Source organism: Phenylobacterium sp. J426 (assembly GCF_024699945.1).
Classification (GTDB): domain Bacteria; phylum Pseudomonadota; class Alphaproteobacteria; order Caulobacterales; family Caulobacteraceae; genus Phenylobacterium.
On record NZ_JAJOMY010000001.1, the window covers coordinates 2,158,759 to 2,214,300 of the forward strand.

Genomic DNA, 55,542 nt, shown 5'->3' on the forward strand with positions numbered 1-55,542 from the left:
AATGAACCAGGGCGCGCGCAGGATGCTCGGCACGTCGATGCGGTCGATGTCGCCGTCGGCCTTGGCGATGGCCTGCAGCAGGTCCTTGACGTGCAGCACGCCGACGACGTTCTCCGGCTCCTCGCGGTAGATCGGGATGCGCGTGTGGCCGCTGTCGAGCGCCTCGGCCAGGATCTCGCGCGGGGCCATGTCGCCGTCGATCATCACGATAGAGCGGCGGTGGACCATCACCTCGCCCACGTCCATCTCGGCCAGGTCCAGGACGCCGCCCAGCATCCAGCGGTCGCGGGTCTCCACCAGGCCTTCGGAGTGGTGGTACTCCACGGCGCCGCGGATTTCCTCGTGGGCTGCGAGCACGTCGGTCCCGGCGTCCAGCTTGATGCCGAACGGCTTGAGCGTCCGGCGCACCACCCACTGGGCCCCATCCGCCAGCGGCCCGAAGATCTTCACGAGCCAGTACGTCGGGATCGACAGCGTGCGCGCGGTGTCGTCCGCCCGGGCGATGGCGATCGTCTTCGGCATGATCTCCGCGAAGATCACTACCAGCACGGTCATCACGGCCGTGGCGATCGCCGCGCCCAGCCAGCCGGGGAAGGCGGCGCCCAGCACCTGGGTCGTCACGACGGAGGCGAAGATGTTCATGACGTTGTTGGCGAGCAGGATCGCCCCGATCATCGTCTCCTGGTTGCCGATCAGTCGGTTGACCCGCCGGGCCGCCGGGTCGCCGTCGCGCTCCAGCTGGTGCATCCGCCCACGGCTGGCCGCCGTCATCGAGGTTTCGGCGGCCGAGATCAGCGCCGACATGCTGAGCAGGACGAGCAGGGTCGGCGCCAGCGCCGCGAGGATGGCCCAGATCAAGCTGCCGCTCCTTCGCCCACCAGGAACCGGCGCACGGCGCCGGCGTCGACGTCCTTGGCCACGAAGGCGTCGCCGACCGCCCGGGCGAGGATGAAGGTGAGGCGACCGCCCTCGGCCTTCTTGTCCTGGCTCATGTGCGCGACCAGCCGATCGGCGGCGAAGGGGTGGCCGGGGACCTCGGCCAGAGTCACGGGCAGGCCCGCGGCCCCGACGCCGCGCACCGCGCGCTCCGCCTCCTGGCCGCCGCACAGGCCTTGCATGGCCGAGAAGCGGAAGGCGAGCGCCATGCCCGCGCCGACCGCCTCGCCGTGCAGCAGGGCCTCGCCATAGCCGGTCTCCGCCTCCAGGGCGTGGGCGAAGGTATGGCCCAGGTTCAGGAGCGCCCGCCGGCCCTGCTCGCGTTCATCCTCGGCCACGATCTCGGCCTTCATCTCGACGGAACGCGCGACGGCTCTCTTCAGCGCGGCCGGCTCCCGCGCCAGCACGGCGGCGGCGTTGACCTCCAGCCATTCGAAGAAGTCCCGGTCGCCCAGGAGGCCGTACTTGATCACCTCCGCGTAGCCTGCCCGCATCTCCCGGTCGGGCAGGGTGGCCAGCACCGAGAGATCGGCGAGCACCAGCTTCGGCTGGTGGAACGCGCCCACCAGGTTCTTGCCCCGCGGCGTGTCGATGGCGGTCTTGCCGCCCACGGAGGAGTCGACCTGCGCCAGCAGCGTCGTCGGGATCTGCACGAAGTCGATGCCGCGCTTGTAGATGGCCGCCGCGAAGCCCGCGAGATCGCCCACCACGCCGCCGCCGAAAGCGGTGACCAGGTCGCCGCGATCCAGCTCCAGAGCCAGCAGGCGGTCGGACACGTCGGCCAGCCCTTCGAAGCTCTTGGTCTGCTCGCCCGGCGGTACGATGACCGGATGGACCTCGACGCCAGACCTGCGGAGGGCGGCCGTGAGGCGCTCCCCGTGCAGGCTCCAGACCGTCTCGTCACTGACCACCGCGGTGCGGCCGCGCTTCAGCAACGGCCGCATATGCTCGCCTGCGGCGTCCAGCAGGCCCTCGCCGACCCGGACCTCGTAGGCCCGCGTGTCGAGACCGACGGGGATGTTCAGGGCTGCGGTCGCAGTCACGCGGCGGGCTCTTGGAAGTGGTCGGACAGCGCGCGGATGACCTGGTCGACGGTCACATGGTGGGCGACGTCGCCGGTCTCCACCGTCAGGTCGGCTTCGGCATAGGCGGGGTAACGGGCGTCGGCCTGCGCCTTCAGCACCTCCAGCGGGTCCTTGCCGATCAGCAGTGGGCGCGTGTCCTTGCGTCCGACCCGGCGCGCCAGGGTTTCCAGGTCGGTCTTCAGCCAGACCGACACCGCCTTCGACTTGATGAGCGCGCGCGTCTCGGGGTTCATGAATGCGCCGCCGCCAGTGGCCAGCACGTGCGGCGGCTGGTCCAGGAGGCGCGAGATCACCCGCCGCTCGCCATCGCGGAAGGCGGCTTCGCCGAGTTGCGCGAAGATGTCCGGGATCGAACGGCCGGCGGCGGCCTCCACCTCCGTGTCGGCGTCCCGGAAGGGCAGCGACAGCGCACTGGCCAGCCGGCGTCCGACGCTGGACTTGCCTACGCCCATGAGGCCCACGAGGGCGATGGTGCGGTGGCGGAGCGGTTCGTAACGGTCCATGGACGGCGGAGCCATACACGAGCGCGCGCCCTCGCGCCAATCCAAGGCCGCATGTAGGCTGTCGGTCATGTCGCGTTCGCCCTTCTTCATCGCATCCCTCGCCGCCGGCGCGCTGTTCGCCGGCCAGGTCCTCGCCCAGCCGGTGCAGGTGGCCCCGCTGGCCGCGCCCGACGCGTTCTCGACGCCCGGGCGCACGACGGGCCTGCCCGCAGACCTCTGGCGGGGCGCCTCGGCCGAGACGGTGGCCAGGGTCCTGCCTCTGCTGGCCACCAAGCCGCTGTCGCCGGCGGCGGCCCAGCTCGCCCGTCGGGTGCTGGCCACCGGCGCTGCAGGGCCGTCCGGCATCGGCGGCGATCCCGCCCTGATCGGTTTGCGCGCCAACGCCTTGATCGCACTGGGCGACCCGCAGGCGGCCGCGGCCATCCTGGCGCGGGCGCCGGGGCTCGAGCGCAGCGCCGAGCTTTCCCAGGCCGCCGCCGAGAGCGCGCTGCTGGCCGGCGACGACGCCCGCGCCTGCGCCATCGCCGAGCGGCTGGGCGCGGGACGGGGGCAGATCTACTGGCTTCGCCTGCGCGCCTACTGCCAGGTGCTGGCCGGGGAGAAGGGCGCCGCCCAGCTCACCTTCGAGCTCGCCCAGACCCAGGCGCGGGACGCCGTCTATGGCCGGTTGATGACCGCCAAGCTCACCGGCGCTGCGGCCGGTGCGGCGTCGCTGCGCAATGGCCTCGACTACGCGCTCTCCCGCAGCCTTGGCCTCGACATCTCGGCGGCCAAGCCCGCTCCCGCGGTCGCGGCGGCGGTCTCCCCCGAGGAACGGGCCTGGAGCGTTCCCGAACCGGACCCCAGCGCACACGGCTTCATGGCCGCGGCGGACCAGACGCCGGGTCCGGCGATGTGGACCATGACTCTGATCCGCGGCGCCGCCACCGGCCAGGGCAAGGACCGCGGGCGGTATGAAGGCGCGGCCCTGCTGATGGCGGCGCTCTCGCCCGACCTGGGGGTCAGCGAGAACGGCGACCTGGCCGGTTTCTCGACGCCGGCCGGGAAGGCTCCGGCCGGACGCGCGCTGGCCCTGACGCGCGCGGTGGCGGCCAGGGCAGCCGGCGAGACCGCCCTGCTCGCGCTCTGGACGGCCACTGAGGCCGGCGCCGGCGGCGTGGCCCTCGGCGACCGCGTCCAGATCGTGCATGCGCTGCGCCAGGTCGGGCTGACCGACGAAGCCCACGCGTTCGCGGCCGAAGGCCTCGCCGGGCTGAAATGAGCAAGGGCGCGGCGTGGGCCGAGGCCTTCCTCGAGATGATGGCCGTGGAGCGCGCCGCGGCGAAGAACACGCTTACCGCCTATCAGCGCGATCTCGCCGACGCCGCCGGGTTCCTCGCCTCTCGGGGGTGCGATCTGTCCAACGCCGCCGCCGAGGACGTGGAGGCCTACTTCCTGGACCTGGGCGTCCGGGGCCTGTCGGCGGCGACGGCGGCGCGCCGCCGTGCGGCGGTGCGGCAGTTCTACCGGTTCGTCCTGGGCGAAGGCTGGCGCGACGATGATCCCTCGCGTCGCGTCGAAGCCCCGAAGCAGGGCCGCAAGCTGCCCAAGGTGCTGACGCGCGGGGAGATGGACCGGCTGATCGCCGCCGCGTCCGAGCGGGACGGGACCCAGGGCCTGCGGCTCGCCTGTATGGTCGAGCTGGCCTACGCCTCGGGCTTGCGGATCTCGGAGCTGACCGGCCTCACGCTCGCCGCCTTGGCGCGCGACCCCGCCTATCTGATCGTCAAGGGCAAGGGCGGCAAGGAGCGGCTGGCGCCTCTCAACGCGGCCGCCCGCGCGGCGGTCAAGGCGTATCTCGAAGTCCGGCCGACCTTCCTGCCCAAGGGCGATGCGGCCAACCCCTGGCTCTTTCCCTCCCGCGGCAAGGGGGCCCGGCTGACGCCCCGCCGGTTCGCCCAGCTGCTCGACGAGGCGGCGGCCGACGCCGGCATCGACCCGGCCCGCGTCAGCCCCCACGTCCTGCGCCACGCCTTCGCCACCCACCTCTTGGAAGGCGGCGCCGACCTGCGGGTGGTGCAGAAGCTCCTGGGCCACGCCGACGTGGCGACGACCCAGATCTACACCCACGTGGCGCAGGACCGCCTGACCGAGGTGGTCCACAGCAAGCATCCGCTGGCCAAGAAGTAAGCCGCAAGCCCTCGAAAAAAGGGCCGCCCTCGCGGGCGGCCCTTCGAAGTCAGATGAGGCTCTGCTTAGCCGGTGATCCGGTAGCGACCGTCGCCGTCCGGGCAGACGCGGACATAGCGATAATCGTTGCCGTAGCTATCGACCGGGGCCGGAGCCAGGCGGCAGCGCTGGCGGGTGTAGTAGCTGCTGTCGTACTGGCCGTAGCGGTACGAGCGGCTCTCACGATAGGGCACGGTGTCGTTGTACGTGAAATACGGACCGCGGCTGTCGCACTTGTACTTGTCGTTGGCGTTGCCGACGGCTGCGCCGAGGCCGCCGCCCACCACCGCGCCGAGCACGGCGCCTTCCGTGCGGGCGTTACGGGCCGCCACGTTAGAACCGAGCACGCCGCCCACGATCGCGCCCAGCACGCCGGCCGTCACCGTCGAGTTGTTGTTGCAGCGCACGTTGGTCGAGGCGTTCGAGCCGTAGTAGCCGGCGGAGGGGGCGCTGTAGCCCGCGTACGGACCGCTACGGTTCCAATAGGCGTCGTCCCAGATCGGGCGGGCGTAGCGGCGCTCGTAGGAGCCGTAGCCGTAGCGGGCGTCATAGCGGGCGCGGGCGCGTTCCCAGTCGGCGAGGCGCCGCTCGTAGTCGCGCCGGGCTTGCTGATAGTCGGCCCGGGCTTCCTGATAGGCCTCACGGCTGTTCTGATACTGATACCGTTGGGCTTCGTATTCACGCTGCGCCCGCTGGTAGTCGTCCGTCGGGCGATAGTACTGGGCGTAGGCGGGGGCGGCAGTCGCCAGCGCGAGCGCCGAGGCCATCCCGATCTTCACAATATTGTTCATAGCCAATAGCTCCGTTTCTCCTCGTGGCGCGGGGTGCTGTGTCAGGGCAGGATCCGCGCGATCTAGGAAGACGCGCCGGTCTGCCTCCGGCCCCCGAAACGGATGCAGGCCTGGCTCGACCTCGGGCCTACAAACGATCAACGGTTATCCGGGTTGCACCCGATCTCCCGCCGCAGGTCTCTGGACGTCAGGCCGAGCCCGTCTGCGCATGCGGCGCGGCGACCGGCTTGCTCTCGGGCGAGCCCCTCTGGCGCAGGAAGATGGCCAGAACCACGAGGACGGCGGTCGAGAGGAACTCGCTCTGCCAGTTCTGGAAGCTCTCGAACCAGAACTGCGGGCTGTGCAGGTGCTCGAGAACGCCGGGCGGCGGCTGGCCGTGCATGGCGGCCTCCTCGCCGGCCAGGCGGGCGCTGTTCCTCAGGTGCAGGGCGAACGAGACCACGAACAGCAGGGCCATCGCCAGCCCCAGCGACTGACCATAAAGGCCGCGGACGAAGCCGCCCGCCCGGACCGGCCAGGGCGCATCCGGCGCCTTGGCGTCGAGGGCGGGGTCGCGATCCTGCGGCGCCGGCTCATCGGGATCCTTCGATTCCGGCGATCCCCGCTGGAACAGGAAGGCGGTCAGCGTGACATAGGTCCACATCTGCAGGAACTCGCTCTCCCAGTTCTCGAACAAGGTGGAGAGGAACTGGGGCGAGTGCAGGAACTGGAGAAGCCCGACGACCGGCAGGTGATGGTCCAGACGCTCCTGGTTCTCGACGCCGAGCCCGGTGAACACGTGACCGATCAGGCTGATCAAGAACAGCGCCAGCAAAGCCAGCGTCAGGCCGTTGTCGCGCAGCAGCGTCTTCATGCCTGCTCAAGGCTGCAACCACGGCCCCGGTTCCCCGCTTGTTAGGCCGGCGGTTCGCGCCTAGTTTCCGCCGCCTCTGGACGACCGCAAGGAAGCCTCTGCCGCATGGCCGCGCACTATCTCGAGTTCGAGCGCCCGATCGCCGACCTCGAAGCCAAGATCGAGGAACTCTCGCGCCTCTCCGAGACCGCGGCGGCGGGCTCGCTGGACGACGAGATCGAGGCGCTGCGGGCGCGCGCCCAGGACATGCGCCGCGAGGCCTATGCGAACCTGGACGCCTGGCAGAAGACGCAGGTCGCGCGCCATCCCGAGCGGCCGCATTTCGTCGACTACGTCGGCGCGCTGATCGATGACTTCGAGGAGCTGCGCGGCGACCGCACCTTCGCGGACGATCAGGCGGTGATGGGCGGCCTGGGCCGCTTCCGCGGAACGCCCGTGGTGGTGATGGGCCACGAGAAGGGCCGCGACACCGTCGGCCGGGTGAAACACAACTTCGGCTACGCGCGGCCCGAGGGCTACCGCAAGGCGATCCGGCTGATGGAGCTGGCCGAGCGGTTCAATCTGCCGGTGGTCAGCTTCGTCGACACGGCCGGCGCCTATCCGGGCGTGGCCTCGGAGGAGCGCGGCGTCGCCGAGGCCATCGCGCGCTCGACCGAGAAGTGCCTGATGCTGCAGACGCCCAACGTCGCCGTGATCACCGGCGAGGGCGGCTCGGGCGGCGCCATCGCCATCGCCGCCTGCAGCAAGGTGCTGATCCTGGAGCACGCCATCTATTCGGTGATCGCGCCGGAAGGGGCCAATTCGATCCTGTGGCGCGGCGCGCGCACCGCCGGCGAGGCCGCCAAGGCCATGAAGATCACCGCCCAGGATCTGGAGCGGATGAAGATCGTCGACCGCATCATCCCGGAGCCCGCGGGCGGGGCCCACTCCGATCCCGAGGCGGCCATGCAGGCCGTGGGCGATGCGGTGGAGGACGAGCTGAAGGCGCTGCTCCAGCTGGACGCCGCGACGCTGAAGGCCCAGCGCGCCGAGCGCTTCTACGCCATCGGCCGAAGCGGCCTGCAGTAACGCGCGGGACGGCCCGGCCGGAAAGCCGGGTTGCCTGACGTGACGTCCGGGGCTTCAGTGTCGGCCAAACAGATGTTTGGAGGCACGTCCCATGGCGCTGAAGACGCGGTTCACCGAGACCTTCGGGATCGAGCATCCCATCGTGCAGGGCGGCATGCAGTGGGTCGGTCGCGCCGAGCTCGTCGCCGCGGTGGCCAACGCGGGCGGCCTGGGCTTCATCACCGCCCTGACCCAGCCCACCCCCGACGACCTGCGGCGCGAGATCGACCGCTGCCGCAAGCTGACCGACAAGCCGTTCGGCGTGAACCTGACCATCCTGCCGGCGATCACGCCGCCACCTTACGCCGAGTACCGCCAGGCGATCATCGACGGCGGGGTGAAGATCGTCGAGACGGCCGGCTACAAGCCGCAGGAGCACGTCGACCACTTCAAGGAGCACGGGATCAAGGTGATCCATAAGTGCACCGCGGTGCGCCATGCCTTGTCGGCCGAGCGGATGGGCGTCGACGCCATCTCCATCGATGGCCTCGAATGCGCCGGCCACCCGGGCGAGGACGATGTCGGCGGCCTGATCCTGATCCCGGCGGCGGCCGACAAGGTCAAGATCCCGATGATCGCCTCGGGCGGGTTCGGCGACGCCCGCGGCCTGGTGGCGGCCCTGGCCCTGGGCGCGGACGGCGTGAACATGGGCACCCGCTTCATGTGCACGGTCGAGAGCCCGATCCATCAGAAGGTGAAGGAGCAGATCGTCGCCAACGACGAGCGGCAGACCAACCTGATCTTCCGCACCATGCACAACACCGCCCGGGTGGCGAAGAACGCCGTCTCGGACGAGGTGGTGGCCATCGAGCGCCGTGGCGGCGCCAAGTTCGAGGACGTGAAGGAGCTGGTGGCCGGCGCCCGCGGTCGCCTCGTCTACGAGGAGGGCGACCCCGACTACGGCATCTGGTCCGCTGGCCAGGTCCAGGGCCTCATCCACGACATCCCGACCTGCGCCGAGCTGATCGGCCGCATGGTGCGCGAGGCCGAGGAGATCATCCAGGGCCGCCTCGCCGGGATGGTGGGCCAAAGGGTGCTGCAGCCGGCCTGACCAGCGGGCTCATCGGCAAAAACAAGAAGGGCCGCCGGAGCGATCCGGCGGCCCTTTTCGTCGTCTGCGGCGTCCCGCCCAGGCCGAAGCCCGGGCGGTCCTCCGGTCTTAGAAGCGGGCGGTCAGGCCCAGCACGTAGTAGCGGCCCAGGAAGTCGTAGCTGCCGTAGGCGTTCGCCGAGCCGGTCGCGTAGATCGGCGGCTCTTCGTCGAACACGTTGCGGACCACGAGACGGGCGCGAAGGTTGTCGAGGCCGACGCCCCAACGCTTCGTCCAGTCGGCCAGGTCGTAGGTGACGCCGACGTCGTGCAGGAAGTAGTCGTCGACGCGCAGCGGGTAACGGGTCTCCAGCGTGAAGTCGTTGTTGAACTGCGACTCGTCGAACCAGTTGATCGTCCAGTTCACCGACAGCGGACCGCGGTCGTAGTTCGTCTCCAGCTTCCAACGCCACTTGGCGTTGCCGATCTCGCCCTGGTCGCGGTTCAGGTCGAAGCCCAGACCGGTGACCGAGGTCTCCTGGCGTTCCACGTGGTAGAGGTCGAAGTTGAACTCCAGACGGCCGGGGTCGCCGCCGAACCAGCCGCCCATGGCGCCGCCGAGCACGTCGGCGAGGTCGGTGCGGTAGTCGATGCCGGCGGTGAAGCCTTCGAAGTTCAGGTAGCCGGCGTTGATGTAGCCGGTCGACGGACCGGTCGCCGTGGCGCCCGTACCCGTCGCCGCGCCGTTGGTCAGGATCTGGCCCTGGCCGGTCGTCGCGTCGGTGTTCGAATTACCCCGCTGGAAGCGGCCGCAGGCGTCCGCGGGCGGGTTCGGCGAGTCGTAGCAGACCTGCAGGATCGAGGTCAGGTTGAAGTTCGAGATCGCGCCCTTCAGCTTGATGTTCGCCCAGTCGAAGCTGATGGCCAGCCCGGGGACGAACGACGGCTGATAGACGAAGCCCAGCGTCCATTGCTTGGCGATTTCGTTCTCGAGAGCCGGGTTGCCGGCCTGCGAGCCCTGCACGGTCGCGGCCTGGACCTGCGAGGTGAGGTTGAAGTTCGCCGGCAGGCCCAGCGCCTGGAACGCGGCCCGGCAGTTGGCCGCGCGCGTCGCCGGGTTCGGACCCGAGTTGATGTTGCGGAAGTCGCAGGGGTCCGTCGCCGTCATGAAGCTGGTCGCGTTCGGAAGGAACAGCTCGGTGATGGCGGGGGCGCGGAAGGACCGGCTCTTCTGACCGCGGATCATCAGATCCTGGATCGGGAACCAGCGACCGCCGTAGCTCCAGGCGTCGTCCTTGCCGGCCTGGCTGTGGTCCACCTTACGATAGGCCGCCTCGACCTCCAGGCGGTGCAGCATCGGGAAGCTGAACTCGTCGCCGAAGATCGGCACCAGGGTTTCAGCGTACCATTCCTTGGTGTCGAACTTCCCGGTGAGGGCCGTGATGGCGGCCGAACGGCCGACGCCCAGTTCCTGCGGCTCGTTCGGGTTGAAGTCCGACTTCTCGTAGCGGGCTTCCACGCCGGCCGCGAACGACCACATGCCGCCCGGCAGCTGCAGCAGGTCGCCGCCGAAGTTGGCTTCGTAGACGGTCTGCAGGATGTTGTACTCGGACTCGAACTGCACGCCGACGTAGTCGAGCGCCGCCTGGCTGGGGGAGCCCTGGCCGAACAGGTTCAGCGGAGCGCAGCCCGCCGCCCGCGCCGCCGGGTCGCGGCAGACGATGGCGCCGCTGCCGTCACGGATGACGTCGATCGCCTGCAGGAAGCGCGACTGGACGATGTTGGGGCTGGTGAAGCTGCCGGTGGCCTGGCCTTGCGTGAACGAGGCGCTCCAGAAGAAGTCGCGGTCCAGGAAGTTCAGGTCGCCGTCGATCGCCAGCACGCCGCGCCAGGTGTCGCCGTCGGCTTCGGTCTTGTTGTTGCCGATGTCCACCGAGGCGCGCGACAGGAAGAAGATGCGCTCGCCCGGGTTGGCCGGATCGGCCGGCAGCGGCGTGGTCTGCGACAGCAGGATCGCGCGGCTGGCGGCGGGCAGGAACGGGTTGGCCGTCGACATCCGCAGGGCCGCCGAGTTCCCGCCGAACAGCGGGGCGTTGTAGATCGGCTGGTTGTACGGCTCGACCGCGCTGAACTCCGAGTAGAAGAACTCGCCGTTGATGCGGATGTTGTCGGTCAGGTCGTACTTCGCGAAGGCGGTCGCGACGTGACGCTTCACCGGCGACAGCAGCGACGACAGGTCGCCGAGGTTCAGGCCGTCGCCGCCCGAGGCCACCGAAGCCGAGTAGAAGGTGCCGAAGTTGTACGGGATCAGCGCGCCGCCGGGGCCGAACTGGGCCAGGCTGCCGTCCGGCAGGCGGATCACGTTGCTCGAGGCGGTGCCGGCGATCGCCGTACCGGCCGCGTTGGCGCGGTAGGGCAGGCCGCCGAGGGTCACTTCCGGGATGCGGCGATTGAAGATCGGCACGGAGCCGGGGATGCCGTCGGTGCCGTTCACGTTCGCCGGGTTCACCGCGAACAGCATCTGCTCGCGGGTGCGGGCGCGGTCGTTGTAACCCAGCGCCGAGGTCTCGTTGTACTCGTAGCTGCCCGACAGGCTGAGACGGTCGTCGAGGAAGCGCTGACCCACCGTGATGCGGCCGCGATACTCTTCGGCGTCGCTACGGTCCGAGATGCCGTATTGGCCGTCGATCTCAACGCCTTCGAAGTCGGTGCGGGTGATCACGTTGATCACGCCGGCGATGGCGTCCGAGCCGTAGACGGCCGAGCCGCCGGCCTGGATGGTTTCGATGCGCTCGACGAGGCCGGTCGGGATGACGTTCAGGTCGACCTGGCCGCCGGCGGCCGCGCCGGTGAAGATCGAGGCCGGGTTGCCGCCGACGAAGCGACGGCCGTTCACCAGCGTCAGGGTCCGGTTCGTGCCCAGGTTGAAGATGTTGATGAAGTTACGACCGACGCCGAACGAGCCCTGGTCGCCGACCGGGCTGATCGGCACGCCCGACGACGGCAGGTCGTTCAGGGCGTCGGCGACGTTGGTGAAGCCGCGCTTTTCCATCGACTGGGTGGTGATGACCTGCAGCGGCTGAACCGAGGTCAGGTCAGGACGGCGAATACGCGAGCCGGTGACGACGATTTCGCCGACGGCCACTTCTTCCGAGCTCTGGGCCGCGGCGAAGGTCGGAACCGTCAGCGCGGCCGCCCCGGCGACCGACGCCAGCAGCGCGGTTCGAAGCAAGTTTCTGGGAGAGGAATTCATTTTGCTGCCCCGCAAATGATTTTCTGATGATCGGGCGCCCTTGGGCGCTCGAAACCGGTGGAAATTCGCTCGGCTCAGCACGGATTCGCGCAGCCCCAAGAGCTCAACCCCACGGTGGTGGCGGAAGCTGTCACGCGACCGTCACAGCAGCAACCCAAAGCGGTCGCAAAGTCGCCGCCTGCTGCGGAAGTCGGCCTATTTGACCGCGGGGTGCGCCAAAACTGTCACAGTCCGGCGTAACCCGGGGCAAATTTTGACCCTTTTCAACGCCTTCAGACGAGGCTTCGAAGCGTAACCGACAGCTCGTCCACCGCCTCGCCGGTCGTCGCCCACGAACACATGAACCGCACCGAGCCGTCGAGGAACCGGTATGCGAACCATCCCGCGGCGTGCAGGCGCGAGAGCGCAGCCTCGTCCATCTCGACAAACACGCCGTTGGCCTCGACCGGATGGGTGACGCGGAACGGCATGGCGTCGGCCAGCTTGCGCGCCATGGCGTTGGCGTGGGCGGCGTGGCGCAGGAACGCGCCCGAGCCCAGCATCCCGATGAACGGCGCGGCGTAGAACCTTCCCTTCGACGGCAGTTGTCCAGCCTGTTTGAGGCGCGCGTCAAAGCGCCGGGCGAGGGCCCGGTCGAAGATGACCACCGCCTCCGTGGGCGGCATGCCGGCCTTGGTGCCTCCGACCACGAGCAGGTCGACGCCCAGGTTCTTGATCACCTTGAGGTCGAAGCCCGCGGCCGCGGCGTTGGCCAGCCGCGCGCCGTCCAGATGCACGCCGTAGCCTTTCGCCTTCACCGGCGAGATCAGGGCGCGCAGCTCATCGGCGGTGTACACCGTGCCGTATTCCGTGGCGTTCGTGAGCGAGAGCGCGGCGGCCGGCTGACGGTAGGAGACGTCGGGCGCCTCCAGCGGCCCTGTGAGGGCGGCGGGGTCGATCTTGCCTGAAGCGCCCGGCAGCCGGATCAACCCGACGCCCTGCCCGAAGAAGCCGGGCGCGCCCGTCTCGTCAGTGCACACGTGGGCGTGCTCGTGGGCCAGGACCGCCTCGAACGGCCGGGCCAGCGCGGCCAGCGACACCGCATTGGCCGCGGTGCCCGAGGCCACGAAGCGGACCTCGGCGTCGGCGTCCAGCAGCTCGCGGATCAGGTCGGCGGCCTTGGCGGTCACGGGGTCAGTCCCGTAGCCCGAGGTGAAGCCGGTGTTCGCCGCCACGAGCGCCTCCAGGGCCTCCGGCGCGGCCGGGGCGGTGTTGTCCGAAGCGAAGTCGTAGCGGGCGTGGGTCATGCCCGCCCTTTAGCCGTCAGACCGAACGGCCCCAAGCCCTGACCTCGCCCACGAACAGATCCGGCTCCTCCATCGCCGCGAAGTGGCCGCCGCGCGGCATGTCGGTCCAGCGGACGATGTTGTAGGCGCGCTCCGCCCAGCTCCGGGGCGGGGCGGTGTAGAGGGGTTCGCCGGGAAAGTTCGCGAAGGCGGTCGGCGTCTCGCAGCGCTCGCCCGCCTTGAGCGCGACACCGCCCTCCTCGATGAGGCCGCGGTAGTACCAGGCGCCGGTCGTGAAGCTGTCGGTCATCACGTAGAGCATGATGTTGGTGAGCAGGCGGTCCTTCGGGAACGCCTCGTCCAGGCTTTTGGCCGAGAGATCGGCCCAGTCGTGGAAGCGCTCGGTGATCCAGGCGGCCTGGCCCACCGGATTGCCCGCCGCCATCCAGGCCAGCGACTGGGGTTTCGACGCCTGCAGGCGGAAGTAGGCCCCCATCACGTCCATCATGCCCTGCTGGCGCTGGATCCAGCCGATCTCGGCCTCGTCCTGGGGCCCGCCGGCCGGGCGGAAACCGATCATGTTCAGGTGGATCGCCTTCGCATGGGCCCCATGATCGTGGCCGAGCCAGGACGTGACGAGGCCGCCCCAGTCGCCGCCCTGGGCCAGGTAGGTCTCGTAGCCCAGCACCTGCGTCATCAGGATGTTGAACAGCCGGGCCGTCAGCCTTTGCCCCACAGGCCGGGGCGGCTTCGACGAGAAACCGAAGCCGGGCAATGAGGGGATGACCAGGTCGAAGGCGTCGGCTGGATCGCCGCCGTGGCGGCTGGGGAAGGCCAACTTTTCGGCCGCCTGCCAGAACTCGTAGTGCGACCCCGGCCATCCGTGGGTGAGGATGAGCGGCCGCCTGCCGCCGGCCTCGCCCACCAGATGCACGAAATGGAGATCGAAGTCCTCGATGCGCGCCGTGAACTGGGGAAACCGGTTGAGGTCGGCCACGGCCGCGCGCCAGTCGTAGGCCTCGGTCCAGTGACGGCAGAGGTCCTGCAGGTAGCCGGTGTCGCAGCCGTAGGCCCAGCCGTCAGGGACGGCCGGAGCCGGCGGCCAGGGATAGGCCCGCACCTGCGCGAGCACCGCCTCCACCTGCGCGGCGGTCCACTCCACCTCGAACGGCGTGCTTTTCGGCATGTGGATCCTCCTCGGCCCATAGAGCCTCGACGGATGACGCGGCGGCGGTCAAGCTCGCGCGGGAGTCGGGGGAAGGCGGATGGGCGAAGAGGGCAGGGCCGCAATCTGGCGGCGGCTGGCGGCGGCGGCCGTGGACGCGGTGTTCTTCATCCTGGCGGCGAGCCTTATCTCGGTCGCGCTCTACAACCTGTCGGACGGGCGCTTGCGCGCCTATGTCTTCCAGCCGGTCGACCGTTGCGAGGCCGTCGGCAGCATCTCGCCTGCCGTCGCCCGGGCCGCGCTGGCCGCGATCCCGGGGTCGGCCTCGCGGGTGGTGGGCGCGACCGCTTGCCGGCGGCTCTTCCTCGGGCTGGAGAGCGGCCGCTTCGTCTCGGTGAATGTCGAAGTCCAACAGGGCGAAACCGTGATGGGCGCCGCGGTGCTGCAGCCGGTGGACCGCGCCGGCGAACCGGTGCGTCCGCTGGCGTTCGGCTGGGCCTATCCGCTGGCCTTCGTGGTCTCGATGGCGATCGGTGAGGGGCTGCTGGGCGGCACGCCGGGCAAGGCGGGCTTCGGCGTGCGGGTGGTGCAAGCGAGCGGCGGTCGCCTGGGCCTGCCGAAGGCCCTGGTGCGGAACGCGATCGTCTATGCTTGGCTCTTGGCGGGTGCGGCGACCGTGTTCGCGCTGCCGAAGCTTGGGACGGCCCTGCCGGGCCTCTTGCCCTACGGTGGAGCGGTCCGGGCGCTCGAACTCGCGGTGGTGGGCCTGCTGGCGCTGGCGGTGCTCGCCCAGTTGCTGATCGGCCGCCCCGATCCCGCCTACGACCGCTGGACGGGCGCGCGGGTGGTCCGCGCCTAGGCGGGATCGGGCCGCAGGCCCCGGCTCATGGCCTGGCCCATGGCGTGGTGCAGTTCCTTGGCCGTGCCCGGCGGCAGCTTGCCGGAGAGCTCCAGCACGACGGCGCCGTGGGCTGCGGCCCAGAACATCGTCTCGACGGTCTCGGGATCGCCTGCGAGGACGCCTTCAGCGATCAGCCCCTTCACGTAGTCGCGCAGGGTGGCGCGCGCCCGACGCCCGGCTTCCACCAGGTCAGGGTACCGGCCCTCGTCGGGCTGGTTCAGGTCGAACATCAGCTTGTAGGTGTGAGGATGCTCCAGGGCGAAGGTCACATAGGCGTCGCCCACAGCGGCGCCCTTGTGACGCGCGTCGCCGGCGGCGTGGTCGCTGGCCTGCTCCAGCGCCTCGGCGAAACGGTTGAAGCCGTTGGCCCGCACCGCCGCGAGGATCTCGTCCTTGTCCTGGAAGTAGCGGTAGGGAGTCATCGGCGAGACGCCCAGCTCCGACGCCAGCTGGCGCATCGTCACCGCGTCCGGCCCGCGCTCGGCGAACAGCCGCTCGGCCGCGGCGCACAGCCGTTCGCGGAAGTCGGCGACGTCGGTTTCGGTCAGGACGCGGGGCATCGGGACTCAGCTGCTCACAAAGCGCTTGCCAAGGCCTAGCCCTTGCCACATAAATTTACAACGTAAGTTGTCGGGGCGGCGGAGGAACGGCGATGGACGGCGATGCGCGCATCAACCCCTACCTGGCGGGCAACTTCGCCCCCGTGCGGTCCGAGGACGACTTTGATCTCGCCGTGAAGGGCGAGATCCCGCGCGAGCTGCGCGGCGCCCTCTTCCGCATCGGTCCCAATCCGCAGTTCGAACCGAGGGATCCCAACCACCACTGGTTCGGCGGCGACGGCATGGTCCACGGCTTCTACGTCGAGGACGGGAAGGTGTCGTATCGCAACCGCTACGTCCGCACGCCGAAATGGGAACTGGAGCACGAGCACGGCCGCTCGCTGTTCGGGTCCTTCGGCAATCCGATGACCACCGACCCGCTGGCCTTCGGGAACGAGGGCGGTGTCGCCAACACCAACATCGTCTGGCACGGCGGCCGGCTGCTGGCGCTTGAGGAGGGGCACCACCCCTTCGAGATGCACCCGAATGATCTTTCGTCCCGCGGCTACGTTCGCGACTACCGGGGCCGGGTCACGGCGCATCCGAAGATCGATCCCGTCACCGGCGAGATGGTCTGGTTCGCCTACGGCGTCGGCGAGATGCCGCTTTCGGCCGGGATGAGCTACGGGGTGACCGACGCCTCGGGCCGGGTGGTCCGCCGCGACGACTTCCAGGCCCCTTACGCCTCGATGATCCACGACTTCATGGTGACCGAGAACCATGTGCTGTTCCCGGTCCTGCCCCTGACGGCCAGCCTGGAACGGGCGATGAGCGGCAAGCCGGCTTTCGCCTGGGAGCCGGAGAAGGGCGCCTACGTCGGCGTCATGCGCCGCGACGGCTCGGTGGATGACATCCGCTGGTTCAACACCGAGGCCTGCTACGTCTTTCACCCGCTGAACGCCTGGGAGGCGGACGGCAAGCTCTACGCCGACGTCATGCGCTATGACGCGGCCCCGCTGTTCCCGAACGCCGACGGTTCGCCGGGCCGCAAGACCGCCGCGCGGCTGGTCCGCTGGACGTTCGACCTCGACGGCGACAGCGACGCGATCCGGGAGGAGGCGCTGGACGACCTCGACGGCGAGTTTCCGCGCGTCGATCCCCGCGTCGAGACGAGGAAGCACCGGCACGGCTGGTACGCCGCCGACCCCTCGGGCGCGAAGACGATCAAGCAGACCGCCATCGCCCACCTCGACCTTTCGACCGGCCGGCGCCAGGCCTACGAGCTGACCGGCGGCGACATGACCTCCGAGCCGGTATTCGTGCCCCGCGCCGCCGACGCCCCCGAGGGCGACGGCTGGCTGACGGCGGTGGTCTGGCGGGCGGCCGAGAACCGCTCGGACCTGCTGATCTTCGAGGCCCAGGATGTCGCGAAAGGTCCGATAGCCACGGCCGAGATGCCGCGGCGTGTGCCCTTCGGCTTCCATGGCAACTGGGCCAGCTTCTAGACACCGTCGCCGGAACATGATCCTGCGGACGCCTCTGCCATAAGGAGGCGTCCGATGCGGAAGTGGCTGTGCGGCCTGGCGGTCGCGGCGTTGGCCGGCAGCGCCTGGGCGGCGCCCGATTTCCGGGATCGCCAGGACTTCGAGTTCGCCGACCGCGGCTTCCTCGGCACGCGTCAGGACCCGAAGATCACCACCGCCGACGGCCGGGTCGTTTGGGACCTCTCCGCCTACGACTTCCTGAAGGCCGACGCGCCGGCCAGCGTGAACCCCAGCCTGTGGCGCCAGTCGCAGCTCTTGGCCCGGCACGGCCTGTTCAAGGTCACCGACGGCGTCTGGCAGGTGCGAGGCTTCGATCTCGCCAACGCCACCTTCATCGCCGGCAAGACCGGCTGGATCGTCATCGATCCGCTGACCTCGGCGGAAACCGCGAAGGCCGCGCTCGAACTGGTCAACGAGAAGCTGGGCGCCCGTCCCGTCGTCGCCCTCGTCTACACCCACAGCCACGTGGACCATTTCGGCGGCGCGCGCGGGATGGTCGACCAGGCCGAGGTCGACGGGGGTCGCGTGCAGGTGATCGCGCCTGCGGGCTTCCTCGAGCACGCCGTCAGCGAGAACGTCATCGCCGGCCCCGCCATGCAGCGGCGGGCGACCTATCAGTTCGGCAGCTCCCTGCCGAAGGGACCTGAGGGGCAGGTCAACGCCGGCATCGGGATGGCGGTGAGCGCCGGGACCCAGACCCTCGTGCCGCCGACCCTGGAAATCGCCCGCACCGGCCAGACGCTCACCGTCGACGGCGTCCGCATGGAGTTCCAGCTGACGCCCAATACCGAGGCGCCGGCCGAGATGAACATCTACCTGCCGGACCTGAAGGCGTTGTGCCTCGCCGAGAACGCCAACGCCACAATGCACAACGTGCTCACGCCGCGCGGCTTCCTGGTGCGGGACGCCAAGGTCTGGGCTGACGCGCTGACGGAATCGCTGCGCCTGTACGGTGATCGCTCGGACGTGGTGTTCACCAGCCACGCCTGGCCGCGTTTCGGGCGAGAGGCCATCGCCGAGTACGTGTCCAAACATCGCGACGCCTACAAGTTCCTGCACGACCAGACCGTGCGGCTGATGAACGACGGCCTCACCGGAAACGAGATCGCGAACCGGCTGAAGCTGCCCGAGGTCCTGGATCGGGAGTGGTACAACCGCGGCTACTACGGCACGGTCAGCTTCAACAGCCGCGCGGTCTATCAGCGATACATGGGCTGGTACGACGCCAACCCCGTGAACCTCGCCCCGCTCGAGCCCGCCGACGAGAGCGCCCGCTACGTGGCCGCGATGGGCGGGCGGTCGAAGGTGCTGGCGCAGGCGCGCAAGGCCTACGAGGCGGGCGACGACCGCTGGGCCGCAACGCTGGCCAACCGGCTGGTGCTGGCGGATGCGCAGAACCGCCAGGCCCGCGAGCTGTTGGCGCGGATCTACGACCGTCAGGGCGCCGGGGCCGAGAGCGCGCTGTGGCGGAACATGTATCTCTCCGGCGCCCGGGAGCTGCGCCAGGGCGTACCGACCGGCGGCGGCCGCGGCGCCACGTCCGAGCTGATCCGCAACACGCCGACCGGCATGCTGCTCGACCTGTTGTCGGTGCGGTTGGACCCCGCGAAGTCGAATGGCCAGGGGGCCAGCGTCGATCTGGTGTTTCCCGAGCGCAAGGAGCGGTTTCGGGTCGCGGTGCGCAATGACGTCCTGACCTGGGAGGCCGAACCGACGTCAGGGGCTGCTGACGGCGTGGTCAGCCTGCCGCGCTCGCAGTTCCTGGCGACGGCCCTGGGGGCCGCGCCGGCGCCGGCAGGCGCCGAGCCGCTGACGAGGATCCTGGGCTGGCTGTCGGCGCCCAGGGCCGACTTCCCGATCGTGACCCGCTAGTCGTCGTCGCGCTTGCACTCGACTTCGTCGATGAGCTGCTGCCCGCGCCAGACCTCCACGAAGGGAGCGCCGTCCTCGCAGAGCTCTGCGGCCTTCGCCTTGGCGGCGGCGTCGTTGGGGGCGTGAACCCACACGCCGGTGCGGATCTCACGGTGTTTGTCCAGGCGGAACGCCCGATAGGTCGCCATGTTGAGCCTTTCTCCGAGGCTGAACAGAACGACTCATCTGGCGAAGCGTTGCCGCACGCTACGCCGCGGCTTGCGACGTCCCGCCGGAGGCTGCGGCCTCGGCCCGCGCCGGCACGGGCAGGGCGCCGCCGGTCGCCTTCGCCCGCTTCGCGCCACGCTCGATCTCGCGCATCAGGTCGTGGACGTAGCGGCCGAAGTCGACCTGGATCGTGTGCCGCGCGGACTTGTAGTACGGCCCCAGGTGATCGGCCTCGTCCTGCGCGGTGATCTTCCGCATCTCGTCGGCCGGCGGCGGCCGGTAGGCTCCGGTCAGGTACGCCCCTGCGAGCTTCGCCTGCTGCTCGGCGAAATTCACCAAGGTCGGCAGCGGCTGCGCCAGGCCCATGAAGAACAGGTTCGGGACCTCCGGCTTCATCATCCGCTTGAAGAGCGGGAAGCGGTGCTCCGCGTCCGGCAGCAGGTCCGGATCCGAGAAGAACGGGAAGCTGATCCTGTAGCCGGTGGCGTAGATGATGGCGTCCACGTCCTCGACGCTGCCGTCCTCGAACCGCACCTGCTTGCCCATCAGCTCGGCGATGTTCGGCTTGAACTTCACGTCGCCGCAGCCGGCCCGCGTCAGGAACTCGCCAGACACCGACGGATGGGCCTCCAGCGGCTCGTGATCGGGCTTGGGCAGGCCATAGTCCTCCATCGCGCCGATGGTCTTCTTGATCTTCTTGCGGGCCAGCGCGAGGCCCAGCTTGCGCGGGAACCACGGCGGCAGGGCCGCCTTGTCGGCCGGCTTGCCGTCCATGTACTTCGGCAGCACCCAGACACCTCGTCGCGCCGCGACCCACAGGCGTTTGGCGATCGGCCGCTGGGAGAGCTCTGAGGCGATATCCATCGCCGAGTTGCCCATGCCGACGACCACGATGGTCTTGCCGCGCATGTCCACCGGGTCGAACGGGTCGCGGTACTCGTGGGCGTGGAAGTGCGGCCCGTCGAAGTGGCCGGGATACTCGGGCACGCGCGCGTCCCAGTGGTGGCCGTTGCAGACGAACAGCACGTCGTAGAGCCGCGTCTCGCCGGTCGACAGCGTGACCGCCCACAGGCCGTCGGCCGTGCGCTCGGCCCGGGTCACCGCGGTGTTGAAGGTGATCAGCGGCCGCAGGCCGAAATGGTCCACGTAGTCGTGGAAGTACTGCAGCAGCTGGGCGTGGTGCGGGAAGTCGGGCCAGTCCGCAGGGACCGGATAGTCCTCGAAGGCCAGGCGCCACTTCGAGGTGTCGATGTGCAGGCTCTCGTAGCAGGCCGACAGCCCGTTCGGGTTCTTGAAGTACCAGTTGCCGCCGATGTCGTCCGACATCTCGAAGCAGTCGAACGGCACGCCCAGGTCCTTCAGCCGCTTGGCCGTGGTGAAGCCGGAGCAGCCTGCGCCGATGATGCAGGCCTTCGGCAGGGGCGCGCCCATGGTGGTGACCTCCCGATGTTCTTCTGGCGGCAAGTCTGACGGGGTTACGCGAGGGCCGGCAAGAGCGCTGGTCGGCGGCGGCGATTCCGCGCAAAGGGGTGGCTCATGACGGCCAGGCTCCTCGACGGCGAGTACGACGACATCGTGGTCGGCGCGGGCTCGGCCGGCTGCGTCGTGGCCAACCGACTATCGGCCGACCCGTCGAGGCGGGTCCTGCTGTTGGAGGCCGGCGGCAACGACGACTGGGTCTGGTTCCACGTCCCCGTCGGCTACCTCTTCGCCATCGGCAATCCGCGCTCGGACTGGCTGTTCGAGACCGAGCCCGAGCCGGGTTTGAACGGGCGGGCGCTCAAGTATCCCCGTGGCAAGGTGATCGGCGGCTCCTCGGCCATCAACGCCATGATCTCCATGCGCGGCCAGGCGGCGGACTACGACCACTGGCGGCAGCTGGGGCTCTCAGGCTGGGGTTGGTCGGACGTGCTGCCGGTCTTCCGCCGGCTGGACGACCACTTCCTGGGCGACAGCGAGCACCACGGGGCCGGCGGCGAGTGGCGGGTGGAGCGGCCTCGCGTCCGCTGGGACGTGCTGGACGCCATCGCCCGCGCCGCCGCCGAGATGGGCGTGCCGGCGGTGGACGACTTCAACACCGGCGACAACACAGGCGTCGGCGCCTTCCACGTGAACCAGCGCCGCGGCCTGCGCTGGTCGGCGGCCCGCGGCTTCCTGAAGCCGGCGCTGAAACGGCCGAACCTGCGGCTGGAGACCGGCGTCACGGTCGAGCGGGTGCTGATCGAGGCCGGCCGCGCCGCCGGCGTGGCCTTCCGGCGCGGCGGCGAGGCGTTCGAGGCTCGCGCCCGCGGCGAGGTCATCCTATCCGCCGGCGCCATCGGTTCACCGCAGATCCTGCAGCTCTCGGGCATAGGCCCCGGGGAGTGGCTCTCGGAGCTCGGCCTGCCCGTCATCGCCGACCGGCCGGGCGTCGGCCGCAACCTGCAGGACCACCTGCAGCAGCGGGCGATCTACAAGGTCAGCGGCGTGCGCACGCTGAACGCCGCCTACCATTCGCTGCTGGGCCGCGGGCTCATGGGGCTGGAATACGCCTTGCTGCGGACGGGGCCGCTGACGATGGCGCCGTCCCAGCTCGGCCTCTTCACCACCTCGTCGGCCGAGCACGACCGGCCGAACATCCAGTTCCACGTCCAGCCGCTGTCGCTGGACCGCTTCGGCGAGCCGCTGCACCGCTTCCCGGCGGTGACCGTGGCGGCCTGCAACCTGCGCCCCACCTCGCGCGGCACGGTCCGCCTGCGCTCGCCCGATCCCGCCGATGCGCCCCGGATCGCGCCCAGCTACCTGGCCACGCCCGAGGATCGCCGCGTCGCCGCCGACGCCATCCGCGTCACCCGCCGGCTCATGAGCCAGCCGGCGCTCCAGCCCTATCGTCCCGAGGAATACCTGCCGGGCCCCGCCGTGGCCGACGACGACGCGTCGCTCGCGAAGGCCGCCGGCGACATCGGCACGACCATCTTCCACCCGGTCGGCACGGCGAAGATGGGCCTGGCGTCGGACGCCTACGCCGTGGTCGACGAACGCCTGCGGGTGCTGGGGGTCCAGGGGCTGCGGGTGATCGACGCCTCGGTGATGCCGACCATCACGTCGGGCAACACCAATACGCCCACGGTCATGATCGGCGACCGCGGCGCGAGCTTCATCCTGGATGACGCCCGCCGCTGAGGGCGGCGGCGCCGGTCCCTAGACCAGCGCCCCGTGGCAGTGCTTGAACTTCTTGCCCGAGCCGCAGGGGCAGGGCTGGTTGCGGCCGGTGTCTTCCCAGCCGTCCGGCAGCGCCGTCACCGGCAGGGCCTGGCGCTGTTCGGCCGAGATGTTGTCCGGCACGAAGCCGCGCTCCAGCTCGTTCTCGCCGGTCAGCGGGTCGAGGTGGACCTCGAACATCTCCGGCGCCACCTGCGGCGGCTCCTCGTACTGGATCTCCACGTTCATGATCCAGCGAGTGACCGTCTGGCGCAGGTCCACCAGCAGCTTCTCGAACAGCGAGAAGGCCTCGGTCTTGAACTCGTTCAGCGGGTCGCGCTGGCCGTAACCGCGCAGGCCGATGACGTTGCGCAGGTGGTCGAGGTGCATCAGGTGCTCGCGCCACTGCGTGTCCACGACATTCAGCAGGAAGCTCTTCTCGACCTGCCGCATCCGCTCGGGGCTCAGCAGCTCCTCGCGCTCGGCGGCGCGGGCGTCGGCGGCGGCGTTGATCCGCTCCTCGATCTCCTCGTTGGCGATACCTTCCTCGGCGGCCCACTCGGCGATCGGCAGGTCCAGGCCCAGGTACTCACGCACATGGGCGGTCAGGCCCTCGACGTCCCACTGCTCGGCGTAGGCCTTGGGCGGCAGATGACGTTCGACGAAGTCGGCGATGGTGTCGCGGCGGAACTCGGTGATGGTCTCCGAGAGGTCCTGCGCCTCCAGGAACTCGTGACGCTGCTCGAAGACCGCCTTGCGCTGATCGTTGGTGACGTCGTCGTACTTCAGCAGGTTCTTGCGGATCTCGTAGTTCCGCTGCTCCACACGCTTCTGGGCCGTGGCGATGGCGCTGTTCAGCCACTTGTGGGTGATGGCCTCGCCTTCCTGGACGCCGAACGTGCGCATGATCGCGTCCAGCCGGTCGCCGGCGAAGATGCGCAGCAGGTCGTCCTCGCACGACAGGAAGAACTTCGAGTGGCCGGGGTCGCCCTGACGGCCGGTCCGGCCACGCAGCTGGTTGTCGATCCGCCGGCTTTCGTGGCGTTCGGTGCCCAGCACGAAGAGGCCGCCGGCGGCCAGCGCCTGCTCCTTGAGGTCCTTGATGTTGGCCTCGATGTTCGCGCGTTCGGCGAAGGCCTGCTCCGGCGTCGGCTCCTGGCCCAGCGCGCGTTGCTCGTCCCGCCACTTCGCCAGGCGCATGTCGACGTTGCCGCCCAGCTGGATGTCGGTGCCGCGGCCGGCCATGTTGGTGGCGATGGTCACCGCGCCCGGACGCCCGGCGTCGGCCACGATCAGGGCCTCCTGCTCGTGATAGCGGGCGTTCAGCACGTTGTGCGGGATGCCGGTCTGGGTCTTGCCGTCCTTCTCGAACCTGTGCGCCTTGAGCAGGTCCGCGAGCTGTTCCGACTTCTCGATCGAGACGGTGCCCACCAGGATCGGCTGGCCGCGCAGGTAGCATTCCTCGATCTGCTTGATGATCGCCGCGTTCTTCTCGGCCGAGGTCCGATAGACCTCGTCGTCGTCGTCGATCCGCTGGATCGGCCGGTTGGTCGGGATCTCGGCGACATCCATCTTGTAGATGTCGAGGAATTCCTGGGCCTCGGTCGCCGCCGTGCCGGTCATGCCGGACAGCTTGGAATAGAGGCGGAAGTAGTTCTGGATGGTCACCGAGGCCAGGGTCTGGTTCTCGGGCTGGATGACCGCGCCTTCCTTGGCCTCGATAGCCTGGTGCAGGCCCTCGGACAGGCGACGGCCGTGCATCATGCGACCGGTGAACTCGTCGATCAGCACCACCTCGCCGGCGCGGACGATGTAGTCCTTGTCCCGCGTGTAGAGGACATTGGCCCGCAGGGCCTGGTTCACGTGGTGGACGACCGAGACGTTGGCCGGGTCGTAGAGGCCGGCGCTGTCCTCGGCGAGGTGGCCGTTGGCCTCGAGGATCTGCTCGATCTTCTCCGAGCCCTCCTCGGTCAGGATGACCTGACGCTGCTTCTCGTCGTGGTCGAAGGTCGTCGGATCCTGGATCAGCTCTTTGATGAGCAGATCGATGGTCTTGTAGAACTCCGAGCGGTCCTCGGTCGGGCCCGAGATGATCAGCGGCGTGCGCGCCTCGTCGATCAGGATCGAGTCCACCTCGTCGACGATCGCGAAGTTGTGGCCGCGCTGGACCATCTCGCCCTTGTCGTAGACCAGGTTGTCCCGGAGGTAGTCGAAGCCGAACTCGTTGTTCGTGCCGTAGGTGATGTCGCTGTTGTAGGCCGCCTGGCGCTGGCCCTGGCTCAGGCCGTGGACGATGACGCCGGTGGTCAGGCCGAGGAAGCGATAGACCTGGCCCATCCACTCGCTGTCGCGCTGGGCGAGGTAGTCGTTGACGGTGATGACGTGGACGCCCTTGCCGGTCAGGGCATTCAGGTAGGTCGGGGCGGTGGCGACCAGGGTCTTGCCTTCACCCGTCCGCATCTCGGCGATGCCGCCCTGGTGCAGGATCATCCCGCCGACGAGCTGCACGTCGTAGTGGCGCTGGCCCAGCACCCGCTTGGCGGCTTCGCGCACCACGGCGAAGGCTTCGTCCAGGATCTGGTCCAGGGTCTCGCCCTTGGCGAGCCGGGCCTTGAACTCGTCGGTCTTGCCCCGCAGCTCGGCGTCGGACAGGGCCTCGATCTTGGGCTCCAGCGCCGTGATCTTCAGCGCGCGCGCCTGGAAGGTCTTGACCTTGCGGTCGTTGGAGGAGCCGAAGAACCGTTGGAAAATGGTCAAGGGAGGTATCCGATCGGCGGCGACTGAGGCCCTTCGCCCGCCGGAAAAAGCCGCTCTTTTGGGGCGTTGGTGACTTAAGGACTGGGCGCCTCCAAGTCAACGCGACGGCTTGACCGGATCCCTGCGGAGACCTCGAAACGAAAAGGCCCTCCCGCGAGGGGAGGGCCGGTCCGTTCAGCGCTGTTGCGGCCTTAGAACACTTCGAAGAGGCCGGCTCCGCCCATGCCGCCGCCGATGCACATGGAGACGACGACGTGCTTGGCGCCGCGGCGCTTGCCTTCCTGCAGGACGTGGCCCGCCAGGCGTGCGCCGGTCATCCCGAAGGGGTGGCCGATGGCGATCGAGCCGCCGTTCACGTTGTACTTCTCCGGGTCGATGCCCAGCTTGTCGCGGCTGTAGAGACATTGCGAGGCGAAGGCCTCGTTCAGCTCCCACAGGTCGATGTCGTCGATCTTCAGGCCGTGGCGCTCCAGCAGGCGCGGGATCGCGAACACGGGGCCGATGCCCATCTCGTCCGGCTCGCAGCCGGCGACGGCCCAGCCCTTGAACACGCCCATGGGCTCGAGGCCGCGGCGGGCGGCTTCCTTGGCTTCCATGACCACGACGGCGGCGGCGCCGTCCGACAGCTGCGAGGCGTTGCCGGCGGTGATGTACTTGCCCGGGCCGCGGACCGGCTGCAGGCCGGCGAGGCCTTCCAGCGTCGTGTCGGGACGGTTGCACTCGTCGCGGTCGACGACGTAATCGACGATCGACTCTTCCTTCGTCGCCTTGTCGACCACCTTCATCTTGGTCTTCATCGGGACGATCTCGTCGGCGAACTTGTTGGCCTGCTGGGCGGCGGGCCATGCGGCGCTGGCTTTCCAGCGAGTACTCGTCCTGGGCCTCGCGGCTGACCTTGTAGCGCTCGGCCACGATGTCGGCGGTGTCGATCATGGGCATGAAGATCGCCGGGTACATCTCGGTGAGCTTCGGATCGAAGTTCTCGACGCTGCCCGGACCCGGGTTCGGCATCGAGATCGATTCCACGCCGCCGGCCACGACGACGTCGGCGCCGCCGTTGCGGATGTAGTCGGCGCCCATGGCGATCGTCTGCAGGCCCGAGGAGCAGAAGCGGTTCACGGTGACGCCCGAGGTGGTGATCGGCAGGCCGGCCAGCAGCCCCGCCTGGCGGCCCATGTTGCCGCCGCCGTGCGCGACATTGCCCATGAACACGTCCTCGACCTCGGCCGGGGACACGCCCGAACGCTCCACGGCGTGCTTTACCGCGTGGGCGGCCATCGAGACCGTCGGGGTCATGTTGAAGCCGCCGCGGGCGGATTTGGCCAGCCCGGTGCGGGCGTACGAGACGATGACGGCTTCGCGCATTCTAAATGATCCTCCGGAAGAATGGTCGGGCGCTTTTAAACGATCGTTCTAACGCGGGGGCAACCTTTGCATCCCGCAATGGAAATGGCTAGGGACGGCCCGCGTCCGCGCGAGCGGCGCCGCTCCGCAACTCGTGGGTGATCCGCATGGCGGCCGCAAAGCCTCTCCGCACCGTTTGCCTGGTCCTGGCGCTCGCCGGGGCGGTGGCCGCGTGCGGCCGCGGCGGCGACCGCGACCAGCCGCCGGAGCGGGGCGACCTGGCCGTGGCCCGGGTGGACGGCCGCACCGTCTGGACCTCGGACGTCAAGCGCGAGGCCGTCGCGCAAGGCCTGATCGGCGAGGGCGAGCCGCTGGATCCGTCCTCCGAGCTGTTCCGCCGCGTGCTGGACGAGGTGGTCGACCAGAAGCTGCTGGCCGCCGAGGCCCTCAACCGCAAGCTCGACAAGAACCCGGTGGCGCAGCGCCGGCTGGACGCCGCCCGCGATCGCATCCTGGGCGACATGCTGGTCGAGAGCGTGGTGTCCAGCGCCGTCACCGAGAACAACATCCGCGGCCTCTACGCCGAGCAGCAGCGCCTGGCCAAGCGCTCCGAGGAGATCCGCGCCCGCCAGATCGTGCTGGCCACCGAGGCGGACGCCGAGGCGGTGAAGAAGCTGCTGGCCGCCGGCGCCCTCGTTCGAGGCCCTGGCCATGGAGCGCTCGCGCGATCCCGCCACCCGCTTCAACGGCGGCGATCTCGGCTACTTCACCACCGACGTCATGCCGGAGGCCTATGACACGGCGCTCAAGGAGGCCAAGCCGGGCCAGATCGTTGGCCCCTTCGCGGTCGAGAACGGAGTCGCCTTGGTCAAGGTCGAGGACCGGCGCCTGGAGCAGCCGATCACCCTGGAGGCCGCGCGGCCGCAGATCGTCCGCTTCCTGACCTACGACCGCATCCGCGACCTGCTGGAAAAGCTGCGCGGCAAGGCCAAGATCGAGACGCTGATCAAGCCGGCCGACGGCGCGCCGCGCGAGACTCCGCCGGCGGATGCGCCCAAAACGACGCCCAACAAGGGAACGCCCTCATGAGCCGCAAGCCCACCAAGTCCCCGGCGGCCAAGTCGAAGGCGCCGGCCAAGCCGGTCGAGGTGGTCGGCCAGACCCTCGAGCGGGCGCTCGATCCGCTGACCAGCGCCCTCAAGCGCGCGGCCCTGAAGCGGGCCGACAAGCTGGCGCACGCCTTCGACCGCGAGCCGGCCGCCGCCGCCGCGCCGGCCAAGGCGGACAAGTCCGCCATGCCCGTCTCGCCGCTGGCCGTGCCGTTCCCGGCGATGCCCCCCATCGCCGGCGTCCAGCTCGCCGTGGGCCGGGCCGGCTTCTACAAGCATGAGCGGGACGACCTGCTGGTCATGGCCTTCCCCGAGGGCGCCAGCGCCGCCGGCGTCTTCACCCGCCACGGCGTCGGCTCCGCGCCGGTCGACTGGTGCAAGCGCCACCTGGAGGCCACGAAGGGCGAGGGCGCCCGGGCCCTGGTGGTCAACGCCGGCTGCGCCAACTCCTTCACCGGCAAGCCCGGCGCCGACGCCGTGCGCCGTGTGGCCGCGGGCGTGGCCAAGCGCTTCGACTGCCGCCAGCGCGACGTGATGGTGGCCTCCACCGGGGTCATCGGCGTGCTGCTGGACGACACCAAGATCACCGCCCGCCTGCCCGAGCTCGAGCAGACGCTGTCGGCCGACAACTGGGCGGCGGCGGCCCGGGCGATCATGACCACCGACACCTTCCCCAAGGGCTCTTACGCCGAGGCCCAGATCGACGGGGTGACGGTGCGGATAGGCGGCATCTGCAAGGGCTCGGGGATGATCGCGCCCGACATGGCCACCATGCTGGCCTTCGTCGTCACCGACGCCGCCATCTCCCCGGCGGCGCTGCAGAACCTGGTGAACCTCTACACGCGCAACACCTTCAACGCCGTCACGGTCGACGGCGACCGCTCGACCAACGACACGCTTCTGCTGTTCGCCACCGGCCAATCGGGCGCGCCGAGGATCAGCCGCGCCGGCGACAGGCGATTGGCCGACTTCCGCGACAAGCTGGAAGGCGTACTGATGGACCTCGCCCACCAGCTGGTCCGCGACGGCGAAGGGGCCACCAAGTTCATCAAGATCACGGTGACCGGCGCAGACACCGCCGCCTCGGCCCGCAAGATCGCCAAGTCGATCGCCGACAGCCCGCTGGTCAAGACCGCCTTCGCCGGCGAGGACGCCAACTGGGGCCGCATCGTCATGGCGGTGGGCAAGGCCGACGAGCCCGTCGACCGCGACTCGATCAGCGTGAAGTTCGGCCCCCACTGGGCGGCCCAGGACGGTCTGATCGCGCCGACCTACGACGAGGTCAAGATGAGCGCCTACATGAAGCAGCAGGAGCTCGAGGTCGCCGTCGACGTGGGCGTCGGCCGCGCCAGCTCCACCGTGTGGACCTGCGACCTCACCAAGCGCTACGTCGAGATCAACGGAGACTATCGCAGCTAGGACTGAGCAATCCCTCCTCTTTAGGGGAGGGTGGACCGAGCGAAGCTCGGGACGGGTGGGGGTGTCCAGAGCAAGCTGGGCGCGTCGCGACTGGACGCCGTTCCCCACCCTGTCCGCTACGCGGACTGTCCCTCCCTAAAGAGGAGGGACTGGAAGCACTACCGATTGCTCCAGACGCCCGAACGGTTGCCGCCGCCGCTCGAGCGGTTGCGACCGCCGCCGCCGCCGCCGCCGCGGCGCGGGCCCTTGAAGGCCGGACGCTCGCCGCCGCCATGGCCGCCTTCGCGAGCCGGGCCGCCCTCCTGGCGGTGGCCGGGCTTGGCCTGGCTATGGTTGCGGTTCGGCTTCTTCGCATGGCCCTGGCGGTGCGGCTGGGCCGCCCGTTCCGGGCGCTCGGGCTTGCCGCCCGCCTCCGGCATCGCCGCCGTTGCGGCGCCGAGGTGGCGGTCGTTGCGGCGGTCGAAGTTCGGAATCCGCTGCCGGGTCACCTTCTCGATGTCCTTCAGCAGGTTCCGCTCGTCGTCGGCGCAGAAGGCGACCGCCGAGCCGTCGGCGCCCGCCCGGGCGGTCCGGCCGATCCGGTGCACATAGGCCTCGGGCACGTTCGGCAGCTCGTACTGGACCACGTGACTGACCGCGTCGATGTCGATGCCGCGGGCGGCGATGTCGGTGGCCACCAGGGCGCGGACCTCGCCCTTCTTGAACGAGGCAAGCGCCCGCTCGCGCTGGCCCTGGCTCTTGTCGCCGTGGATGGCGGCCGCCTCGACGCCCACCTGTTCCAGGCTCTTGGCCACGCGGTCGGCGCCGCGCTTGGTGCGGGTGAAGACGATCACACGCTTGAAGGCGGCGTCGTCGAACAGCTCGGCCAGCAGGGCGCGCTTGCGCTGCTGCTCGACGAACACCACGCGCTGGTTGATGCGCTCGACGGTCGTCGACGCCGGCGTCACCGAGACCTTCAGCGGGTTCGGGTTGAGGATCTCGCCGGTCAGCTTCTCGATCTCGCTCGGCATGGTGGCCGAGAAGAACAGGTTCTGCCGCTGCTTTGGCAGGAACTTCACGATGCGCCGGATGGGCACGATGAAGCCCATGTCCAGCATCTGGTCGGCCTCGTCGAGGACGAAGGTCTCGACGCCGTCCAGGCTGATCGACTTCTCCTGCAGGTGGTCGATCAGGCGGCCCGGGGTGGCCACCAGCACGTCGATGCCGCCGGCCAGGGCGCGCATCTGCGGGCCGTGCTTCACGCCGCCGAACACCACGGCGACCGAGACGCCGAGTTGCTTGCCATAGGTCTTGAAGCTCTCGCCGATCTGGGTGGCGAGCTCGCGGGTGGGCGACAGGACGAGGACGCGGGCGCTGCGGCGGGGGGCCGGCTTCCGGTTCTCCGCCAGGCGGTGGAGGATCGGCAGGGCGAAGGCCGCGGTCTTGCCGGTGCCTGTCTGGGCGATGCCCAGCAGGTCTCGGCCGGCCATGACGCCCGGGATCGCCTGGGCCTGGATCGGGGTGGGGTTGACGTAGCCTTCGTCGGCCAGGGCCTTGAGCAGCGGCTTGGCGAGGCCAAGGTCGGTGAATTGAGTCAAAGAGGTATCTTTCACGTATGCGCCGAGCGCGCCCCATCGAACGGTTCGAGGGCGCGGACATCGCGGGGTCTATGGGGAAGCGCCCCGCGTGATGGGCGAATCTTATGAGATCGGTGGGCTCGACAGGCTGAGCCCCCTTCTGGAGGCCCCACGCGGCTGGAGCGCCGATAGCGCCGTCTCTAGGGCGCACGGTGCAGATCGGTGTTCGCGGGGACAAAGTCAACCCAGCGGGACCATTCGGTCGCGGCCAGGTCGCGACCTGTGGCGGATATGGCGCGCTCGCGGTAAGGCCCTCGTCATGACCAAGCGCATGGTGCTGGTGGCCGCCGCCGCCCTGATCGACGTCGACGGCCGGGTGCTGATCTGCCAGCGGCCGGAGGGCAAGCAACTGGCCGGCCTGTGGGAGTTTCCCGGCGGCAAGGTGGAGGCGGGCGAGACGCCCGAGGCCTGCCTGATCCGCGAACTGGACGAAGAACTGGGCATCCGGGTGACGAAGTCGTGCCTCGCGCCGTTCGTGTTCGCCAGCCACGAGTACGACGACTTCCACCTGCTGATGCCGCTCTACCTGATCCGCCGCTGGGAGGGGCAGCCGGTCGCCCGCGAGCACAAGGCGATGAAGTGGGTGAAGCCGGTGAAGCTGGACGACTATCCGATGCCGCCGGCCGACGCGCCGCTGGTCGCCTGGCTCAGGGACCTCATCTGATGAGACAGGCCTCGCGGACACTCTCGGTCGCCACGCCAGGTCAGGGCCTGCACGAGATCACCCGCGACGTCGCCGCCTTCGTGGCGGGCGAGGCCATGACCACCGGCCTGCTCACCGTCTTCTGCCGTCACACCTCGGCCAGTCTGCTGATCCAGGAGAACGCCGACCCCGACGTCCGCCGCGACCTCGAGGACTGGGTCGCGCGCCTCGCGCCGGAAAGCTCGGCCTACCGCCACCACGACGAGGGCCCCGACGACATGCCGGCCCACCTGCGGACCGCGCTCACCACCGTCCAGCTCTCGATCCCCGTCACCGGCGGCCGTCTGGCGCTCGGGACCTGGCAGGGGATCTACCTCTTCGAGCACCGCACGCGCCCGCACCGTCGCGAGGTGGTGCTGCACCTGCTCGGCGACTGACGCCGGTCGCCTCAGTCCGCCGGGGCCCAGCCGGTGAGGGTGATGATCTCGAAGGTCGCCGTCACGCGGCCGTCGGCGTCCTGGAACCGCTCGGCATAGATCTGGAACGTCCGGTCCAGCAGCGCCCGCGTCAGGCGTTTCGGGTGCCGGTCGGACAGCACGCTCGTCTCGCCCATCTGGCGCAGGTCGATGAGCAGCTTCAGTGGGTGCTCGTAGCTCACCGTCACCTTGTCCACGTCGGTCACGGGCATGGAGAAGCCGGCCCGCTGCAGCAGGCCCGCGGCGTCCTGGCTGTCGGCGAAGGGCGAGACGCGGCTGCCCGCCCCGCCCAGAATCTCGCTTTCGGCGGCCATCAGCGACTGGCGAAGCTCGGTGAGGGTCGTCCCGCCCAGGAACGCGCCGATGAAGAGGCCGTCGGGCCTCAGCGCCCGCCGGGCCTGGATCAGCGTCCCCACCACGTCGTTGGTCCAGTGGAGGCCCAGCGACGAGACGATGAGGTCGAGACTGCCCTCCGCGAACGGCAGCCGCTCCTCGTCCAGCACGACCCGGGCTCCGCCCCGGCCGCCCAGCATCCGCGGCGACAGGTCAGCCTCGATCAGCAGGTCCACCTTGCCTGGCGCTTCGCGGGCCAGGGCCTCGGCGAAGGCGCCCGTCCGCGCCGACAGGTCGACGGCGAGGGGGAAGTTGCGCAGGATCGGCGCCAGGCGCTCGGCCAGGTCATCGGCGGCCCGGCGCTGGAGGAAGTCGGCGTTCGCAAACGTTCGCGCCGCCCGATCCAGGCGCTTGCGGTGCAGCGGCCGGTCGAACAATCTGGGCGGGCTTGACGGAGGCGGCGGGGCGGACATGGCCGCGGAAGATGGCGACTTCAGCCGCCGATGGGAACCGGGCCCGCGCCTGAAAGGCTCTGGCGCGCCGCGCTGGACCTCGTCTTCCCGCCGCAGACCCTCGACGGCGGACCGCGCCCGCTGGCCGGCGGGCTGTCCACCCCGGCCTGGAGCCGCATCCACTTCCTGGACGGGCCGGTGTGCGACGGCTGCGGCGCGCCGTCCGAGTACGATCCCGCCTCGCGCTGCGGCGCCTGCCAGGCGAAGCCACGCGCGTTCGATCGCGCCCGCGCCGCCTGCCTCTACGATGAGACCTCGCGCGAGCCGATCCTGAAGCTCAAGCACGCCGACCGCACCGACCTCGCGCCGCTGATGGCCCGCTGGCTCTCCCGCGCCGCGCGCGAACTGATCGACGACGCCGACGCGATCGCGCCCGTTCCCCTGCACCGCCTGCGCCTGCTGTCGCGGCGCTACAACCAGGCCGCCGAGATCGCCCGGGCCCTCAGCGCCCTGACCGGCACGCCATATCTGCCCGACGCCCTGGTCCGGCGGCGCTCGACGGACAGCCAGGCCGGCAAGTCCGGCTCGGGCCGCCGCCGCAACGTGGCCGGCGCCTTCGAGGTCCCGCCCGCCCGGCGCGAGCGGATCGCCGGCCTGCGCGTCCTGCTGATCGACGACGTGCTCACCACCGGCGCCACCGCCGAGGCCTGCGCCCGCGCCCTGAAGGTGGCCGGCGCGTCGGCCGTCGATCTGGCGGTGGTCGCGAGGGTTAAGGAAGCGGCGGGACTCACCATATGAAGCTCTGCAGATGAACCCTGCGCGACAGGTCCGTCGTTAGAGCGCCATGGCAAACGTCACGATCTACACCAAGCCTTACTGCCCCTACTGCATCCGCGCGGTCAGCCTGCTCGAGCAGAAGGGCGTCGAGTTCACCGAGATCGAGGCCGCCTTCGATCCAGAGAAGAAGGCCGAGATGGTCCAGCGGTCCGGCCGCATGACCTTCCCGTAGATCTTCATCGGCGACCGCCACATCGGCGGCTGCGACGACATGATGGCGCTGGAGCGCGCCGGAAAGCTCGACCCGCTGCTGGAAGCGGCGTGACGCCAATCCCTTCTCTTTAGGGGAGGGACAGCTCGCGGAACGCGAGCAGGGTGGGGGACCCTCTCGTCCAGCGCGGCGCCTGGTCGCAAATCCCCCACCCGTCCGAGGCTTCGCCTCGTCCACCCTCCCCTAAAGAGGAGGGATGGCTATGCTGGCCCCATGAAAGTCGGCCTGATCCAGACGCGCACCCCCGCGAGGCATGAAGCCGCGCTGGCCGAGCTTCAACCCCTCGTCCGCGAGGCCGCGGCCGGCGGCGCCCGGCTGATCGCCACGCCCGAGGGCTCCAACATCCTGCAGAGGGACAAGGCGAGGCTGTTTCCGCAGTTGAAGCCGCTGGAGCAGGACCCCGTGATCCTGGGTCTCCAGGCGCTGGCGCGCGAGCTCGGCGTCTGGATCCTCTGCGGTTCGGCCTTGGTGCTGCGCGAGGACGGCAAGGCCGCCAACCGGCAGGCGCTGATCCGCCCGGACGCGACCATCGCGGCCATCTACGACAAGCTGCACATGTTCGACGTCGACCTGCCGACCGGCGAGACGGCGCGCGAGAGCGAGACCTACGAACCCGGCGACCGCGCCGTGCTCAGCGAGGTGGAGGGCCTGAGGCTCGGGCACTCCATCTGCTATGACCTCCGCTTCCCGGCGCTCTACCGGGCCCTGGCCCTGGCCGGCGCCCAGGTCATGGCCATTCCGGCCGCCTTCACCCGGCCGACCGGCGAGGCCCACTGGGAGGTGCTGATGCGCGCCCGGGCCATCGAGACCGGCAGCTACGTCATCGCGCCCGCCCAGGGCGGCTTCCACGAGGACGGCCGCGGCACCTGGGGGCGGTCGCTCGTCGTCGGCCCCTGGGGAGAGATCATCGCCAAACTTGACCACGACGAGCCGGGCGTGCTTCTCGCCGAGCTCGATCCGGCGGCGGTGGCCCGGGCCAGGGCCGCCATTCCGGCGCTGGCCAATGCACGGGCCTTCAACGGTCCCTAAATACAAGGCGCGATGATCAAGTACGCCCTCGTCTGCGAGCGCGATCACGGCTTCGAAGGCTGGTTCGGCTCCTCGACCGACTACGATGACCAGCACGCCCGCGGCCTGCTGGAGTGTCCGGTCTGTGCGACCAGGGCTGTGCGCAAGCAGATCATGGCCCCGGCGCTGGCCGGCGTCCGCAAGACCGCACAGGACGAGGTTTCGGGGCCGCCCCAGGCGATGATGATGGAGGCGCTCTCCCGCATCCGCCGGCACGTGGAAGAGAACTTCGACGACGTCGGCGACGCCTTCGCCAAGGAGGCCCGCGCCATCCACGAAGGGAAGTCCGAGGAACGCGGCATCTACGGCCAGGCCTCCCCCAAGGAGGTTCGCGAGCTCGTCGAGGACGGCATCCCCGTCGCGCCGCTTCCGCCAGAGCCCCCGAAGAAGACCCAGTTGAACTAGCCCGGCCTTGCGGGCGCCGACCCGTCGCTGCAATCTGAGATCGCAGCGTTCTGGGGGGAAAGCTTGCCTATGTTCTTGGTACGCGTTGTCGCCGCGCTCCTTGCAGCGCTGGCATGTTCTTCCGCGGCCGCCGCGCCACTCGAAGCCTACGGGAAGCTCCCGACCATCGAAACCGCGGCCGTCTCGCCCTCGGGCCATGCCGTCGCGCTGATGCTCACCAACGGCGAGCGGCGGATGCTGGTCGTCCACGATCTCGCGCGGAACAAGGCCGTGGTCCGCGCCGACGCGGGCGAAGCGAAGGTGCGGGACGTCAGTTGGGCCGGCGACAAGCACCTGGTGATCGTGACGTCCCAGGTCGCGGCGCCAATGGAGATCCGAAGCGCGCGGCGGGAATGGCTGCTGGGCTTCGTCTTCGACATCGAGACGCAGAAGACCCAAATGCTCCTGCGGAACATCGAGCGGGTGGAGGCGATGAACTCGCTCGCCGGTATGCCGCAGGTGCGGATCATCGACGGCAAGCCGGTCATCTTCGTGGAAGGCACCGTCTTCCAGAACAACTACGGCAACGTCGCGCTCTTCCGGCAGCAGGTCGGCGCGCCGCGTCCGTCGATCGTGGAACTGGGGCAGCGGCACACCTGGGGCTGGGTCATCGGACCGGATGGCGAGCCGCTCGCGCAGGAGGTCTACGACAGTGACAAAGGCTACTGGGCCCTGAAGCTACGGGGCCGCGGCGGTTGGCGCGAGGCCATGCTGGCGACAGGCACGGACAGTCCGCCGTCGGTGCTGGGTCTTGGTCGGGACGGCAAGTCGGTGCTGATCCGACAGGCCGACGAGCAGAACCGGCTCGTGTGGAACGAGATGCCCCTCGACGGCGTCGGTGCTGGCGGCCCTACGCCCGCCCGCGAGGAGCAGACAGCGATATTCGATCCGGGCGATGGGCGGCTGATCGGTCACGCCATGCTGGTGGGGGACGAGCACAGTTACACATTCTATGGCGAGAACGACGCCCGCATCTGGAAGGCCATCCGCGCCGCCTATCCGGATGACGCCGTAGAGCTGGTCTCTTGGTCGAATGACAGGAAGATCTCGGTGGTCCGTGTCGACTCCGCTACGGACGGGCCGGCGTACGCCCTGGTGGATCTCGACGCCCGCCGCGCGAAGTGGCTTGGCGGCGAGTATATTGACCTGAAGCCGCAGGACATCGCGCCCAAGCAGCCGATCCGATTCAAGGCGGCCGACGGTCTGGAACTCACAGGCTATCTCACCCTGCCGCGCGGCAGGCCGGCCAAGGGGCTCCCGCTCGTCGTATTTCCGCACGGTGGGCCGGCCTCGCGCGATACGCCCGGCTTCGACTGGTGGGCCCAGGGCATGGCCTCGCGCGGCTACGCCGTCCTGCAGGTGAACTTCCGGGGGTCCGACGGCCTGGGCGAAGCGCTCCTTGAGGCGGGCTACGGCCAGTGGGGCCGCAAGATGCAGACCGATCTCTCGGACGGCGTGCGCCATCTGGCCGCCCAAGGAATGGTCGACCCCAAGCGGGTGTGCATCGTCGGGGCCAGCTACGGCGGCTATGCGGCCGCGGCGGGCGCCACGCTCGACCGCGGGACCTATCGCTGCGCCGTCTCGGTCGCGGGCGTCACCGACCTCAAGCGGCACATCGTCTATGCACGCGGACGCGGCGGACGGTCGAGCGAACGCTACTGGACGAACTTCATCGGCGCGAAGGACCTCGGCGATCCGGTCCTCGCCAGCTACTCGCCCGCGATGCAGGCCGACAAGGCCGACATCCCGATCCTGCTCATCCACGGCAAGGACGACACTGTGGTTGCGTTCGAGCAAAGCCGCGTCATGGCCGATGCGCTGAAGCGGGCAGGCAAGCCGGTCGAACTGCTCAGCTTGGCCGGCGAGGACCACTGGCTCTCCCGCGGCGACACGCGCCTGCAGACGCTGCAGGCGACCGTCGCCTTCCTCGAGAAGCACAACCCGCCGAACTGATCGCCGAACTGAGCGGCCAGCCGGGCGTTCCGTTCGCATGCCAGCGTTCCGCACCGATCAGATCAAGCGCTACAGCCTTGAGCTCTACGGTCCGAAGGCCGACGAGCTGCTCTGGAAGATCGATAGCGACGATCCCTTCACGCCGATGGCCCGGGGCGACCACATCCAGCCGCTCGACCTGCCGGGTGCCAACCCCGACCTCGCGCACGAGATCGTCGGCATCGAGCACGTCATCTGGACGGCCGGCGAACAGGTCCGCTACGTCACCCGGGTGTACAGTCGGCCGGCGCGTCCGCTGGGCGGTGGGGCGGGCCTCGACTGAGGCATATCAATTTCCCCGCCGGCTAGCCCTGCTATGCCTTGTGTGGCCGTAATGCCACACTAAATCGGGTGCGTCGGCGAGCGTGCTTCCGTGAAGGCGCTCGGTGAATTCCGCCTGAGTAGGGGACGCATGAACATCGACATCTATTCCGACCGCGCCAAGCAGGCGATCCAGTCGGCCCAGAGCCTGGCGCTCGCGCGCCGGCACCAGCAGCTCGCCCCCGAGCACATCCTGAAGGTCCTTCTCGAGGAGAAGGACGGCCTTTCGCGCGCGCTGATCCAGAGCGCCGGCGGCCGGCCCGACGCCGCCGATCAGGCGGTGGACGGCCTGCTCGGCAAGCTGCCGAAGGTCGAAGGCGGCTCGGGCCAGCTCTACATGAAGCCCGAGACGGCTCGCGTCTTCGCGGAGGCCGAGGCTGGCGCCAAGGCCGCCGGGGACGCCTTCGTCACCACCGAGCGGCTGCTGATCGCCATCGCCAAGGAAGGCGGCGAGGCGGCCAATGCGCTGAAGCAGGCCGGCGCCACCGCCAAGGGTCTGGAAGAGGCCGCCAACGCCGTCCGCAAGGGCCGGACCGCCGACTCGGCCTCGGCCGAGGAGGGCTACGATGCGCTCAAGCGCTACGCCCGCGACCTCACCCAGGCCGCCCGCGACGGCAAGCTCGACCCGGTCATCGGCCGCGACGAGGAGATCCGCCGCACCATCCAGGTCCTGTCGCGCCGAACCAAGAACAACCCCGTCCTGATCGGCGAGCCCGGCGTCGGCAAGACCGCCATCGTCGAGGGTCTGGCCCTGCGCATCGTGAACGGCGACGTGCCCGAGAGCCTGAAGGACAAGCAGCTGCACGCGCTCGACATGGGCGCCCTGATCGCCGGGGCGAAATACCGCGGCGAGTTCGAGGAGCGGCTGAAGGCCGTGCTCAACGAGGTGACCCAGGCCGAGGGATCGATCGTCCTGTTCATCGACGAGATGCACACCCTGGTCGGCGCCGGGAAGTCGGACGGGGCGATGGACGCCTCGAACCTGCTGAAGCCCGCGCTGGCCCGGGGCGAGCTGCACTGCGTGGGCGCCACCACGCTCGACGAGTACCGCAAGCACGTCGAGAAGGACGCCGCCCTGGCGCGGCGCTTCCAGCCCGTGTTCGTCAGCGAGCCCACGGTCGAGGACACCGTCTCGATCCTGCGCGGCCTGAAGGAGAAGTACGAGGTCCACCATGGCGTGCGCATCTCGGACAGCGCCATCGTCGCCGCCGCCACGCTGTCGAACCGCTACATCACCGACCGCTTCCTGCCCGACAAGGCGATCGACCTCGTCGACGAGGCCGCCAGCCGCGTGCGCATGGCGGTCGACAGCAAGCCCGAGGAGCTGGACGAGATCGACCGGCGGGTCGTGCAGCTGAAGATCGAGCGCGAGGCGCTGCAGAAGGAGACCGACGCGGCCTCCAAGGCGCGCCTGGAGAAGCTGATCGAGGAACTGGGCGACCTCGAGGCCCAGTCCGAGGAGATGACCGCCCGCTGGCGCGCCGAGAAGGAGAAGGTCTCGTCCGCCGCCCAGCTGCGCGAGGGCCTGGACCGTCTGCGCGCCGAGCTGTCGGTGGCGCAGCGCTCGGGAGACCTGCAGCGCGCCTCCGAGATCGCCTACGGCGAGATCCCGCAGCTCGAGAAGCGCCTGGCCGAGGCCGAGGCGGCCGAGGGCGGCGAGGACACCATGACGCCCGAGGTGGTCGACGCCGAGCAGATCGCCGCGGTGGTCAGCAGGTGGACCGGCGTTCCCGTCGAGAAGATGCTCGAGGGCGAGCGCGAGAAGCTGCTGCAGATGGAGGACGGCCTGCGCCGCCGCGTGGTCGGCCAGGAGGAGGCGCTGGTCGCCGTCTCCGACGCCGTGCGCCGCGCCCGTGCGGGCCTGAAGGACCCGAACCGGCCGATCGGTTCGTTCCTGTTCCTGGGGCCCACCGGGGTCGGCAAGACCGAGCTCACGAAAGCCCTGGCCGAGTTCCTGTTCGACGACGAGTCCGCCGTGACCCGCCTCGACATGAGCGAGTACATGGAGAAGCACTCGGTCAGCCGGATGATCGGCGCGCCGCCCGGCTACGTCGGCTACGACGAGGGTGGGGCGCTCACCGAGAGCGTGCGGCGCAGGCCCTACCAGGTCGTGCTGTTCGACGAGGTGGAGAAGGCGCACCCCGACGTCTTCAACGTGCTGCTGCAGGTCCTCGACGACGGCCGCCTCACCGACGGCCAGGGCCGGACGGTCGACTTCCGCAACACGCTGATCATCATGACCTCCAACCTCGGCTCGGAATTCCTGGCCGGGCTCGAGGAGGGCGACGACGTCGAGAAGGCGCGGCCGGGCGTGATGGACGTGGTCCGCCGCCACTTCCGGCCCGAGTTCCTGAACCGCATCGACGAGGTGATCCTCTTCAAGCGCCTCGGTCGGGCGGAGATGGACGACATCGTCCGCATCCAGCTCCAGCGCGTCGAGAAGCTGCTCGCCGACCGCCGCATGTCGATCTCGCTGGACGCCGCCGCCCTGCACTGGCTGGGCGACAAGGGCTATGACCCCGTCTACGGGGCGCGGCCGCTGAAGCGGGTGATCCAGAAGGAGCTGGTCGACCCCATCGCCCGCAAGCTGCTGGCGGGCGAGCTGGAGGACGGCGCGGTCATCGACGTCCACGCCGGTGGCGAAGGCCTCGAGATCGGCCGCGCCAAGGTGCACTAGGAAGAACGCCCGCCGGTCTCCCGGCGGGCGTTTCTCTTACCGGCTCCAGCACTCCCGGCGTACCGTCGTGCCGTAGTAGCCGTCGCTGGTCCGGCGCAGCTTGCATTTGATCCGCCGGCCATCGGGACCGATCATGCCGTTCGGGTCTGGGCCGTAACGGTCGACCGGGACGTTCGAATAGAAGCTCTGCGGATAGCTGAGCCCCAGCACCGAGCCCAGCACCGAGCCCAGGACCCCGGCCGACGAGCCATAGCCGCCGTAGTAGCGGTTATCGTAGCCGCGGTTGTCGTAGTAGCCGTAGGGCTGCGGATAGGCCGGCGCCCGGTAGTAGCCGTCGTAGTAGGGACTGTAGCTGGGGGCGGGCGGGTAATAGTACCGCTGGGCCATGGCCTGGCCGGCGATGGCCGCGCCGCCGGCGACCGTCGCGCCGGCCAGCGCAGCGGTGAGCCACTTGCGCATCGTATAACTCCGTTCGGCGCATCCCTCGGGCCGGCTAAAGGTCCGACGCGCCGTACGGGTTCCGAAAGCCCCGCTTGATCAGGGGCTTAGGAGCGCGCGACTAGAAGGTCACCTGGGTGACGCGGCCGCCGCGGGTGACCACCCGGCGCATCAGGGCCACGGTCGCGCCCTGCGGCTGGCCGGCCGGCCTGGCGATGGTGATCGCATACCAGGCCCCGTTCGGCAGGCCCGTGAAGCTGAAGCGGCTGTTGGCGTCGCAGGTGGTCCGTTTGACGAAGGGGCCGGCGTCTCCGGGCGGAGCTGACGGCGTCCGCTTGCGCACCTCGTCGGCCGGCAGCGCCGCCCGCTCGGCCGAGCCGTACAGCACGGTCATCCGGCGGCGCGACCATGGCGTTTCCGGCGTCAGCACGACCCCGGAGCCGGCGCAGGTGTAGACGCCGCCGCCATTGCGATAGCCGAGCTGGCCCTGGATGCCGTTGCGGCCCGGCGCCTGGGCCCAGGCGAAGTCCGCGGCCGAGAAGCTGGCCGGCCCGCTGGGCGGCGGTTCCGGGCGCACCGGACGACCCATGGGGCGGCCGCCGGGCGGCGGCGGGCCGAGCGTCGGTGCGCAGGCGGCCAGGGTGAGGGCCGACAGGCCCACCGCGGAGAACAGGCTGAAGCGTGTCATTGCCGGGCCAGCATATAGGCCAATGCGGCGAAACCTTGCCAGCAAAGACGCGCGACCGGCGTTAGTCGAGCCGCGGCCGGCCGCGCCCGGCCTTGACGCCCGACCGCTGCGACTTGGCCTTAAGGCGCCGTTCCTTCGACGCCCGGGTGGGCTTCGTCTTCTTGCGCGGCGGGGGCGGCGGCCTGGCCGCCTCGCGGACCAGTTCGACCAGCCGCTCGACGGCGGCCTGCCGGTTCAGCTCCTGGGACCGGTGCTCCTGGGCCACCAGCACCAGCACGCCGTCCATCGTCAGCCGATTGCCCGCCAGCCGGTAGAGCCTCGCCCGCACCGGCTCCGGCAGCGACGGCGAGCCCCGCACGTCGAACCGCAGCTCGATGGCCGCCGAGACCTTGTTCACGTGCTGCCCGCCCGGCCCCGACGCGCGGACGGCGCGCAGCTGCACCTCCTCGTCGGCGAGCTGGATGGCGGGCGTGACCTCGATCATGCCGGACAGTTGCCACGCTTCGCCCCCCGTCGCGAAGGGGAGGGCCATGACGGGCGCGACGTTTTCGCGGCCCCGATCACCTCGGGTTCCCTTGACCGACCGGCAAAAAACCGCTTCACAGCCCCGGCTTTGCTGCACTGCCGTTGCGCAGGTGCGGCCCAAATGACGTATCAGGAGAAACAATCATGCGCGTCTACTACGATCGCGACGCTGACCTGTCCCGCATCCTGGACAAGAAGATCGCCATCGTAGGCTATGGCTCGCAGGGCCGTGCGCACGCGCTGAACCTTACCGACTCGGGCGTGAAGAACGTGGCCGTGGCGCTTCGCCCCGGCTCCGCCACCGCCAAGAAGGTCGAGGCCGACGGCCTGAAGGTGATGTCGGTGGCCGAGGCCGCCGCCTGGGCCGACGCCATCATGATCCTGGCGCCCGACGAGCTGCAGGCGCAGATCTACCGCGACGAGATCGCCCCCAACATCAAGGACGGCGCCGCCCTGCTGTTCGCTCACGGCCTCAACGTCCACTTCGGCCTCATCGAGCCGAAGAAGACCGTCGACGTGCTGATGGTGGCGCCCAAGGGCCCCGGCCACACCGTGCGCGGCGAGTACCAGAAGGGCGGCGGCGTGCCGTGCCTGATCGCCGTCCACCACGACGCCACCGGCGGCGCCATGGACTTCGGCCTGGCCTACGCCTCGGCCATCGGCGGCGGCCGCTCGGGTGTCATCGAGACCAACTTCCGCGAAGAGTGCGAAACCGACCTGTTCGGCGAACAGGCCGTGCTCTGCGGCGGCCTGGTCGAGCTGATCCGCGCCGGCTTCGAGACCCTGGTCGAGGCGGGCTACGCCCCCGAGATGGCCTATTTCGAGTGCCTGCACGAGGTGAAGCTGATCGTCGACCTCATCTACGAGGGCGGCATCGCCAACATGAACTACTCGATCTCCAACACGGCCGAGTACGGCGAGTACGTCACCGGTCCGCGCATCGTGACGCCTGAGACCAAGGCCGAGATGAAGCGCGTGCTGGAGGACATCCAGTCGGGCAAGTTCGTGCGCGACTTCATGCAGGAGAACGCGGTGGGCGCGCCCAGCTTCAAGGCCACACGCCGCCGCGGCGCCGAGCACCAGATCGAGGAAGTCGGCCAGCGCCTGCGCGCCATGATGCCCTGGATCACCAAGAACAAGCTGGTCGACGTCGAGCGCAACTGACCGCGAAGCGGCTCATCCCCGCGAACGCGGGGAGCCAGGACAGGAAGGCCCCGGAGCGATCCGGGGCCTTTTCTTTCCTCCCCGAACGAGGGCGGGACGGCTACTCGTCCGGGCCCTTGCGCTTCTGCTTGATCCAGGCCCGCGCCTGCTTGTGCCGCCCGGCCCACAGCTTCCTGTTCTCCTGGGCCGCCCGCGGGTCCTCTCGCCGGTGCTCGTAGGCCAGCTCGGCCTGCAGCTTCTGGAAGCTGGCCCAGCGGTCGGCATCGAGCGTCCCGGCCTCCAGAGCCGCCCGCACCGCGCACCCCGGTTCGCGGCCGTGGCTGCAGTCCGAGAACCGGCACGCGGCGACCAACTGCTCCACGTCCTCGAACGCCGCCGAGACGCCGCTGTCGGCCTCCCACAGCCCCAGCTCGCGCATGCCGGGCGTGTCCAGGATCAGCCCGCCCGACGGCAGCAGCACCAGTTCGCGGTGGGTGGTGGTGTGCCGGCCCCGCTCGTCGCCCTCGCGGATCTCGCCGGTCGACATCCGCTCGCTGCCGGCGAGCGCGTTCAGCAGGGTGGACTTGCCCGCCCCCGACATGCCGAGCAGCACGGCGGTCTTCCCCGGCTCCAGCCAGGCGGCGACCGCCTCCAGCCCCTCGCCGCGCTTGGCGGCGATCGGCAGCACCGGCGCGTCCTGGGCGATGGTCCGCACCTGGTCCACGAACCCTGCCACGTCCTCAGCGAGGTCGGCCTTGGTCAGCACGATGACCGGCTGGGCGCCGCTCTCGTAGGTGGTCGCCAGGTACCGCTCCAGCCGGCGCAGGTTGAGGTCGGAGTTCAATGAGGTGACCAGGAAGGCGACGTCCACATTGGCCGCCACCACCTGGGCGTGGAGGCCCCGTCCGGCCGCCTTGCGGACGAAGGCGGTGCTGCGCGGCAGCACATGCTGCACGAACAGCGGCTCGGGGGCTTTCCGCGGCTCGAACGCCACCCAGTCGCCCGCCACCGGCCGGGTCATCTCTTCCTTCGACCGCATCAGCTTCGAGGCCGCCTTGGCCTCGGCCTCGCCGTCCTCGGTGATCAGGCGATAGCCGCCGCGCTGCTGCACGATCACGCGGCCGGCCTTCAGGCCCTGCGCCGCATAGGGCGCGAAGTCGTGCTGGAGCCGTTCGCTCCAGCCGTATTGGTCTAGCACTGGGAATGTCCTTGAAGTCGATTGCCGGAAAGGCGTCGACCGTGGGGACCCGTCCTCTTCAGGAGAGCGGCTGCACTCACGCAGCCATCACGGCGACGCAGCGAAGGGCTGCGTGGACAATGGGCGACACGAGCATCCTCCTTTGGTTTGCGTGGCCGTTGAGGGGGAGAGCTTGGCGACCGGCCTGCTTCGCGTCAAGAAGACCGCTGAAGCGAAGGAGTGCCAGCCGTGTCCGAAGCCCTGAACGTCGTGATGAACGAGGCCGAGCAGCAGTTCCAGGTGAAGCTGGGCGGCGAGACCGCCTTCGCCGAATACCGCCTGGTCGACCATGGCATCATCCTGCCGCACACCGTCGTACCCGAGAGCTTCGAAGGGAAGGGCGTGGGTTCCGCGCTCGCCAAGGCCGCCCTCGGCTACGCCCGCGAGCACGACCTGAAGGTCATCCCCACCTGCCCCTTCATGGCCGGCTACATCGGCAAGCACCCCGAGTGGCACGACGTCGTCCACGACGCGTACCGGGCACAGCTGGGGATCGGTTAGGGGCAGGAGCGCTCCTCTCCACGGCGCTTCCCACCTGGAGCGTTAACGGTCGGGACGTCTGCTCGTCGGACGGCGGCGAACGTCCGCTACCGACCGAGGCTGTGTAAAAACGCGAAGCAGGGCAGACTCCTGACACACGGGTCGGGAGGCGCTGATGAGCCGCTTCGTCGAGGGTGAAGATCGCCGTCAGCCGGTGCTGCTTCCCAGCTGTCTGGACGACTACGTCAGCGACGAGAACCCGGCTCGGCTGATCGACGTCTTCGTTGATGAGCTGGATCTCGGCGGCCTGGGTTTCGAGATCGTCCCGGCTGCGACGGGCCGGCCGGCGTATCACCCGGCGATGCTGCTGAAGCTATACATCTATGGCTACCTCAACCGGGTGCAGTCGAGCCGGCGGCTGGAGCGCGAAGCACAGCGCAACGTCGAGCTGATGTGGCTGACGGGGAAGCTCGCGCCGGACCACAAGACCATCGCCAACTTCCGGAAGGACAACGGCGCAGCGATCCAGGCGGCCTGCGCCCACTTCATTGTGCTGTGCCGTCAGATCGGCCTGTTCACTCAGGCGGTGGCTGCGGTGGACGGCAGCAAATTCAAGGCGGTGAACACCCGCGACAAGAACTTCACGCCGGCCAAGCTGAAGAAGCGGATCGAGCAGGTCGCGGAGCACATCGCCGGCTATCTCCAGGAGCTGGACACCGCCGACCGTCTCGAGGGCGAGGCGGTCGAAGCCCGCACCGTGAAGCTCAAGGACAAGATCGCCACGCTGCGGGCGCAGATGCAGGCGCTGAAGGCGATGGAGGCGCAGGTGGAGGCGTCCCCTGACGGCCAGGTATCGCTGACCGATCCGGACGCGCGATCCATGGCCACGAGCGGCCGCGGCAGCGGCATCGTCGGCTACAACGTCCAGAGCGTCGTCGACGCCGAGCACCACCTGATCGTCGCCCATGACGTGATCACCACGGGCAGCGATCGCCAGCAGCTCGCCGAGATGAGCGGCAAGGCCAAGGACGCCATGGGCGTGGAGCGGCTCGAGATGCTGGCCGACCGAGGCTACTTCTCCGGCGAGGAGATCCTGGCCTGCGAGCAGATCGGCGTGACGCCGTACGTGCCCAAGCCGCTCACCTCAGGTGCCAAGGCCGATGGACGCTTCGGCAAGCAGGACTTTGCTTACGTGCCCGAGCAGGACGCCTATCGCTGTCCCGGCGGGAGCCTGCTCCGGCGGCGCATGACGACCGTCGAGAAGGGGCTCACCCTGCATCGCTACTGGGATCGGGCGAGCTGCCAGGCCTGCGCGCTGAAGCCCCAGTGCACGCCCAGCGTCGAGCGCCGGATCACCCGCTGGGAGCATGAAGCCACGATCGAGGCGCTGCAGCGGCGGATGGATCTCGCGCCCTACGCCATGCGGGCCCGCCGGCGGATCGTCGAACACCCCCTTCGGGACGATCAAAGCCTGGATGGGCCACACCCACTTCCTAATGAAGCGGCTCCCGAACGTGAAGACGGAGATCAGTCTCCACATCCTCGCCTACAACATGAAGCGGGTGATGCAGATGCTCGGAACGGGGCCGCTGATCGCGGCGATCCGGACCTGAGGGAGCGGCGCGTCTAGCCCGCCTGCCATCAGCGGCTCAGCGCCGGCAGCGAGTTTTTACACGGCCTCGACCCGTTGCGGACCTTGGCGGCACCACAAACCAAACAAGCCTCAGTCGCGGAAGTGGCCGTGGCTCTTGGCAGCACACTTCAAAGCCTTGCTCTTGGAGACCCAAGCGCTCGAAGGACCGCCTGGCAACTGCGATGAGTCGAGCGACGGATCGTACTGGCTGGTCGAAGCGCGCAGGGCGGGCGAGTATCGCTTTTTGGGCCGTCGTACGCCGAGAGACGATGATCCGGTGAAGGTGTTGGGCTTGGAGATGCGGCGGCTGACCGGTTGGACGTTCAGGACCGACACATGATGCTCCTGTCGGGGTGGCGCTGCCCACGCTGCCGTGAACGTCGGCAAACCACCCATCTCTGAAGTCGTCGGAGTCCGCTCTCGGATCACGCCGCGCCGACCGCATATGGCTAGGCCCATTGCACACCCGCCTCACCCCTCATCACCGCCTCGGCCTCCGCCGTGTGCTTCGCCCCGCCGCGCTCGTGCAGCACGAGCGGCGGCAGCAGCTTCAGCGGCGCCTTGCCGGTCTTCACGGCGCGGACCAGCACCCGCTTGGCCGGCTCGTCGGCATAGGGGTGGACGGACCGGATCTGGAACGAGCCGGCCTTGGCGCTGAGCAGGTCCAGCAGGTCGGCCAGCCGGTCGGCGCGGTGGATGATCGTGATGGTCCCGCCCTCGCGCACGGCCTTGGTCAGGAACGGCGTCCAGGCGGCGAGGCCGCCCTCGGCCATCCAGGCGTTGGTCTTCTCCGGGGCTGGCGCGCGCAGCGCCGTCGGGTCGTCGAAGAACGGCGGGTTGGCGATCACCGCGTCGAAGGGTTCGAGGCCGAGCTTCGCGAACGGGACGTTCACGTCGCCCGCCAGGATCTCCACGCGGTCGCCCAGCCCGTTCAGCCCGACGTTCCGCTCCGCCAGGCCACGCGCCGTCTCGTCGCGCTCGACGCCCGTGAACCTCGCCTGCGGCCGCCGCACCGCCGCCGCCAGCAGCGCGCCGCCCGCGCCGCAGCCCGCCTCGATCACCCGCTGGCCGGGCAGGGCATCGCAGGCCGCCGCCAGCAGGGCCGCGTCCAGCCCGGCGCGATAGCCGCGGGCCGGCTGCAGCAGCCGCACCCGGCCATCCAGCAGCCGGTCTTCGGTCGTGGCGTCCATACCCGGCCCTTGCTAGAAGGCGAGACACACGCGTGTCGGTCGCTTGACCGTGACCTAGCGCGTCACCATTGTCCCGGCAAACGGCGGACGGACGGGGCCCGGACGCTTACGTCGCTAAGGAATTCGTCGTTTTGGAAGCCGCCCAGGCCATCGCCCGACCCAAGCCATCCATCGATACGCTGCTGGAGCTGGCGGGTCCTGACATGGCGGCCGTCGACGGCCTGATCCGCCAGCACATGGACAGCCCGGTGCCGGTGATCCCGGCCCTGGCCGACCACCTGATCGCCGGCTCCGCCAAGCGCCTGCGGCCGCTGCTGACGGTGGGCGCCGCGCGCCTCGCCGGCGCCCGCGACGACGCCTGCCTCAAGCTGGCCGCCGCCGTCGAGTTCATCCACACGGCCACCCTGCTGCACGACGACGTGGTGGACTCGTCCGAGCTGCGCCGCGGCCGGGTCGCGGCCCACCTGATCTGGGCGCCCCCTCCAGCGTGCTGGTCGGCGACTTCCTGTTCGCCCGCGCCTTCGAGCTGATGGTCGGGGCGGGTTCGATGCCGGCCCTGGAAGTGCTGGCCCGCGCCAGCCGGGTGATCTCCGAGGGCGAGGTGCTGCAGCTCACCCGCAGCCACGACCTCGACCTGACCCAGGACGTCTATATCGAGATCATCGGCGCCAAGACCGCCGAGCTGTTCGCCGCCGCGGCGGAAGCCGGCGCCATTTCGGCCGGCGCCTCCCCGAGCGCTGCCGCAGCCTTCGCCAGTTCGGCCAGGACCTGGGCCTGGCGTTCCAGCTCGTCGACGACGCCCTCGACTACTCCGGCGACGCCGGCACGCTGGGCAAGAACGCCGGCGACGACTTCCGGGAGGGCAAGGTCACCCTGCCGCTGCTCTACGCCATGGCCCGCACGGGGGGCTGCCGAGCGCGACTTCTGGGTCCGCACCGTCGATCGACGCGAGCAGACCGACGCCGACTTCGAGCGCGTTCGCGCCCTGATGGCCGAGACCCGCGCGCTGGACGACACCCTGGCGCTGGCGGCCCGTTACGCCGACGGGGCGAAGGCCGCCCTCGCCGACTTCCCCTCGAACAGCTGGCGTCCGGCGCTCGAGGACCTGGCCGACTTCGCCGTGCGCCGGCAGGCCTGAACAACCCAGGATCGGCCTTGAGTCCGCGCGCCGACACAGGAACCTGACAGGGATTTGCGCGCTCCTCCCGTCCGGACGGAGGTTGTACATGTTCCCTGGAACGAGACTGGCGCGCCTGGGCGCGTTCAATCCCGAATTCCCCGACGCCGAAGCGCTGCACCTGGGCCTCGCCCACTGGAACCACGAGCGGCTGGCCCCGCAGCTGGCCGGGCCGAACTGGCTGGCCGACCTGAATCGCGACACCCGGATGCTGCGGCTGGAGGGCGCCTTCGTCGAGGCGTTCCGCGCCCACGTCGCCCCGCTGGTGGAGGACGTGCCCGAAGACCCGGACGGCTTCATCGCCTGGTTCGAGGCGCTCAAGGACTCCGGCCCGGGCCAGTACGACCCGCTGTTCGACTGGCTGGCCTCCGAGGCCAGCCTCGACCAGATGAAGTGGTTCCTGACGCAGGAAGCGGCCGGCGAGGCGGGCTTCGACGACCTCGTCGCCTACACCCAGGTGAAGCTGCCTGTGCGGCCCAAGCTGGAGCTCGCCCGCAACTACTGGGACGAGATGGGCCGCGGCAACGAGGGCGGCATGCACGGTCCGATGCTGGACCGCACCATCCAGCTCCTGGGCCTTACCCCGTCGATCGACGGCACCGCCTGGCAGTCGCTGGCGCTCGCCAACACCATGACCGCGCTCGCGACGACGCGACGCTACGTCTACCAGTCGGTGGGCGCCCTGGGCGCCGTCGAACTCACCGCGCCGACCCGCGTGGCGATGGTGGCCGAGGGGCTGAAGCGCCTTGGCGTCGAACCCGCCGGGCGGAAGTACTTCCAGCTCCACGCCCAGCTCGACGTCGAGCACTCCCGGGCCTGGAACGCCGAGGCGCTGATCCCGCTGGTGAGCGAAAACCCGGCCTGCGCCCGCCACATCGCCGAGGGCGCGATCATGCGCCTGATCCTCGGCGAGCAGTGCTTCGAGAGCTACCGCGCCCACCTGTGGGCCCACCACCACCCGGTGGTCTACGCGGCGGAGTAGGGAGGTCGGGCCCCTGTGAGGGGGCAGCCGTGCCTCAGCCCGGCGAGATCATCTTCTCCGGCCGCACCCACTCGTCGAACTCCTCGTTCGTCAGATAACCGCCGCCGACGGCTTCCTCGCGCAGGGTGGTGCCGTTCTTGTGCGCCGCCTTGGCGATCTTGGCGCAGTTGTCGTAGCCCAGCTTGCCGTTCAGCGCGGTCACCAGCATGAGCGAGCGCTCGAGGTTCTGGCGGATGTTGTCCTCCCGCGCCTCGGTCCCCTTCACCATGTTGTCGGTGAAGCTGATCGCGCCGTCCGCCAGCAGGCGGCACGACTGCAGGAAGTTGTAGGCCATCACCGGGTTGAACACGTTCAGCTCGAAGTGCCCCTGGCTGCCGGCGAAGGCCATCGCCGTCTGGTTGCCCATGATGTGGGCGCAGACCATCGTCAGGGCCTCGGCCTGGGTGGGGTTCACCTTGCCGGGCATGATCGAGCTGCCCGGCTCGTTCTCGGGCAGCGCCAGCTCGCCGAGGCCGGCGCGCGGTCCCGAGCCCAGGAAGCGCAGGTCGTTGGCGATCTTGAACAGGGCCCCGGCCGCCGCCGTCAGCGCGCCGTGGCTGAACACCATGGCGTCGTGCGCCGCCAGGGCCTCGAACTTGTTCGGCGCGGTGACGAAGGGCAGCTTGGTGATCTTGGCGATCTTCTCGGCCACCAGCTCGGCGAAGCCCACCGGCGCGTTGAGGCCCGTGCCCACCGCGGTGCCGCCCTGGGCCAGCTCGTAGAGTCCGTAGAGCGTCTCCTTGATCCGCCGCACCGACATGGCGACCTGGTGCGAATAGCCGCCGAACTCCTGGCCCAGGGTCAGCGGGGTGGCGTCCTGGGTGTGGGTGCGCCCGATCTTGATGATGTGGGCGAACTCGTCCGACTTGGCCTTCAGCGCCGCGTGCAGGTGCTCCAGCGCCGGCATCACCGACCGCGCCACCTCTTCCGCCGCGGCGATGTGCATCGCCGTCGGATAGGTGTCGTTCGACGACTGGCTCATGTTGACGTGGTCGTTCGGGTGGACGGGCGTCTTCGAGCCCATCTCGCCACCCATCATCTCGATCGCGCGGTTCGAGATCACCTCGTTGGCGTTCATGTTCGACTGGGTGCCCGACCCGGTCTGCCAGACCACCAGCGGGAAGTGGTCGTCCAGCTTGCCGTCGATCACCTCCTGGGCGGCCAGCACGATGTACTTGCCGATCTCGGGATCGAGCTTGCCGAGCTCCATGTTGGCCTCGGCGGCGGCGCGCTTCACGACGCCCAGCGCCTTGATCACCGGCTTCGGCTGGCGCTCCCACCCGATCTTGAAGTTGCCGAGGCTGCGCTGGGTCTGGGCCCCCAGTACCGGTCGGCGGCGACGTCGATCGGGCCGAAGGTGTCGGTCTCGGTGCGGGTGGCGCTCACGGCGGGGACCTCCAAAGGAAACAGGCCGCCGGTTTAGCGAGACGGCGCGAGACTGCAAGGCGCCCTTGCGTCTAGGTAGGGCGCATGACCGACGGCTGGACATCCCACGGCAAGGTTCGCGCCCGCGAGGCCGAGGGCCTGCTCGAGGTCACCGTCGACGGCCTGACCACCCAGGCCAAGTACTACAAGCCGCTGATCTACGAGTTCTTCCGCAAGGCCTGGCGCGGCTCGCGACCCGCCTGGGGCGAGTTCTCGGTCGAGATCGGCATGGAATACGTCGGCGACCCGCCCTGGCTCGATCTCGACAACCTGGCCAAGGCCATCCTCGACGCCATCAAGGGCTACGCCTTCCACGACGACGCCCAGGTCGCCCGTCTGCTGGTGGAGCGCCGCCCCGGCGAGCGCGAGCGCATCACCGTCCTCGTGCGGAAGCTCAGCTAGCCTCGATCGCCGAGACGTGGTTGAGGGCGATCACCCAGCGCCCGCCCACCTTGCGCATCAGCCGGGTGTTGATCCCCTCCTGCGCGCGCCGCCCGCCTTCCAGCTTGTAGCGGCTGATCAGCTGCGCCGCATCGGGGCCGAGCATCTCGACCTTGATGTCGTGGAAGTGAAGCTGCCCTTGCGAGCCTGGCGCCCCGCCGTAGTCGCGGACGTAGTGGTCCAGCGTCCCCTGCCAGCCGTCCTGGAACTTGCCCCGAGAGACGAACACCACGCCCGGGTTCAGGAAGCCCGCCATGTAGCCCTCGAAGTCGCCGCGGTTCCACGCCGCCTCCATGTCGGCGATCACCCGGCGGATCGCCGCGGCCTCCCGGGCCTCGTCCACCGGCGGGCAGGTCGCCGCGGACGCCGGTTCCGCGGCCAGGCTGGCGGCGGCGAGGGTCAGCAGGTCGCGGCGGGCAGGGCGGGGCATGGAGATCTCCGGAGCGGCGTAGGCCGGACCCTGGCCAGCGCCGCGCCGCCGCGCAAGCCGGTCAGTGTTGGTTCGGCGTGATCGTCCGGGCCGCGTCGGCGCAGGCCTGGGCGCAGCGCCGGCAGGCCTCGGCGCAGATCCGGCAATGCTCGTGCATCCCGGCGTGCTGCTCGCATTCGGCCGCGCACAGGCTGCACGCCTGTTCGCAGGTGTTCAGCATGGTCAGCAGCAGCTCCTCGTTCGAGCCGGTTCGCCGGGTGGCGACGCTGGCCGTCACCGCGCAGATGTCGGCGCAGTCGAGGTCGGTGCGGATGCACTGGCGCAGGTCGGCGACCATCTCCTCGCCCAGGCACGCGTCGGCGCAGCTGGTGCAGATCTGGGCGCAGTCCAGGCATTCCTCGATGCAGCGGATCAGGGTGTCGTTGGTGCTGCCGCGGACGTGCGGATGCGTCGAGATCATCTCGTGGGCGTGCATCGCCGGTCTCCTTCGCGTGGGTGGCTCGAGGTCCAACCCACGGGCGCGCCGGCTGTTCCGCCGTCACGTCGGCTGACCTGCCGTCAGGGCCAGCGGCCGTCCGGCTCGCCCACGTGCAGGACGACCTCGTCCCGGGGGCCGGCGCAGGCCCAGCCCGAGGCGGTCGCGGTCTTCCAGCGGTAGCCTTCCCGCGCCCGCCAGCACTCCGGGCCTTCCATCTGGGCGACCTCGGCCGCGCCGTGGCCGGCGCGCGCCACCGCGCGTTCCACATTGTCCATCCGGCGGTCGACGGTCCAGACGTGCGCCGCCAGGCCGGCGCCCGCCAGCACGACCAGGCTGACCGCGCCAATCAGGAGCGGCAGCCGCGCCCCGGGGCCTCGGGCGCCGTCGAGGGTGTTGTCCAGGGGGTTGCCGCGCATCGCCTGCGCTCCCGTCCAGTTGACAGCTGTCATTTGTCCAGGGAGCCGCGTTCCGGTCAAGCGAAACCGGAACGAAAACGGCCGCGCCCGGAGGGATGGGCGCGGCCGGTACTTCGCGAACCTGTCCGGGGGAAGTTAGCGGTTCAGCGATACTGTTGCAGGCGGGTGGTCCGCAGGCCGGCCATCCCGTGACGATCGATGGAACGCTGCCAGGACAGGAACTCGTCGCTGGTCAGCGAATAGCGCTCGAGGGCGTCCTCCAGCGAGATCAGCCCGCCGCGCACGGCGGCGACCACCTCCGCCTTGCGACGGATCACCCACCGGCCCGTGTTGGGCGGCGGCAGGTCCTTGATCGTCAGAGGCGCGCCGGTCGGGCCGATGACGTAACTCTCGCCCCGGCTGTTCGTGCGCAGCTGCTGCGTCTGTTGCAACATGGCTATTCTAGCCTTCCCACCATCACTGTTGATGGGGACAATAGGCCGCGCCCGTTACCGGCCGCTGAATCGCTACAGTAAAGAAACAACTAACCATACACTCCCCCGTGTACCAATTTGATACTGTTCTAACCGTTTACGCCGGTTAACCTATGCTAACGGGAAGTTTTATCGCTTGATGTTGATGAGCTCTTCCAACATCTGATCTGCGGTCGTGATGATCTTGGATGATGCTGAATAGGCCTTCTGCGTTGCAATCAGGCCCGTGAATTCAGCGGAAAGATCGACGGTCGAAGCCTCGAGGCTGGAGGGCGAGATCGCGCCCGCGCCGCCGATGCCGGCCTCCTTGATGGTCATCTCGCCCGCCGGGATCGTCGGCCGGTAGGCGTTTCCGCTCACCGAGCGGAGGGCATTGGCGTTCGGGAAGGTGGCGACGCCGATCTTGGCGATCCTGCGGATCTGGCTGTTGTCGTAGATCGCCGAGACGATGCCGTCCTCGTCCACCTCGATGGCGATGACGTTGCCCACGCCCGCGCCGTCCGAGGCGATCGAGTTCACGGTCGAGGTCGACGAGTACTGGCTGAGCTTGGCCAGGTCCAGGTCCAGCGACTGGGCGGCCAGGCCCAGGCCGGCCGCCCAGCGCGGCGTGGCGCCGGCCGAGGCGTTGAGGTTCAGCGTCTGCAGCGCCGCCGTGGTGGTCCCAAGGTTGATGGTGCCGTCGGCGTTGAAGTTCACGGTGCCGCGCGCCAGTTGGCCCGGCGGCGTGCCGGCGGCCAGGTCCACCGCCGTGGCCGGCACGGCGTAGATCTCGGCGTGCCAGGCGTTGGCGACGTCGTCCTTCAGGAACGACATGGCGATCTTGCGGCTGCCGCCGGCCGAGTCGACGACGTTCATCTCGATCACGAAGTCGGGCCGCACGCCGGTGGCGCCGCCGCTGCTCGCGTATTCGGCCATCGAGGTGGCGGCGACGGAGCCGTTGTAGGTCGCCTCCTGGGCCGACACCGTGCCGTCCTTGTTCACGTTGGCGCTGACGCCCAGCCGGGTCGTCGGCGCCACGGCCGCGCCCAGGTTCTTGACGTTGATCGAGGCCATCGCGTTCAGGTCCGACGGGTTGACGTTGAACGTCCCGTTCGGCTGCACCGGCCAGCCCTGCAGGTACAGGTTGGCGTCGTTCACCAGGTAGCCGTCGCTGTCGACGCCGAACGAGCCCGAGCGGGTGAAGCTGCGCGCGTCCGCCGGGGTGAGGCCCGGGCCCTTCTGCGCGACCACGAAGAAGCCGTCGCCGGAGATCGCCAGGTCGGTGGTCGAGCCCGAGGCCTGGATCAGGCCCTGCTGGCTGATGAACTGGCGGGTCACGCTCTGGACGCCGCCGGCCGAGTACTTGCCCTTCACGGCCTGGGCCGTGACCACGTTGGCGAAGTTCACCTGGTTGCGCTTGTAGGCCACGGTGTTGACGTTCGCGATGTTGTCCGAGATCGCCGCGAGCGCCGAGGAGTTGGCCACCAACCCCGAGACGCCTGCGAGCATGGCCGAATTGATGCTCATGGCTTAGTTCCGTTCTTCTCCATTGGGTCCGCTTCCTGCGGAGGGCCGGCTCAGCGAGCCGCCGGTGGAGACGACGTTCTGCCGTCCGGGTTGTGGTTTCAGTCCTCGGCCGTCGTCGGCGGCGGGTTGGGGGTGTCGCCCCCGGTCCCGGTCGGCGTCGGTGCGGCCTGGGCCTGTTTGATGGTGGTGATGTGGTTCCACAGGACCGGAGCCCCGTTGACCGTGATCAGCGTCTCGCCGTTCGACTGCTCGACGCCGGTGACCATGCCCTCGATCGAGATCATCGTCGGCACCGTGGCGTAGTCGCTGTCCTTGGCCGAGACCCTCAGGCTGTAGATGCCGTCGGGCATCTTCGTGCCGTTCGCGTCCTTGCCGTCCCAGGTCACCTTGTGGTCGCCGGCCTTCGTGCCCTTGTCGACCGGCGGCAGGACCTTCACGACCTTGCCCCGCGAATCCAGGACCTCGATCTTCACGTCGTTGGCGTCGCGCGGCAGGGTGTAGATCCACTCCGCCTTGCCGTTCTGCAGCTTGGCGTCGGTGGTGGCCGCGCGGACCTCCTTGCCGATCAGGCTGACGGCGGTGGCGACGCCGTTGGTGGTGTTGGCCACCAGCGACTTCAGCAGGTCGTTGGTCAGGAGCTGCTGCTCCACGCCGGTCATCTGCACGATCTGCTGGGTGAACTGGTTGGAATCCAGCGGCGACAG

48 protein-coding genes and 5 pseudogenes (2 of these 53 cut by a window edge) are annotated in these 55,542 nt (G+C 69.6%); 26 read left to right on the top strand and 27 right to left on the bottom strand.

What is annotated here, in order from left to right; translation table 11 throughout:
* The 3 genes in view from LRS10_RS11380 to LRS10_RS11390 are tightly spaced (each overlapping or abutting the next) and all read right to left on the bottom strand, a layout consistent with a single transcriptional unit that may run on beyond the window.
* Positions 1–858, bottom strand: partial view of an HlyC/CorC family transporter gene (locus LRS10_RS11380; protein ID WP_257837352.1) — the 5' portion only. It extends 432 nt beyond the left edge of the window; the window shows 858 of its 1,290 coding nt (coding positions 1–858); the start codon lies at positions 856–858; the stop codon falls past the left edge of the window.
* Entirely contained in the window at positions 855–1,979 is a 1,125-nt protein-coding gene (gene aroB / locus LRS10_RS11385) for a 3-dehydroquinate synthase (protein WP_257837353.1), read from the bottom strand. Before aroB ends, LRS10_RS11380 begins: the two co-directional genes overlap by 4 nt.
* Entirely contained in the window at positions 1,976–2,539 is a 564-nt protein-coding gene (locus LRS10_RS11390; protein WP_257839144.1) for a shikimate kinase, read from the bottom strand. Before LRS10_RS11390 ends, aroB begins: the two co-directional genes overlap by 4 nt.
* Positions 2,540–2,591: 52 nt before the next feature.
* Between LRS10_RS11390 and LRS10_RS11395 the strand changes: the two genes are divergently transcribed.
* Together LRS10_RS11395 and LRS10_RS11400 are read left to right on the top strand one after the other, a co-directional pair.
* Positions 2,592–3,785, top strand: a complete 1,194-nt coding sequence (locus LRS10_RS11395) for a hypothetical protein (protein ID WP_257837354.1) — start codon at positions 2,592–2,594, stop codon at positions 3,783–3,785.
* Positions 3,782–4,693 (top strand): tyrosine recombinase, encoded by a 912-nt coding sequence (locus tag LRS10_RS11400; protein ID WP_257837355.1) that lies wholly within the window; start codon positions 3,782–3,784, stop codon positions 4,691–4,693. Before LRS10_RS11395 ends, LRS10_RS11400 begins: the two co-directional genes overlap by 4 nt.
* 65 nt (positions 4,694–4,758) lie before the next feature.
* Here LRS10_RS11400 and LRS10_RS11405 read toward each other — a convergent pair whose 3' ends face one another.
* Positions 4,759–5,523 carry a glycine zipper 2TM domain-containing protein gene (locus tag LRS10_RS11405; protein ID WP_257837356.1) on the bottom strand — a complete coding sequence of 255 codons (765 nt, stop codon included), beginning with the start codon at positions 5,521–5,523 and terminating at the stop codon, positions 4,759–4,761.
* Positions 5,524–5,710: 187 nt separating this feature from the next.
* On the bottom strand, positions 5,711–6,376 hold the full coding sequence (locus LRS10_RS11410; protein ID WP_257837357.1) for a DUF6766 family protein: 666 nt from the start codon (positions 6,374–6,376) through the stop codon (positions 5,711–5,713).
* A 105-nt stretch (positions 6,377–6,481) separates the two neighbouring features.
* Between LRS10_RS11410 and LRS10_RS11415 the strand changes: the two genes are divergently transcribed.
* Entirely contained in the window at positions 6,482–7,444 is a 963-nt protein-coding gene (locus LRS10_RS11415; protein ID WP_257837358.1) for an acetyl-CoA carboxylase carboxyltransferase subunit alpha, read from the top strand.
* 91 nt (positions 7,445–7,535) lie between these two features.
* Entirely contained in the window at positions 7,536–8,534 is a 999-nt protein-coding gene (locus LRS10_RS11420) for a nitronate monooxygenase family protein (RefSeq protein WP_257837359.1), read from the top strand.
* Between the two features lie 108 nt (positions 8,535–8,642).
* Here LRS10_RS11420 and LRS10_RS11425 read toward each other — a convergent pair whose 3' ends face one another.
* The 3 genes from LRS10_RS11425 to LRS10_RS11435 form a co-directional block, all read right to left on the bottom strand.
* Positions 8,643–11,744: a TonB-dependent receptor domain-containing protein gene (locus tag LRS10_RS11425; protein WP_257837360.1), complete on the bottom strand. Its 3,102-nt coding sequence runs from the start codon at positions 11,742–11,744 to the stop codon at positions 8,643–8,645.
* Between the two features lie 293 nt (positions 11,745–12,037).
* A complete protein-coding gene (locus LRS10_RS11430) occupies positions 12,038–13,051 on the bottom strand; it encodes a beta-eliminating lyase-related protein (protein ID WP_257837361.1) in 1,014 nt (337 codons plus the stop codon).
* Positions 13,052–13,067: 16 nt separating this feature from the next.
* On the bottom strand, positions 13,068–14,216 hold the full coding sequence (locus LRS10_RS11435; protein ID WP_257837362.1) for an epoxide hydrolase family protein: 1,149 nt from the start codon (positions 14,214–14,216) through the stop codon (positions 13,068–13,070).
* 79 nt (positions 14,217–14,295) lie between these two features.
* Between LRS10_RS11435 and LRS10_RS11440 the strand changes: the two genes are divergently transcribed.
* Positions 14,296–15,054 (top strand): RDD family protein, encoded by a 759-nt coding sequence (locus LRS10_RS11440; RefSeq protein ID WP_257837363.1) that lies wholly within the window; start codon positions 14,296–14,298, stop codon positions 15,052–15,054.
* Here the strand turns inward: LRS10_RS11440 and LRS10_RS11445 are convergent.
* Positions 15,051–15,656, bottom strand: a complete 606-nt coding sequence (locus LRS10_RS11445) for a TetR/AcrR family transcriptional regulator (RefSeq protein ID WP_257837364.1) — start codon at positions 15,654–15,656, stop codon at positions 15,051–15,053. The genes LRS10_RS11440 and LRS10_RS11445 overlap by 4 nt on opposite strands.
* Before the next feature lie 92 nt (positions 15,657–15,748).
* On the opposite strand from LRS10_RS11445, the gene LRS10_RS11450 reads away from it, so the two are divergent.
* Together LRS10_RS11450 and LRS10_RS11455 are read left to right on the top strand one after the other, a co-directional pair.
* Positions 15,749–17,140, top strand: a complete 1,392-nt coding sequence (locus LRS10_RS11450; protein WP_257837365.1) for a carotenoid oxygenase family protein — start codon at positions 15,749–15,751, stop codon at positions 17,138–17,140.
* Between the two features lie 54 nt (positions 17,141–17,194).
* Positions 17,195–19,051 (top strand): alkyl/aryl-sulfatase, encoded by a 1,857-nt coding sequence (locus LRS10_RS11455; RefSeq protein ID WP_257837366.1) that lies wholly within the window; start codon positions 17,195–17,197, stop codon positions 19,049–19,051.
* On the opposite strand, the gene LRS10_RS11460 is transcribed toward LRS10_RS11455, so the two are convergent.
* Positions 19,048–19,239: a hypothetical protein gene (locus LRS10_RS11460; protein WP_257837367.1), complete on the bottom strand. Its 192-nt coding sequence runs from the start codon at positions 19,237–19,239 to the stop codon at positions 19,048–19,050. The genes LRS10_RS11455 and LRS10_RS11460 overlap by 4 nt on opposite strands.
* Positions 19,240–19,297: 58 nt before the next feature.
* Positions 19,298–20,689: an NAD(P)/FAD-dependent oxidoreductase gene (locus LRS10_RS11465; protein WP_257837368.1), complete on the bottom strand. Its 1,392-nt coding sequence runs from the start codon at positions 20,687–20,689 to the stop codon at positions 19,298–19,300.
* 105 nt (positions 20,690–20,794) lie between these two features.
* On the opposite strand from LRS10_RS11465, the gene LRS10_RS11470 reads away from it, so the two are divergent.
* On the top strand, positions 20,795–22,420 hold the full coding sequence (locus LRS10_RS11470) for a GMC family oxidoreductase (protein ID WP_257837369.1): 1,626 nt from the start codon (positions 20,795–20,797) through the stop codon (positions 22,418–22,420).
* An 18-nt stretch (positions 22,421–22,438) separates the two neighbouring features.
* Here LRS10_RS11470 and secA read toward each other — a convergent pair whose 3' ends face one another.
* Complete coding sequence (secA, locus tag LRS10_RS11475; protein WP_257837370.1) at positions 22,439–25,195, bottom strand: preprotein translocase subunit SecA; 2,757 nt, start codon at positions 25,193–25,195, stop codon at positions 22,439–22,441.
* A gap of 191 nt (positions 25,196–25,386) precedes the next feature.
* A pseudogene (locus LRS10_RS11480) lies at positions 25,387–26,560 on the bottom strand (acetyl-CoA C-acyltransferase).
* Positions 26,561–26,706: 146 nt separating this feature from the next.
* Here LRS10_RS11480 and LRS10_RS11485 point away from each other — a divergent pair.
* From LRS10_RS11485 to argJ, 3 genes are read left to right on the top strand one after another with little or no spacing between them, the layout of a single operon-like run.
* Entirely contained in the window at positions 26,707–27,336 is a 630-nt protein-coding gene (locus LRS10_RS11485; protein ID WP_374569827.1) for a hypothetical protein, read from the top strand.
* Positions 27,251–27,628 carry a peptidylprolyl isomerase gene (locus LRS10_RS25105; RefSeq protein WP_374569829.1) on the top strand — a complete coding sequence of 126 codons (378 nt, stop codon included), beginning with the start codon at positions 27,251–27,253 and terminating at the stop codon, positions 27,626–27,628. The genes LRS10_RS11485 and LRS10_RS25105 overlap by 86 nt, the downstream gene beginning before the upstream one ends.
* Positions 27,625–29,067 (top strand): bifunctional glutamate N-acetyltransferase/amino-acid acetyltransferase ArgJ, encoded by a 1,443-nt coding sequence (argJ, locus tag LRS10_RS11490; protein WP_257837371.1) that lies wholly within the window; start codon positions 27,625–27,627, stop codon positions 29,065–29,067. Before LRS10_RS25105 ends, argJ begins: the two co-directional genes overlap by 4 nt.
* A gap of 158 nt (positions 29,068–29,225) precedes the next feature.
* On the opposite strand, the gene LRS10_RS11495 is transcribed toward argJ, so the two are convergent.
* Positions 29,226–30,644: a DEAD/DEAH box helicase gene (locus tag LRS10_RS11495; protein ID WP_257837372.1), complete on the bottom strand. Its 1,419-nt coding sequence runs from the start codon at positions 30,642–30,644 to the stop codon at positions 29,226–29,228.
* 298 nt (positions 30,645–30,942) lie between these two features.
* Here LRS10_RS11495 and mutT point away from each other — a divergent pair, with 298 nt between their 5' ends.
* Positions 30,943–31,347: an 8-oxo-dGTP diphosphatase MutT gene (gene mutT, locus LRS10_RS11500; RefSeq protein ID WP_257837373.1), complete on the top strand. Its 405-nt coding sequence runs from the start codon at positions 30,943–30,945 to the stop codon at positions 31,345–31,347.
* Positions 31,347–31,763: a secondary thiamine-phosphate synthase enzyme YjbQ gene (locus LRS10_RS11505; RefSeq protein WP_257837374.1), complete on the top strand. Its 417-nt coding sequence runs from the start codon at positions 31,347–31,349 to the stop codon at positions 31,761–31,763. Before mutT ends, LRS10_RS11505 begins: the two co-directional genes overlap by 1 nt.
* A gap of 11 nt (positions 31,764–31,774) precedes the next feature.
* Here the strand turns inward: LRS10_RS11505 and LRS10_RS11510 are convergent, their stop codons facing one another.
* Entirely contained in the window at positions 31,775–32,608 is an 834-nt protein-coding gene (locus LRS10_RS11510; protein WP_257837375.1) for a methyltransferase domain-containing protein, read from the bottom strand.
* A gap of 30 nt (positions 32,609–32,638) precedes the next feature.
* Here LRS10_RS11510 and LRS10_RS11515 point away from each other — a divergent pair, with 30 nt between their 5' ends.
* The 7 genes and pseudogenes from LRS10_RS11515 to clpB all read left to right on the top strand — a co-directional run bounded on the left by LRS10_RS11515 (position 32,639) and on the right by clpB (position 40,137).
* Positions 32,639–33,385, top strand: a complete 747-nt coding sequence (locus LRS10_RS11515) for a ComF family protein (protein WP_257837376.1) — start codon at positions 32,639–32,641, stop codon at positions 33,383–33,385.
* A gap of 46 nt (positions 33,386–33,431) precedes the next feature.
* Positions 33,432–33,689 (top strand): annotated as a pseudogene (gene grxC / locus LRS10_RS11520) (glutaredoxin 3).
* Between the two features lie 159 nt (positions 33,690–33,848).
* Positions 33,849–34,664, top strand: a complete 816-nt coding sequence (locus LRS10_RS11525; RefSeq protein WP_257837377.1) for a carbon-nitrogen hydrolase family protein — start codon at positions 33,849–33,851, stop codon at positions 34,662–34,664.
* 12 nt (positions 34,665–34,676) lie between these two features.
* The gene (locus LRS10_RS11530) at positions 34,677–35,108 is read left to right on the top strand and encodes a DUF1178 family protein (RefSeq protein WP_257837378.1); all 432 of its coding nucleotides are present in this window, start codon (positions 34,677–34,679) and stop codon (positions 35,106–35,108) included.
* A gap of 69 nt (positions 35,109–35,177) precedes the next feature.
* Positions 35,178–37,100 carry a S9 family peptidase gene (locus tag LRS10_RS11535; protein WP_257837379.1) on the top strand — a complete coding sequence of 641 codons (1,923 nt, stop codon included), beginning with the start codon at positions 35,178–35,180 and terminating at the stop codon, positions 37,098–37,100.
* 37 nt (positions 37,101–37,137) lie between these two features.
* On the top strand, positions 37,138–37,422 hold the full coding sequence (locus tag LRS10_RS11540; RefSeq protein ID WP_257837380.1) for a hypothetical protein: 285 nt from the start codon (positions 37,138–37,140) through the stop codon (positions 37,420–37,422).
* A gap of 129 nt (positions 37,423–37,551) precedes the next feature.
* On the top strand, positions 37,552–40,137 hold the full coding sequence (gene clpB / locus LRS10_RS11545; RefSeq protein ID WP_257837381.1) for an ATP-dependent chaperone ClpB: 2,586 nt from the start codon (positions 37,552–37,554) through the stop codon (positions 40,135–40,137).
* A gap of 36 nt (positions 40,138–40,173) precedes the next feature.
* Here clpB and LRS10_RS11550 read toward each other — a convergent pair whose 3' ends face one another.
* From LRS10_RS11550 to arfB, 3 genes are all read right to left on the bottom strand, one after another.
* Positions 40,174–40,596, bottom strand: a complete 423-nt coding sequence (locus LRS10_RS11550; protein WP_257837382.1) for a hypothetical protein — start codon at positions 40,594–40,596, stop codon at positions 40,174–40,176.
* 100 nt (positions 40,597–40,696) lie between these two features.
* A complete protein-coding gene (locus LRS10_RS11555) occupies positions 40,697–41,263 on the bottom strand; it encodes a hypothetical protein (RefSeq protein ID WP_257837383.1) in 567 nt (188 codons plus the stop codon).
* 61 nt (positions 41,264–41,324) lie between these two features.
* Positions 41,325–41,747, bottom strand: coding sequence for an alternative ribosome rescue aminoacyl-tRNA hydrolase ArfB (gene arfB / locus LRS10_RS11560; RefSeq protein ID WP_257839145.1), 423 nt, complete (start codon positions 41,745–41,747; stop codon positions 41,325–41,327).
* A 185-nt stretch (positions 41,748–41,932) separates the two neighbouring features.
* On the opposite strand from arfB, the gene ilvC reads away from it, so the two are divergent.
* Complete coding sequence (gene ilvC, locus LRS10_RS11565) at positions 41,933–42,952, top strand: ketol-acid reductoisomerase (RefSeq protein WP_257837384.1); 1,020 nt, start codon at positions 41,933–41,935, stop codon at positions 42,950–42,952.
* 100 nt (positions 42,953–43,052) lie between these two features.
* Here ilvC and rsgA read toward each other — a convergent pair whose 3' ends face one another.
* Positions 43,053–44,129: a ribosome small subunit-dependent GTPase A gene (rsgA, locus tag LRS10_RS11570; protein WP_257837385.1), complete on the bottom strand. Its 1,077-nt coding sequence runs from the start codon at positions 44,127–44,129 to the stop codon at positions 43,053–43,055.
* 228 nt (positions 44,130–44,357) lie between these two features.
* Between rsgA and LRS10_RS11575 the strand changes: the two genes are divergently transcribed.
* Together LRS10_RS11575 and LRS10_RS11580 are read left to right on the top strand one after the other, a co-directional pair.
* Positions 44,358–44,669, top strand: coding sequence for a GNAT family N-acetyltransferase (locus LRS10_RS11575; protein WP_257837386.1), 312 nt, complete (start codon positions 44,358–44,360; stop codon positions 44,667–44,669).
* 154 nt (positions 44,670–44,823) lie between these two features.
* Positions 44,824–46,261: pseudogene (locus LRS10_RS11580) on the top strand (IS1182 family transposase).
* A gap of 469 nt (positions 46,262–46,730) precedes the next feature.
* Here LRS10_RS11580 and LRS10_RS11585 read toward each other — a convergent pair.
* A complete protein-coding gene (locus LRS10_RS11585) occupies positions 46,731–47,471 on the bottom strand; it encodes a methyltransferase (RefSeq protein WP_257837387.1) in 741 nt (246 codons plus the stop codon).
* Positions 47,472–47,641: 170 nt separating this feature from the next.
* Between LRS10_RS11585 and LRS10_RS11590 the strand changes: the two are divergent.
* A pseudogene (locus LRS10_RS11590) lies at positions 47,642–48,609 on the top strand (polyprenyl synthetase family protein).
* Positions 48,610–48,697: 88 nt separating this feature from the next.
* A complete protein-coding gene (locus tag LRS10_RS11595) occupies positions 48,698–49,630 on the top strand; it encodes an iron-containing redox enzyme family protein (RefSeq protein WP_257837388.1) in 933 nt (310 codons plus the stop codon).
* 34 nt (positions 49,631–49,664) lie between these two features.
* On the opposite strand, the pseudogene fumC reads toward LRS10_RS11595, so the two are convergent.
* Positions 49,665–51,055 (bottom strand): annotated as a pseudogene (gene fumC / locus LRS10_RS11600) (class II fumarate hydratase).
* 84 nt (positions 51,056–51,139) lie between these two features.
* Here fumC and LRS10_RS11605 point away from each other — a divergent pair.
* The gene (locus LRS10_RS11605) at positions 51,140–51,496 is read left to right on the top strand and encodes a RusA family crossover junction endodeoxyribonuclease (RefSeq protein WP_257837389.1); all 357 of its coding nucleotides are present in this window, start codon (positions 51,140–51,142) and stop codon (positions 51,494–51,496) included.
* Here the strand turns inward: LRS10_RS11605 and LRS10_RS11610 are convergent.
* From LRS10_RS11610 to LRS10_RS11635, 6 genes are all read right to left on the bottom strand, one after another.
* Positions 51,489–51,965 (bottom strand): nuclear transport factor 2 family protein, encoded by a 477-nt coding sequence (locus LRS10_RS11610; RefSeq protein WP_257837390.1) that lies wholly within the window; start codon positions 51,963–51,965, stop codon positions 51,489–51,491. The two genes, LRS10_RS11605 and LRS10_RS11610, sit on opposite strands and share 8 nt — an antisense overlap.
* 61 nt (positions 51,966–52,026) lie before the next feature.
* Complete coding sequence (locus LRS10_RS11615) at positions 52,027–52,440, bottom strand: four-helix bundle copper-binding protein (protein ID WP_257837391.1); 414 nt, start codon at positions 52,438–52,440, stop codon at positions 52,027–52,029.
* 83 nt (positions 52,441–52,523) lie between these two features.
* Positions 52,524–52,859 carry a hypothetical protein gene (locus LRS10_RS11620; RefSeq protein ID WP_257837392.1) on the bottom strand — a complete coding sequence of 112 codons (336 nt, stop codon included), beginning with the start codon at positions 52,857–52,859 and terminating at the stop codon, positions 52,524–52,526.
* A 143-nt stretch (positions 52,860–53,002) separates the two neighbouring features.
* The gene (locus tag LRS10_RS11625) at positions 53,003–53,293 is read right to left on the bottom strand and encodes a DUF1153 domain-containing protein (protein WP_257837393.1); all 291 of its coding nucleotides are present in this window, start codon (positions 53,291–53,293) and stop codon (positions 53,003–53,005) included.
* 168 nt (positions 53,294–53,461) lie between these two features.
* Positions 53,462–54,838: a flagellar hook protein FlgE gene (locus LRS10_RS11630; RefSeq protein ID WP_257837394.1), complete on the bottom strand. Its 1,377-nt coding sequence runs from the start codon at positions 54,836–54,838 to the stop codon at positions 53,462–53,464.
* A gap of 98 nt (positions 54,839–54,936) precedes the next feature.
* Positions 54,937–55,542: the 3' portion of a flagellar hook assembly protein FlgD gene (locus LRS10_RS11635; RefSeq protein ID WP_257837395.1), read on the bottom strand. 117 nt of this gene lie beyond the right edge of the window; only the last 606 of its 723 coding nucleotides appear in the window; the start codon falls outside the window, past its right edge; its stop codon occupies positions 54,937–54,939.

Coding starts and splice junctions, on each gene's coding strand:
- LRS10_RS11460 (WP_257837367.1), bottom strand. CDS start 19,239: ATGGCGACCTATCGGGCGTTCCGCCTGGACAAACACCGTGAGATCCGC.
- LRS10_RS11620 (WP_257837392.1), bottom strand. CDS start 52,859: ATGCGCGGCAACCCCCTGGACAACACCCTCGACGGCGCCCGAGGCCCC.
- arfB (WP_257839145.1), bottom strand. CDS start 41,747: ATGATCGAGGTCACGCCCGCCATCCAGCTCGCCGACGAGGAGGTGCAG.
- LRS10_RS11445 (WP_257837364.1), bottom strand. CDS start 15,656: ATGCCCCGCGTCCTGACCGAAACCGACGTCGCCGACTTCCGCGAACGG.
- LRS10_RS11535 (WP_257837379.1), top strand. CDS start 35,178: ATGTTCTTGGTACGCGTTGTCGCCGCGCTCCTTGCAGCGCTGGCATGT.
- LRS10_RS11470 (WP_257837369.1), top strand. CDS start 20,795: ATGACGGCCAGGCTCCTCGACGGCGAGTACGACGACATCGTGGTCGGC.
- LRS10_RS25105 (WP_374569829.1), top strand. CDS start 27,251: ATGGAGCGCTCGCGCGATCCCGCCACCCGCTTCAACGGCGGCGATCTC.
- LRS10_RS11550 (WP_257837382.1), bottom strand. CDS start 40,596: ATGCGCAAGTGGCTCACCGCTGCGCTGGCCGGCGCGACGGTCGCCGGC.
- LRS10_RS11405 (WP_257837356.1), bottom strand. CDS start 5,523: ATGAACAATATTGTGAAGATCGGGATGGCCTCGGCGCTCGCGCTGGCG.
- LRS10_RS11435 (WP_257837362.1), bottom strand. CDS start 14,216: ATGCCGAAAAGCACGCCGTTCGAGGTGGAGTGGACCGCCGCGCAGGTG.
- LRS10_RS11605 (WP_257837389.1), top strand. CDS start 51,140: ATGACCGACGGCTGGACATCCCACGGCAAGGTTCGCGCCCGCGAGGCC.
- LRS10_RS11395 (WP_257837354.1), top strand. CDS start 2,592: ATGTCGCGTTCGCCCTTCTTCATCGCATCCCTCGCCGCCGGCGCGCTG.
- LRS10_RS11465 (WP_257837368.1), bottom strand. CDS start 20,689: ATGGGCGCGCCCCTGCCGAAGGCCTGCATCATCGGCGCAGGCTGCTCC.
- argJ (WP_257837371.1), top strand. CDS start 27,625: ATGAGCCGCAAGCCCACCAAGTCCCCGGCGGCCAAGTCGAAGGCGCCG.
- LRS10_RS11400 (WP_257837355.1), top strand. CDS start 3,782: ATGAGCAAGGGCGCGGCGTGGGCCGAGGCCTTCCTCGAGATGATGGCC.
- LRS10_RS11595 (WP_257837388.1), top strand. CDS start 48,698: ATGTTCCCTGGAACGAGACTGGCGCGCCTGGGCGCGTTCAATCCCGAA.
- LRS10_RS11540 (WP_257837380.1), top strand. CDS start 37,138: ATGCCAGCGTTCCGCACCGATCAGATCAAGCGCTACAGCCTTGAGCTC.
- LRS10_RS11485 (WP_374569827.1), top strand. CDS start 26,707: ATGGCGGCCGCAAAGCCTCTCCGCACCGTTTGCCTGGTCCTGGCGCTC.
- ilvC (WP_257837384.1), top strand. CDS start 41,933: ATGCGCGTCTACTACGATCGCGACGCTGACCTGTCCCGCATCCTGGAC.
- LRS10_RS11615 (WP_257837391.1), bottom strand. CDS start 52,440: ATGCACGCCCACGAGATGATCTCGACGCATCCGCACGTCCGCGGCAGC.
- clpB (WP_257837381.1), top strand. CDS start 37,552: ATGAACATCGACATCTATTCCGACCGCGCCAAGCAGGCGATCCAGTCG.
- mutT (WP_257837373.1), top strand. CDS start 30,943: ATGACCAAGCGCATGGTGCTGGTGGCCGCCGCCGCCCTGATCGACGTC.
- LRS10_RS11510 (WP_257837375.1), bottom strand. CDS start 32,608: ATGTCCGCCCCGCCGCCTCCGTCAAGCCCGCCCAGATTGTTCGACCGG.
- LRS10_RS11525 (WP_257837377.1), top strand. CDS start 33,849: ATGAAAGTCGGCCTGATCCAGACGCGCACCCCCGCGAGGCATGAAGCC.
- LRS10_RS11410 (WP_257837357.1), bottom strand. CDS start 6,376: ATGAAGACGCTGCTGCGCGACAACGGCCTGACGCTGGCTTTGCTGGCG.
- LRS10_RS11390 (WP_257839144.1), bottom strand. CDS start 2,539: ATGGCTCCGCCGTCCATGGACCGTTACGAACCGCTCCGCCACCGCACC.
- LRS10_RS11505 (WP_257837374.1), top strand. CDS start 31,347: ATGAGACAGGCCTCGCGGACACTCTCGGTCGCCACGCCAGGTCAGGGC.
- LRS10_RS11415 (WP_257837358.1), top strand. CDS start 6,482: ATGGCCGCGCACTATCTCGAGTTCGAGCGCCCGATCGCCGACCTCGAA.
- LRS10_RS11585 (WP_257837387.1), bottom strand. CDS start 47,471: ATGGACGCCACGACCGAAGACCGGCTGCTGGATGGCCGGGTGCGGCTG.
- LRS10_RS11530 (WP_257837378.1), top strand. CDS start 34,677: ATGATCAAGTACGCCCTCGTCTGCGAGCGCGATCACGGCTTCGAAGGC.
- LRS10_RS11555 (WP_257837383.1), bottom strand. CDS start 41,263: ATGACACGCTTCAGCCTGTTCTCCGCGGTGGGCCTGTCGGCCCTCACC.
- LRS10_RS11430 (WP_257837361.1), bottom strand. CDS start 13,051: ATGACCCACGCCCGCTACGACTTCGCTTCGGACAACACCGCCCCGGCC.
- LRS10_RS11420 (WP_257837359.1), top strand. CDS start 7,536: ATGGCGCTGAAGACGCGGTTCACCGAGACCTTCGGGATCGAGCATCCC.
- LRS10_RS11515 (WP_257837376.1), top strand. CDS start 32,639: ATGGGAACCGGGCCCGCGCCTGAAAGGCTCTGGCGCGCCGCGCTGGAC.
- LRS10_RS11630 (WP_257837394.1), bottom strand. CDS start 54,838: ATGAGCATCAATTCGGCCATGCTCGCAGGCGTCTCGGGGTTGGTGGCC.
- LRS10_RS11450 (WP_257837365.1), top strand. CDS start 15,749: ATGGACGGCGATGCGCGCATCAACCCCTACCTGGCGGGCAACTTCGCC.
- LRS10_RS11440 (WP_257837363.1), top strand. CDS start 14,296: ATGGGCGAAGAGGGCAGGGCCGCAATCTGGCGGCGGCTGGCGGCGGCG.
- LRS10_RS11455 (WP_257837366.1), top strand. CDS start 17,195: ATGCGGAAGTGGCTGTGCGGCCTGGCGGTCGCGGCGTTGGCCGGCAGC.
- LRS10_RS11610 (WP_257837390.1), bottom strand. CDS start 51,965: ATGCCCCGCCCTGCCCGCCGCGACCTGCTGACCCTCGCCGCCGCCAGC.
- LRS10_RS11625 (WP_257837393.1), bottom strand. CDS start 53,293: ATGTTGCAACAGACGCAGCAGCTGCGCACGAACAGCCGGGGCGAGAGT.